44 protein-coding genes and 1 tRNA gene (2 of these 45 cut by a window edge) are annotated in these 57,494 nt (G+C 69.7%); 22 read left to right on the forward strand and 23 right to left on the reverse strand.

From position 1 onward, the window contains the following. The 3 genes from BR39_RS0114340 to BR39_RS0114350 all read left to right on the forward strand — a co-directional run. On the forward strand, positions 1-555 hold the 3' end of the coding sequence (locus BR39_RS0114340; protein ID WP_029913148.1) for a class I SAM-dependent RNA methyltransferase. Its footprint begins 672 nt before the window's first position; the window shows 555 of its 1,227 coding nt (coding positions 673-1,227); its start codon lies off the left edge, out of view; the stop codon is at positions 553-555. Between the two features lie 42 nt (positions 556-597). Continuing rightward, entirely contained in the window at positions 598-1,689 is a 1,092-nt protein-coding gene (locus BR39_RS0114345) for a class I SAM-dependent methyltransferase (RefSeq protein WP_029913152.1), read from the forward strand. A gap of 87 nt (positions 1,690-1,776) precedes the next feature. Then, a tRNA-Cys gene (locus BR39_RS0114350) sits at positions 1,777-1,850 on the forward strand. Between the two features lie 16 nt (positions 1,851-1,866). On the opposite strand, the gene BR39_RS0114355 is transcribed toward BR39_RS0114350, so the two are convergent. From BR39_RS0114355 to BR39_RS0114375, 5 genes are all read right to left on the reverse strand, one after another. After that, positions 1,867-2,943 (reverse strand): hypothetical protein, encoded by a 1,077-nt coding sequence (locus tag BR39_RS0114355; RefSeq protein WP_156035773.1) that lies wholly within the window; start codon positions 2,941-2,943, stop codon positions 1,867-1,869. Positions 2,944-3,135: 192 nt separating this feature from the next. Further along, the gene (locus tag BR39_RS0114360) at positions 3,136-4,689 is read right to left on the reverse strand and encodes a tryptophan halogenase family protein (protein WP_029913158.1); all 1,554 of its coding nucleotides are present in this window, start codon (positions 4,687-4,689) and stop codon (positions 3,136-3,138) included. Between the two features lie 84 nt (positions 4,690-4,773). Continuing rightward, positions 4,774-8,052, reverse strand: coding sequence for a TonB-dependent receptor (locus tag BR39_RS0114365; RefSeq protein ID WP_051695721.1), 3,279 nt, complete (start codon positions 8,050-8,052; stop codon positions 4,774-4,776). A 300-nt stretch (positions 8,053-8,352) separates the two neighbouring features. Next, positions 8,353-9,330: a S1C family serine protease gene (locus BR39_RS0114370; protein WP_029913164.1), complete on the reverse strand. Its 978-nt coding sequence runs from the start codon at positions 9,328-9,330 to the stop codon at positions 8,353-8,355. 88 nt (positions 9,331-9,418) lie between these two features. Continuing rightward, the gene (locus BR39_RS0114375) at positions 9,419-9,958 is read right to left on the reverse strand and encodes a helix-turn-helix transcriptional regulator (RefSeq protein WP_231499470.1); all 540 of its coding nucleotides are present in this window, start codon (positions 9,956-9,958) and stop codon (positions 9,419-9,421) included. 337 nt (positions 9,959-10,295) lie between these two features. Between BR39_RS0114375 and BR39_RS0114380 the strand changes: the two genes are divergently transcribed. After that, entirely contained in the window at positions 10,296-11,402 is a 1,107-nt protein-coding gene (locus tag BR39_RS0114380) for a PA0069 family radical SAM protein (protein ID WP_029913169.1), read from the forward strand. Here BR39_RS0114380 and BR39_RS0114385 read toward each other — a convergent pair. Further along, positions 11,399-12,049, reverse strand: coding sequence for an HAD-IA family hydrolase (locus tag BR39_RS0114385; RefSeq protein WP_029913172.1), 651 nt, complete (start codon positions 12,047-12,049; stop codon positions 11,399-11,401). The genes BR39_RS0114380 and BR39_RS0114385 overlap by 4 nt on opposite strands. A gap of 89 nt (positions 12,050-12,138) precedes the next feature. Between BR39_RS0114385 and BR39_RS0114390 the strand changes: the two genes are divergently transcribed. Further along, complete coding sequence (locus BR39_RS0114390; RefSeq protein ID WP_029913176.1) at positions 12,139-12,615, forward strand: glycosyltransferase; 477 nt, start codon at positions 12,139-12,141, stop codon at positions 12,613-12,615. Between the two features lie 251 nt (positions 12,616-12,866). Here BR39_RS0114390 and BR39_RS0114395 read toward each other — a convergent pair whose 3' ends face one another. Together BR39_RS0114395 and BR39_RS0114400 are read right to left on the reverse strand one after the other, a co-directional pair. Further along, on the reverse strand, positions 12,867-14,378 hold the full coding sequence (locus BR39_RS0114395; RefSeq protein WP_231499471.1) for a lytic transglycosylase domain-containing protein: 1,512 nt from the start codon (positions 14,376-14,378) through the stop codon (positions 12,867-12,869). 120 nt (positions 14,379-14,498) lie between these two features. Further along, entirely contained in the window at positions 14,499-15,320 is an 822-nt protein-coding gene (locus BR39_RS0114400; RefSeq protein WP_029913181.1) for a uracil-DNA glycosylase, read from the reverse strand. 173 nt (positions 15,321-15,493) lie between these two features. On the opposite strand from BR39_RS0114400, the gene BR39_RS0114405 reads away from it, so the two are divergent. From BR39_RS0114405 to BR39_RS0114415, 3 genes are all read left to right on the forward strand, one after another. Next, complete coding sequence (locus BR39_RS0114405) at positions 15,494-17,167, forward strand: electron transfer flavoprotein-ubiquinone oxidoreductase (protein WP_029913183.1); 1,674 nt, start codon at positions 15,494-15,496, stop codon at positions 17,165-17,167. A 104-nt stretch (positions 17,168-17,271) separates the two neighbouring features. Next, positions 17,272-18,993, forward strand: a complete 1,722-nt coding sequence (locus BR39_RS0114410) for a M48 family metallopeptidase (RefSeq protein WP_029913187.1) — start codon at positions 17,272-17,274, stop codon at positions 18,991-18,993. A gap of 58 nt (positions 18,994-19,051) precedes the next feature. After that, the gene (locus BR39_RS0114415) at positions 19,052-19,933 is read left to right on the forward strand and encodes a 4-(cytidine 5'-diphospho)-2-C-methyl-D-erythritol kinase (RefSeq protein ID WP_029913189.1); all 882 of its coding nucleotides are present in this window, start codon (positions 19,052-19,054) and stop codon (positions 19,931-19,933) included. 818 nt (positions 19,934-20,751) lie between these two features. Here the strand turns inward: BR39_RS0114415 and BR39_RS0114420 are convergent. After that, the gene (locus BR39_RS0114420; protein WP_029913203.1) at positions 20,752-22,290 is read right to left on the reverse strand and encodes an ammonium transporter; all 1,539 of its coding nucleotides are present in this window, start codon (positions 22,288-22,290) and stop codon (positions 20,752-20,754) included. A 27-nt stretch (positions 22,291-22,317) separates the two neighbouring features. Beyond that, positions 22,318-22,656 carry a P-II family nitrogen regulator gene (locus BR39_RS0114425; protein ID WP_007665036.1) on the reverse strand — a complete coding sequence of 113 codons (339 nt, stop codon included), beginning with the start codon at positions 22,654-22,656 and terminating at the stop codon, positions 22,318-22,320. A gap of 322 nt (positions 22,657-22,978) precedes the next feature. On the opposite strand from BR39_RS0114425, the gene BR39_RS0114430 reads away from it, so the two are divergent. The 4 genes from BR39_RS0114430 (at position 22,979) to glyS (ending at position 26,974) form a co-directional block, all read left to right on the forward strand. After that, the gene (locus BR39_RS0114430) at positions 22,979-23,329 is read left to right on the forward strand and encodes a DMT family protein (RefSeq protein WP_029913207.1); all 351 of its coding nucleotides are present in this window, start codon (positions 22,979-22,981) and stop codon (positions 23,327-23,329) included. 84 nt (positions 23,330-23,413) lie between these two features. After that, on the forward strand, positions 23,414-23,797 hold the full coding sequence (locus BR39_RS0114435; protein WP_029913210.1) for a hypothetical protein: 384 nt from the start codon (positions 23,414-23,416) through the stop codon (positions 23,795-23,797). A gap of 86 nt (positions 23,798-23,883) precedes the next feature. Beyond that, positions 23,884-24,795 carry a glycine--tRNA ligase subunit alpha gene (locus BR39_RS0114440; RefSeq protein ID WP_029913212.1) on the forward strand — a complete coding sequence of 304 codons (912 nt, stop codon included), beginning with the start codon at positions 23,884-23,886 and terminating at the stop codon, positions 24,793-24,795. Between the two features lie 4 nt (positions 24,796-24,799). Continuing rightward, positions 24,800-26,974 carry a glycine--tRNA ligase subunit beta gene (gene glyS, locus BR39_RS0114445; protein ID WP_029913215.1) on the forward strand — a complete coding sequence of 725 codons (2,175 nt, stop codon included), beginning with the start codon at positions 24,800-24,802 and terminating at the stop codon, positions 26,972-26,974. Here glyS and BR39_RS0114450 read toward each other — a convergent pair. From BR39_RS0114450 to BR39_RS0114470, 5 genes are all read right to left on the reverse strand, one after another. Beyond that, the gene (locus BR39_RS0114450) at positions 26,971-27,639 is read right to left on the reverse strand and encodes a phytanoyl-CoA dioxygenase family protein (RefSeq protein ID WP_029913217.1); all 669 of its coding nucleotides are present in this window, start codon (positions 27,637-27,639) and stop codon (positions 26,971-26,973) included. The two genes, glyS and BR39_RS0114450, sit on opposite strands and share 4 nt — an antisense overlap. A gap of 57 nt (positions 27,640-27,696) precedes the next feature. Next, on the reverse strand, positions 27,697-29,409 hold the full coding sequence (locus tag BR39_RS0114455) for an ATP-binding protein (protein ID WP_156035774.1): 1,713 nt from the start codon (positions 29,407-29,409) through the stop codon (positions 27,697-27,699). A 100-nt stretch (positions 29,410-29,509) separates the two neighbouring features. After that, positions 29,510-31,144: an NAD(P)/FAD-dependent oxidoreductase gene (locus BR39_RS0114460; RefSeq protein ID WP_029913223.1), complete on the reverse strand. Its 1,635-nt coding sequence runs from the start codon at positions 31,142-31,144 to the stop codon at positions 29,510-29,512. A gap of 88 nt (positions 31,145-31,232) precedes the next feature. Continuing rightward, positions 31,233-32,918, reverse strand: a complete 1,686-nt coding sequence (locus BR39_RS0114465; RefSeq protein ID WP_231499472.1) for an ATP-binding protein — start codon at positions 32,916-32,918, stop codon at positions 31,233-31,235. A 47-nt stretch (positions 32,919-32,965) separates the two neighbouring features. Next, a complete protein-coding gene (locus tag BR39_RS0114470; protein WP_029913227.1) occupies positions 32,966-34,774 on the reverse strand; it encodes a methyl-accepting chemotaxis protein in 1,809 nt (602 codons plus the stop codon). Between the two features lie 228 nt (positions 34,775-35,002). Between BR39_RS0114470 and BR39_RS0114475 the strand changes: the two genes are divergently transcribed. From BR39_RS0114475 to BR39_RS0114495, 4 genes are all read left to right on the forward strand, one after another. After that, on the forward strand, positions 35,003-36,142 hold the full coding sequence (locus tag BR39_RS0114475) for a carbohydrate porin (RefSeq protein ID WP_231499473.1): 1,140 nt from the start codon (positions 35,003-35,005) through the stop codon (positions 36,140-36,142). A gap of 311 nt (positions 36,143-36,453) precedes the next feature. Then, entirely contained in the window at positions 36,454-39,141 is a 2,688-nt protein-coding gene (gene ppdK, locus BR39_RS0114480) for a pyruvate, phosphate dikinase (protein ID WP_029913231.1), read from the forward strand. A 111-nt stretch (positions 39,142-39,252) separates the two neighbouring features. Further along, on the forward strand, positions 39,253-40,392 hold the full coding sequence (locus BR39_RS26190; protein ID WP_081916811.1) for a heme-binding protein: 1,140 nt from the start codon (positions 39,253-39,255) through the stop codon (positions 40,390-40,392). Between the two features lie 4 nt (positions 40,393-40,396). Further along, entirely contained in the window at positions 40,397-41,311 is a 915-nt protein-coding gene (locus BR39_RS0114495; protein ID WP_029913233.1) for a family 43 glycosylhydrolase, read from the forward strand. Here BR39_RS0114495 and BR39_RS0114500 read toward each other — a convergent pair. Further along, positions 41,205-42,428 (reverse strand): glycosyltransferase, encoded by a 1,224-nt coding sequence (locus tag BR39_RS0114500; protein ID WP_051695724.1) that lies wholly within the window; start codon positions 42,426-42,428, stop codon positions 41,205-41,207. The two genes, BR39_RS0114495 and BR39_RS0114500, sit on opposite strands and share 107 nt — an antisense overlap. A gap of 124 nt (positions 42,429-42,552) precedes the next feature. Then, positions 42,553-43,869: an Hsp70 family protein gene (locus tag BR39_RS0114505; protein WP_029913237.1), complete on the reverse strand. Its 1,317-nt coding sequence runs from the start codon at positions 43,867-43,869 to the stop codon at positions 42,553-42,555. 121 nt (positions 43,870-43,990) lie between these two features. On the opposite strand from BR39_RS0114505, the gene BR39_RS0114510 reads away from it, so the two are divergent. The 3 genes from BR39_RS0114510 (at position 43,991) to BR39_RS0114525 (ending at position 48,071) form a co-directional block, all read left to right on the forward strand. Then, positions 43,991-44,797: an alpha/beta hydrolase gene (locus BR39_RS0114510; RefSeq protein ID WP_051695726.1), complete on the forward strand. Its 807-nt coding sequence runs from the start codon at positions 43,991-43,993 to the stop codon at positions 44,795-44,797. 87 nt (positions 44,798-44,884) lie between these two features. Then, on the forward strand, positions 44,885-46,708 hold the full coding sequence (locus BR39_RS0114515) for a methyl-accepting chemotaxis protein (RefSeq protein WP_051695730.1): 1,824 nt from the start codon (positions 44,885-44,887) through the stop codon (positions 46,706-46,708). Positions 46,709-46,892: 184 nt separating this feature from the next. Beyond that, entirely contained in the window at positions 46,893-48,071 is a 1,179-nt protein-coding gene (locus tag BR39_RS0114525; RefSeq protein WP_029913242.1) for an NAD(P)/FAD-dependent oxidoreductase, read from the forward strand. Positions 48,072-48,222: 151 nt separating this feature from the next. On the opposite strand, the gene BR39_RS0114530 is transcribed toward BR39_RS0114525, so the two are convergent. From BR39_RS0114530 to parE, 3 genes are all read right to left on the reverse strand, one after another. Further along, complete coding sequence (locus tag BR39_RS0114530; protein WP_029913244.1) at positions 48,223-50,430, reverse strand: DEAD/DEAH box helicase; 2,208 nt, start codon at positions 50,428-50,430, stop codon at positions 48,223-48,225. Positions 50,431-50,764: 334 nt separating this feature from the next. Further along, positions 50,765-51,091: a UrcA family protein gene (locus BR39_RS26755; protein ID WP_029913246.1), complete on the reverse strand. Its 327-nt coding sequence runs from the start codon at positions 51,089-51,091 to the stop codon at positions 50,765-50,767. Positions 51,092-51,386: 295 nt separating this feature from the next. Then, positions 51,387-53,486: a DNA topoisomerase IV subunit B gene (gene parE / locus BR39_RS0114540; protein WP_029913247.1), complete on the reverse strand. Its 2,100-nt coding sequence runs from the start codon at positions 53,484-53,486 to the stop codon at positions 51,387-51,389. Between the two features lie 163 nt (positions 53,487-53,649). Here parE and BR39_RS0114545 point away from each other — a divergent pair, with 163 nt between their 5' ends. Then, a complete protein-coding gene (locus BR39_RS0114545; protein ID WP_029913249.1) occupies positions 53,650-54,021 on the forward strand; it encodes a Kazal-type serine protease inhibitor family protein in 372 nt (123 codons plus the stop codon). 7 nt (positions 54,022-54,028) lie between these two features. On the opposite strand, the gene BR39_RS0114550 is transcribed toward BR39_RS0114545, so the two are convergent. After that, positions 54,029-54,763: a hypothetical protein gene (locus BR39_RS0114550; protein WP_029913251.1), complete on the reverse strand. Its 735-nt coding sequence runs from the start codon at positions 54,761-54,763 to the stop codon at positions 54,029-54,031. Between the two features lie 93 nt (positions 54,764-54,856). Between BR39_RS0114550 and BR39_RS0114555 the strand changes: the two genes are divergently transcribed. Further along, positions 54,857-55,747, forward strand: a complete 891-nt coding sequence (locus tag BR39_RS0114555) for a LysR family transcriptional regulator (protein ID WP_029913253.1) — start codon at positions 54,857-54,859, stop codon at positions 55,745-55,747. After that, a complete protein-coding gene (locus BR39_RS0114560; protein ID WP_231499474.1) occupies positions 55,744-56,151 on the forward strand; it encodes a putative quinol monooxygenase in 408 nt (135 codons plus the stop codon). The genes BR39_RS0114555 and BR39_RS0114560 overlap by 4 nt, the downstream gene beginning before the upstream one ends. 21 nt (positions 56,152-56,172) lie before the next feature. Here BR39_RS0114560 and BR39_RS0114565 read toward each other — a convergent pair whose 3' ends face one another. Beyond that, a complete protein-coding gene (locus BR39_RS0114565) occupies positions 56,173-56,766 on the reverse strand; it encodes a hypothetical protein (RefSeq protein WP_156035775.1) in 594 nt (197 codons plus the stop codon). A 161-nt stretch (positions 56,767-56,927) separates the two neighbouring features. Further along, a protein-coding gene (gene glnA, locus BR39_RS0114570; protein WP_029913259.1) for a type I glutamate--ammonia ligase crosses the window boundary here: on the reverse strand, positions 56,928-57,494 show its end. Its footprint extends 843 nt past the window's final position; 567 of the gene's 1,410 nt are visible here — the last part of the coding sequence; its start codon lies off the right edge, out of view — the gene reads right to left on this strand; its stop codon occupies positions 56,928-56,930.

Below are 57,494 nucleotides of genomic sequence, written 5' to 3' on the forward strand. Positions count from 1 at the left end.
CGCCAGCCGATGGTGAAGCTGGGCCCGGCCATCGTCTCCCTGTCGGCCGGCAGCTTCCTGCAGGCCGTGCCCCAGGCCGAGAAGGCCATGGTCGACTTCGCGGTCGAGGCGGCCCAGGGCGCGTCGAAGGTCGTCGACCTGTTCAGCGGCGTGGGCACCTTCACCTTCCGCCTGGCCGAGATCGCCGGCGTCCACGCCGCCGACAGTTCCGCCCCGGCCATCGCGGCCCTGAAGGGCGCGCTGGGCACGGCGACGGGCCTGAAGGCGATCACCGCCGAGGCCCGCGACCTGACCCGCCGGCCGATGCTGTCGACCGAGCTGAACAAGGTCGACGTGGCCGTGCTGGACCCACCCCGCGCCGGGGCCTTCGAGCAGCACGTCGAGATCGCCAAGTCCAAGGTGGCCCGCGTGGTCGGCGTGTCGTGCAACCCCGCCACCTTCGCCCGCGACGCCAAGATCCTGGTCGACGCCGGCTTCCGCCTGGAGCGGGTCTTGCCGGTGGACCAGTTCCTGTGGTCGCCGCATATTGAGCTGGTGGGGGTGTTCTCGCGCTAGGACGGTTTCGGCCGTCCGGAGCGACCATCTGGGAGAGGCCCATTGGACGAACGATCCGGCAAGGCGGGCGAACCCCGGGAAGACGTTCCCAAGAGCCGGAGCGCCTTCGCCCTGGACGGCGCCAGCCAGCGCGCCAAGGCGGCGGTCAAGGCCGCCTGGTGGACCGCCGCCGGGAGCGTCACGCGCGCCCTGGCCCAGCCGACCCGGGGCGAAGCCAAGGTCAAGTTCCAGCCGCAGGGGCCGCCGGTCTCGACCGCCCGGCTGCGCAAGGCCTATCTGGCCGCGTTCGAGAAGGACGCCGCCGACGTGGCCGCCGGCCTCTATCCGCCGTTCGACGGCGGTTCGGGCAATCCGGCCGAGGCCTTCCGCGAGGCGCTCGACGTGATCGCCGACGCCCGCGCCGTCGACCAGCGCCGTCGCCGGGGCGACGGCGTCGAGGTGCGCGAAACGCCCGAGAGCGAAGGCTATCCCAACTACTACCGGCAGAATTTCCACTTCCAGTCCGGCGGCTGGTTCACCGACGCCAGCGCCCGGCGCTACGAGGCCCAGGTCGAGGCGCTGTTCTCCGGCGCGGCCGGGGCGATGCGCCGCCGGGCCCTGTCGCTGCTGGCGCGCCACTGGCGCGGCAAGGACCAGCGCGGGCTGAAGCTGGTCGACCTGGCCTGCGGGTCGGGCGCGTTCCTCGGCGATCTCGGCGCGGCCTTCCCGCGGGCCGCCATCGCGGGCCTGGACCTGTCGCGCGCCTATCTGGCCGCCGCCCGCAGCCGCTCGGGCCGGGGCGGGGTCCAGGCCAACGCCGAGGCCTTGCCGTTCGCCGACGCCAGCCTGGACGCGGTGACCTGCGTCTACCTGTTCCACGAACTGCCGCCCCGGGTGCGCCCTGTCGTGGCCGCCGAGATCGCCCGGGTGCTCAAGCCCGGCGGGGTGCTGGCCTTCGCCGATTCGGTGCAGCCGGCCGACGAGCCGGACCTGTCGCGCCTGCTGGAGGCCTTTCCGGCCTATTTCCACGAGCCCTACTACTCGACCTACGCCGAGACCGACCTGCCGGCCCTGTTTGGCGCGGCGGGGTTGAGCGTGGCCGCGAGCGACCAGGCGTTCCTGACCAAGGCGCTGCTGCTGGAAAAGACCTGTTGAACCCAGCCATCATGGCCATTGCCTAGGCCGACGGGCTCCTGTATTCGAACCGACCTCTTCGCCGACGCTCCTTGCGTTGACCCGGATGGCCCGGTGGCGGAGTGGTGACGCAGCGGATTGCAAATCCGTGCACCCCGGTTCGATTCCGGGCCGGGCCTCCACCTCCCTTCATCGCCTTCAAGCTTCCACGGCTCGCAAGTCCGGGGCGGCGACCGGCGCGACGGCCGACAGGTCCACGACCTCTTCGAAATATCCCGGCCTCATCGGGTAGGGGGAGCTGTCGGCCCGCCAATCCCGCTCGGCGAAGAGTTGCGCCATCGAGAACGGGTTGATGGCGTGGTCGATCGACTGGTTCATCGACAGGAAGACGCGGCAGCGGCCGGAGATCTGGTCGAGATAGTCGCGGGCGGTTCCTATGGACATTTCGGTCATGGAATCCGCGTTCAGGACGACGTCGAAATGGTCGGTGCTGGCGGCCAGCCAGGACGGCGGCGCGATCCGGACGCCGCCGCGCCGTTCGAACCCCGGCTCGCCGTGCAGCCTCACGACGTCCTCGCCCAGGGTCACGGCCAGGAAGTAGGCCTGGGCGACGTTGGTGAGGGGCAGGTCGACGATGGTGTAGTCGGTGATCCCGAGCTGGTGGGCGTAGTAGGCGGTGCGGCCGAGGCCCGCGCCGATCTCCAGCGCCGACGCGGCGCCGTGGTGCTGCAGCCGCTTGGCCTGGTAGATGGCCTGGAGGGGGCGGTAGGAGATGATCCCCCGCGGGCTCTCCACGCCGATCTCGTTCGGATAGGGGTTGGGGAAGGCAAGGGGGGCGCCGAAGGCCCCGGCGACGGCCTCGACCGCCGCCGGCACGTCAGAAGCCGGGGCGCCGAGCGCGGAGGCCAGGGTCAGGAGGTGGTCGCTCGTCTGCTGGATGTCGGCGGCGCGGTATTTCGGGTCGCTCCGGAGCCTCTGGTTCTGCTCCGCGTACAGACTTTCGAAGCCGTAGAAGAGGGAATTGCCGGCCGGATTGGCCAGCAGGGCGGCGACCTCGGCGGTCGTTCCGCTCAACAGCACACGGTGCGCATCGCCGCGCGGACCATCGTCGATCTGAGCCCAGAAGGAGTCCGTGCTGCTGCCGTCGTGGCAGGTGCGCTGATAGTAGGCCTGGATGCGTTTGGCGAGGCGCTTACGATCAGCATGCCGTGCTGATCTCAGGTTGTGGACGAAGGATCGGAAGGACCAGTTCTTCGCCGTTTCCGGTCGTCGCATCGTCACCCACCATTTCAGGATCGCTGGCGCCCGCAGCGACGTCGGAGCGAAGTGATCCCGTAACACCTTGAAAGCGGGGAAAGCGGGGACGTCCACCGCATGGTGAACGCGTATGGCTCCGCTTAGGTTCCGGGACCAGCCTCAACCCTTCGAGGGGCGAAACGACCCGGGTCGCGCCGTGCGACGCGACGCCTAGGCGGCCGGGGCGTCGGCCGTGGCCTTACGGCTGTCGACGGCGAAGCGTTCGAGCGCGCGGGCGTGGCTGGGCATGCGGGCGGCGGCCTGATGGCAGGCGACGCGCAGATGATGGAGACGCTCGGCCAGCAGGCGCTCGTCCATCAGGTCGGCCAGCGGGTCGTAGGCTTCCGGCTCCCCGGACTGCCCGATCATGATCGCCAGCCAGTTCGGCTCCTGGAAGATCGTCTGGTTGGGGAAGATCGTCGCGCCGCGGGTGCGGAACAGCTCCATCTTCTCGCGCAGCGAATCCGGCACGGGCATGTGGCGCAGCCGGTCCCACAGCGGTTCGCCGACCCGGCCGTTGGCGTGGTAGTGGTAGATCAGGAAGTCCCGGATCTGCTCCATCTCCTCGCCCATGATCCGGTTGTAGATCCCCGCGGCGGCCGGATCGTCCTTGGCCAGGGGGAAGCTGCCGGCCAGCTTGATCAGGCCGTGCTGGATCAGGTGGATCGAGGTCGACTCCAGGGGTTCCAGGAAGCCGCTGGACAGGCCGATGGCGGCGCAGTTCTTGAAGCGCGACGCCTTGCGCCGGCCGGTGGCGAACCGCAGGAAGCGCGGGTCGGCCAGGACCTTGTTGTCGGGATGCTCGCGCGCCAGGCTGGCCAGCAGGACGTCGGCCGCCTCGTCGTCGCCGATGTGGTCGCTGACATAGACATAGCCGTTGCCGGTCCGGTGTCGCAGCGGGATGCGCCAGCGCCAGCCGGCCTTGTCGGCGATCGCGCGGGTGTAGGGGATGGGGTCCTCATACCGCGCCGACGGGACGGCGACGGCGCGGTCGGCCGGCAGGTAGTTCGACCAGTCGTCGTAGCCCACGCCCAGCGCACCGCCGATCAGCAGAGCCCGGAAGCCCGAGCAGTCGATGAAGAAGTCGCCGGCCAGGGTCTCGCCGTCGTCGAGGGCGAGGGCGGCGATCGTGCCGTCCAGCGGGTCCAGGGTCACGCCCCGGATGGTCCGCTCCAGCCGCCGCACGCCCCGCTCCTCGGCGACCTCGCGCAGCAGCTTGGCGTAGAGCGAGGCGTCGAAGTGATAGGCGTGGGCCATGGCCGAGCGGGGATCGCGGGGATCTTCCGAGCGCCAGTCGAACTTGCCGGCCTTGGCCGCCAGGTCGCTGAGCGAGAACTCGTGGAGCTCGGCCTTGTAGCCGTGCTTGCGCGCGCGCAGCCAGTAGGCGTGGAACGACACGCCGTCCATCGGCGTGCCGTAGTTGCCGAAGGGGTGCATGTAGCGCCCGGCGGGGTCGCCCCAGCCGACGAACTCGATGCCCAGCTTGAACGAGCCTTCGGTGGCCGCCAGCATCCGGCCTTCGTCGACGCCCACCACCTCGTTGAAGAAGGTGATCGGCGGGATGGTCGCCTCGCCGACGCCCACCGTGCCGATCTCGGCCGACTCCACCAGGGTGATCTTCATCTGCTGGGGCGTGAAGACCTTGGAGAAGAAGGCGGCCGACATCCATCCGGCCGTGCCGCCGCCGACGATCACGAGGTGCGAGATTTTCCCGGGGTTTCCCATGGGCGCCTGCTTGGTCTCGTTTGAGTCGAACCCCGCCGGCGTGGCGCCGGCGGGGCCGCTTTGGAGCAGAAGATCAGCTGGGGACTAGAAAGTCCCGCGGACGATGAACGACAGACGTCGATCGCTCACCGACCAGCTGTGCTTGGCGACCAGGGACTTGGAGAAGTTCCCCTGCGTGCCCAGGTACCAGGAATCCCGCTGGTCCATCTCCAGCACGGTCTTGGCGTTGAGCAGGTTCACGCCCTGGACGCCCACCTTGATCCGCGGGGTCACCGAGTACAGCAGCGAGCCGTCCAGCTGGCCGTAGTCGTCGGCATAGACCGGGACCATCAGGTTCGAGGCCGAGGCGCTCATCAGGTAGCGCGAGCGCCAGTTGTAGGCCAGGCGGGCGTCGATGCCGTACTTACTGTAGAGCAGGGTCGCGTTGTAGGTGTAGCGCGACAGCTGCTCCAGCGGCAGGTCCAGCTTCGAGGCGATGATCTGCGACGAGTCGGTCACGCTGCTGGACGCGTTCTGCGTGCCCTTGCTGTCCAGGATCGTCGCGTTCAGCTCCGTGCCCAGCCCGGCCAGCGGACCCGGCAGGAAGTCGAAGAACTGCTGATACTGCATCTCCACGCCGGAGATTTTGCCGTGGCCCATGTTCTGGGGCACGGTGCCGACGGCCTGGACCGACTCCCCGTTGTCCTTGGTGACGGTCATTAAGGTCTGGGCGGACTGGATGTAGTCGTAGACGTCCTTCCGGAAGACGCCCACCGACACCATGCCGCCGCCCTGGAAGTACCATTCGCCCGAGAGGTCGTACGAATTGGCGCGCATCGGCTTCAGGTTCGGATTGCCCGAGTAGAAGCCGAAGGCGACGTCCGTGTGGTACTGCACGGCCGAGCCGCCGGCCGCGGCGGTGTCCAGCTGGGCCTGGGTGTAGGGCGCGCCCGTGACCGGGTTGATGATGTTGTCCGCCACCGTCGCGTTGCGCGACTGCAGCGTGGCCGACATGTTGACCGACGGGTCCAGCTGGTAGAAGTCGGGCCGCACGATGTTCTTCGACGCGGCGAACCGCAGGAAGACGTTGGGCCTGGCCTTCAGGCGCAGGTTCAGGCTGGGCAGGACGTCGGTGTATTCGCTGCCGCCGACCGAGGTGAAGGGCTGGCCGTCGGCGAAGTCGATCTTGGCGGCTGCCGTGGACGAGGCGAACCGCTTCTGGCCCGGGTCGATATAGCCGACCGTGCCGTAGCCGTGGCCCTCGACCTTGGACTTGACGACGCGCAGGCCGAAGTTGCCGTCCCAGCTCATCTGCTCGCCGCCCCAGCTGGCGTCCAGGTCGCTGCCGAAGCGGACCTTGCCGTAGAGCGCGAGGGTGTCTTCCCACTGGCGGTTGACGCCGCGGCCGCCGGAGTTGCCGAAGGCGGCGTTCACGTCGCCCAGCGGACGCCAGTAGCTGATGTCGCCGCTCGGACGGGCCCAGATGGGCGTGTAGCTCATCATGGTGCCCTGCTTGAACGGGCTGTAGGTTCCGCCCGCCGGCGACCACGACGGGATCGTGCCGTTGGGGCCGCCCGGCGGATAGTAGCCGTACTCGCCGTCGTTATAGGCCGGGCCGCCGCCGGGGATCGGCCCGTTCCAGACCACCTCGTTCAGGTACTTGTAGAGCTCGGTCGGGCTCTTCGCGAGATCGAAGGCCGGCAGGATCAGGCCGGGAACCGACAGGTCGCCCTTGAAGAAGTTGTCGAAGGCCACCGTGTCCTGGTGCTGGGTGTACTTGTCGGCCGTCGCGGTCACCCGCGTGGCCCACGGCGCCGAGATCAGGTTCCAGTTGTAGCCGGCGTCGCGCGAGGTGGCGTCGCGCGAGGTGGCGCGGACGCCCACCTTGACGTCCTTGATGAAGGAGTCGTCGTCGAAGCTGTAGGTGACGTCGAACTTGCCCGCGTATTCCCGGGCGTCGTTGTCGTCGATGTGGTCCATCGCGGCGTAGAGGTTGAACAGCGAGGGTGTGCTGGTGGCGTTGGCCATCGTGATCTTCGGCATGTCGCCGGTCAGGTCCAGGCCGAAGCCGCCCGGCAGGGTGACGGTGTTGTACACCGTCAGGTCCGTGCCCTCGCGGTGCGAGTAGATGTACTGCAGGTCGCCGGTCACCAGGAACCGGTCGTTGGTCCAGCTGAAGCCGGTCGAGATGTCGTTGGTGTTGTCCTCGACCACGCCGTAGCGGGTGCCCAGGTTCAGCAGGAACGAGTTGGACACGCCGTTGCCGCCGCCGCCGCCGTCGACCAGCTGGCCCTTCAGGAAGTTGCCGTCGGCGTCGTAGGTGAACGCCGTGCCGGCGGCCGGGCCCACGACGAACGACTGGTTGTTGGTCGCCGAGCAGCAGGCCGAGGTCTGGGCGAAACGGTCCTGGAAGGTCTGCTTGGCCTCGGTGCGGAACAGGGTCAGGTAGAGTTCGAGGTTGTCGTTGGGCCGGTACTGGAAGGCCAGATTGTAGCCCTCGCGCTCGCGGTCCTGCAGGTTGTTGCGGTACTGCACGCCGACCGGCACGAACACGCGCGACAGCGGCTGGCCGGCGATCGAGTTGTCGCCGTTGAAGTTGAACGTGTCGCCGCCGTCGTAGGACGATTGGACCCCGACGCCGTGGGCGTCGTACGGGTCGACGGCGATGGTGTTGACCGCGGTCTTCAGCTTGGACCTGGACACGCTCAGCAGCACGCCGAACTCGCCGCCGTCGGGGGTGTCGAAGCGGTCGCTGTAGAGGAAGCTGCCCGACGGCGTGCCTTCCTTGCGCAGGTCGCCGCGCGTGTAGTCGGCCGAGAAGGCCAGCTGGCGCTTGCTGCTGTCGAACGGCATGCGGGTGCGCAGGTTCACCGTGCCGCCCAGGCCGCCCTCGACGATGTCGGCCGACGGGTTCTTGTAGACGTCCACGCCCGAGAACAGTTCGGGGGTCACGTCCTCCCACGAGATGGCCCGGCCGCCGCGCGCCGAGAAGGCGTCCCGGCCGTTCAGTTCCGAGCGGACCCAGGTCAGGCCTCGGATCTGGATGCCCGAGCCTTCGGCGTTCAGGCGGTCGACGTCGCGGGGCTGGTTGGTCCGGCCGATGGTCACGCCGGGGATGCGCTGCAGCGCCTCGGTGACCGAGCGGTCGGGCAGGCCGCCGATGTCCACGGCGGTGATCGAATCGACGATCTGCTCGGAGTTCTTCTTCAGGTCCTGCGCCGTCTGGAGGGCCTTGCGCTGGCCGACGACGATGACCTCGGAAATCTCTTCGGGCGAATCCTTGGTCGCGCCCCCGCTGGTCTGGGCCTGCGCCGACGCCACGAGCAGGCCGGTCGCCCAGACCATCGTCGCGGTCGAGACCAGCAACATCTTCTTCTTGTTCACGTTCCCTCTCCCAAATCAGCACGCCCTTTTGGGCTGTGCTCGCCGGTGTTTTCGTCTCGACGCGGGGTTGGGCGGTCAGTCGCCGTCCCTGCGTCGGGAAACACACTTTAATTAACTTGTTTTATTAAACCGGCGCGATTTGTCGTACAAGCCATAACATTCAACAATCGCGAGCGTGGTTTCGTGCGGTTGCACGGACGTGCGCCGGCGGACGTCGTCGAGGGGGCGACGCCGGGTGGGGCGAGAACGGAATCCAGGAGGATCGGCGGCCGCGCGAGCTTGGCCGGCCCGGCGGCCCGGTTAGTTGAGGCGGGGCTTCTTCAGCAGGGCGTTGCGGTCGACCGAACGGATCTCGACCTCGAACACGTCCTGCTCGCGCTGGATGCGCAGCGCGATGGTGACGCCGGCCGGGCCCTGGTCCCAGAGGGCGGTGTAGAACTCGGTCAGGTCCGAGACCTCGTCGCCGTCGACGGCCAGGATCAGGTCGCCGGCCCGCAGTTCGGCGCGGGACGCGGGGCTGCCCGGCGACACGCCGACCAGGATGACCTGGGATTCGGTCTCCTGGGCGAAGACGCCCAGCCAGGGGCGGGGCGGATGGGCCGGCTTGCCGCGCGCCAGGTCGTCCAGGATCGGCGGCAGCAGTTCGGCGGGGACGAACATGTTCATGGGCTTGGCCACGCCGTCCTGCGACTGTCCCGACAGGCTGAGCGAGCCGACGCCGACCAGTTCGCCCTTGGGACCGATCAGGGCCGCGCCGCTCCAGTGGGGATGGGCCGGCTCGGTGATGATCGCCTCGTCCAGCAGGTATTCCCAATAGCCGGCGAAGGGCATGCGGGTCAGGGCGCGGCCGGCGGCGGCGTGGGCGCGTCCGCCGGCGCCGGCGATGATCACCGGGCTGCCCGGCTCCAGGACCTTTGAGGTGCCCAGGCGCAGCGCCGGCAGGCCCAGGGGCTCCAGCGCCTGGACCAGGCCCAGTCCCGTCTGGCCGTCGAAGCCCAGCACGTGGGCGTGGACGCGCCGGCCGTCGTTGAGGGTCAGCACCACCTCGCTGGCCTCGGTGATCAGATAGGCCATGGTCAGCACCAGGCCGCCTTCGCTGATCACCACGCCGTTCCCCAGCCGCTCGGTTCCCAGGATGCGCGCGGTGAAGGCGTCGGCCGGGACCTTGGACTCCAGGGCGACGACGCTGGACAGGGCGTGATCGAGGTCGAAGGCGTAGGCGCTGGCGGCGGGCCGCAGCCGCGCTTCGACCTCATGCCCCTGGAACGGTGAAGACAAGTCGATCTCCTCTAGGAGACTCAAATCTGGGGCGTGGCGCGGCGCGAACAAGAGGCGAGGGCGAAGAGGCGCGGCCGACGGCGGGTCTTCAGGCGGCCAGGGCGGACAGGTCCGTGGGGCGCTCCTGGCGACTGCGGCGCCAGCGGCTGGGCGGCTGGCCCACCAGCCCGCCGAAGGACCGGCAGAAGTGGGCCTGGTCCGAGAAGCCGCAGGCCAGGGCGATCTGGGCCAGGCTGTCGTGCGTGGTCAGCATCAGCTGCTTGGCCCGGGTGATGCGCCGCTCGATGATGTAGCTCTTGGCGGACTGGCCGAAGCTCTCCTTGAAGGCGTGGGAGAAGTAGCTGGGGCTCAGGCGGACCGCGGCGGCCACGTCGCGGACCTGCAGGTTGCGGTCGCTGTTGCTGTCGATGAAGTCGGTCGCCGTCCGCACCTGCCAGGGCGCCAGCTTGCCGGTCTGCTGGTCGCGGGTCAGGCGCTGGACCTCGGCTTCCAGCAGCTGGCTGGCGCGATGCATCAGCTCCCGCGCCGCGTCGGGATCGCGATCGAAGGCGCGAGAGGCGTCGGTGACCAGGCGCGCCAGCATCAGGGTCTGGTCGCGGGGCAGGGTGGAGGTTTGGTTCGCGTTCATGGAAGTCATGTCCAGCTCGCCACCTCTTCTTCAGAACCATTCCCGGGTGTTCACCCCAGGTCCAGTTCCGGTTTTGCTAGCATTGGATATGAGAAGCCGCAATGGTGCAGGTTAAAGCTTAGCTGTTAGCAAGTTTCGAAAACCGTCGTGATTTGTCGCCTACTGTCCCGCCGGGCGGCGTCCGGGCGGGTTCCGGTTTCTCGGACTTCGATTTCGAACTGCGATGTTTTTGAACAATTGATGACGCTTTGGGCAAGGAGCCCCGGCGCGCGGACGCCCGTCAGTCGTCGTTGTCTATGTTCTTGAATTGTTCTCGTTGGCGGTTCATGATCGGGCCATGGTCGCTCCCGCCAATCTCCCCGGTCACCCGCCGTCCGCCGGTCTCAGGGAAGGGGCGCGGGGGCGCGGGGCCAAGTCCAATCGCACGGGCCGTTTCGAGTCCCAGGTCAGCGAGGCCTTCGACGATGGCTGGGGCGAGGAGGAGGAACCGGCCCAGATCGCCACCACGCTCCAGCCGATGAAGTCGCGGACGATCATCGCCCGCAACGACAGCCCCGACGTGGGCTTCGAAAGCTCGATCAATCCCTATCGCGGCTGCAGCCACGGCTGCATCTACTGCTACGCCCGGCCGGCCCACACCTATCTGGGCCATTCGGCCGGCCTGGATTTCGAGACCAAGATCTATTTCAAGCCCGAGGCGGGCAAGCTGCTGGAGCGCGAGCTCTCCAAGCCGAAATACGTCCCCAAGGTGATCCATATCGGCGGCGACACCGATCCCTACCAACCCGACGAGCGCCAGCTGCGGGTGACGCGGGCGGTGATCGAGACGCTGGCCCGCTTCCGCCACCCGTTCACGATCATCACCAAGTCGAACCTGATCACCCGCGATCTCGACATCCTGGGGCCGATGGGCCAGGCGGGGCTGGCGCGGGCGGCGGTGTCGATCACCAGCCTGGACCACCGTCTGTCGCGCAGCATGGAGCCCAGGGCCTCGACGCCCGGGCGGCGGATCGACGCCGTGCGCCAGCTGGCGGCGGCGGGCGTGCCGACCACGGTGATGTTCGCCCCCTCGATCCCGTCGCTGAACGACCACGAGATGGAAGGCGTGCTGGAGGCCGCCGCCGCGGCCGGGGCGACCACGGCCGGCTATGTCGCCGTGCGCCTGCCGCTGGAGATCAAGGACCTGTTCGAGGAATGGCTGGCGGCCGAGCATCCCGACCGGGCCCGGCGGGTGATGTCCCTGGTCCGCCAGATGCGCGGCGGGGCGGCCTACAGCTCCGAATGGGGCAAGCGGATGACGGGCGAGGGGCCCGTCGCCCAGGTGATGAGCCAGAGGTTCCACCTGGCGCGGGCGAAGTTCGGCCTGGACCGCAAGTTGCCTCCGCTGGACTTGACCCAGTTCGCCGTGCCGCCCAAGGCCGGGGATCAGCTGTCGCTGTTCTAGGCCTGGGCCAGGCGCAGGCCGTCCGCCGCCGCCGAGACCCGGACGCCCGAATAGTCGGCGATGGCCGGATGGTCCAGGTCGAGCGGGTGGCGGTGGGTGGCGGTAATCATGATCACGTCGGCGCCGGCCGCCTCGCCCGCCAGCAGGCCGGCGGGGGCGTCCTCGAACACCAGGCAGGCTTCGGCCGCCACACCCAGCCGCCGGGCGGCCAGGGCGTAGCCGTCCGGGGCGGGCTTGCCGTGCGACACGTCCTCGGCGGTGATCAGCACGGCGGGAACCGGCAGGCCGGCGGCCTCCAGACGCCGCAGGGCCAGTTCGCGCTGGGCCGAGGTGACGACGGCCCAGCGGTCGGCGGGCAGGGTGCGCAGGAAGGCTTCCGCCCCCGGGATTGGGATCACGCCTTCGACGTCGGCGACCTCGGCGCGCAGGATCGCCAGGGTCTCGAGGGCGATGTCGATCCCGGCGAGGTTCTGGCGGCGGATGGTCTCCTCGGCCCGCACGCCGTGGATGGTGGGCAGGAAGGCCTCGACGTCCAGGCCGTGGCGGCGCGCCCAGTCGCCCCACACCCGTTCGGCCACGGCGATGGAATCGAGCACGGTCCCGTCCATGTCGAACAGGAAGGCGGCATAGGTCTTGGCGGGGATCATGGACGGGCTATGCCATGCTTCGCCGTCCAAAGTCTTGTCCGGGCAAGTCTCGGCTTGACCGGCGTCGCGCCGGATCGGAAGCAGGGCGCATGATCACCGTCGTCCTGCCGACCCGCAACAGCGCCGCGCGCCTGGTGCACGTCCTGCCCCTGCTGGTGCCCGCCGCCGTCGACGGCCTGGTCAAGGCGGTGGTGTTCGCCGACGCCGGCTCGACCGACGCCACCCTCGACATCGCCGAGGACAGCGGGGCGAAGGTGGTGCGCGCCGACGGCGACGCCGGGGCGCGGCTGGCGGCCGGCTGCGCGGCGGCCAGGAGCGCCTGGATCCTGGCGCTGGGCGAGGGCCTGGTCCTGCCCGAGGGCTGGCGCACGCCGGTCGAGGCGCATCTGGCGGGCGGCGGCGGCAAGCCGGCCTGGATCGCGGCTCCGGGTCTGTTCGGGCGTCCGCTGGCGGTCCTGGCGTCGCGCGAGGCCGTCGAGGCGGCCGGCGGCTTCAAGCCCGGCGGCGAGCCGCTGAAGGCGCTGCTGGGGCGGTTGAAGCCCAGGGCCGTTCGACTGAAGGTCTAGCGAACTCGCCCTCTCTCTTTGAGAGAGGGAGGGGCCCGCCGCGAAGCGGTGGGAGGGTGAGAGGTTATAATCTCTCAGAGCAAAGCGCTGACGACGATGACATGTGGACCGTTGTATCTGCGGCAGAAATCAGGAGCGCTTTGAAGCGCCTCGGCCGCTCTGGATTTGCTGGTGGGCGGTGAAACCTCTCACCCTCCCACCGCCTGCGGCGGCGGGCCCCTCCCTCTCTCTATGAGAGAGGGTTTCAGCCCTTACTGATCCAGCCGGAAGTCGATCACCCGCGCGCCGCTGGCCACCGCATCCAGGGTCTTGGTCTCGGCGCCCATCAGCTTGCGATAGGTCCAGTACGAGGCCATGACCTTCTCGACGTAGTTGCGGGTTTCCTGGGCCGGCAGGCTCTCGATCAGCAGCAGCGGGTCGCAGTCGGCGCCGCCGAGCTGTTCCTGGGTCTTGATCAGGGTGCCCGGGCCGCCGTTGTAGGCCGCCACGGCGCGGAACAGGTCGGGGCTCTGCAGGCCCCGGTCCATCAGCCAGGTGAAGTAGTCCTGGCCGACGCGCAGGTTGAAGCTGGGGTCGAACAGCGGCGTGGTGTCGGCCAGCAGCTTGTCGTCGCCGGCCGCGCGGGCGGCGGCCACCGGCATCAGCTGCATCAGGCCCACGGCGCCGGCGCCCGACATGGCGTAGGGGTCGAAGCGGCTTTCCTGGCGCACCAGGGCGTAGACCATGGCCTTGTCGATCGTGAAGCCGCCCTTGGGCTCCAGCGGGGGCAGGGGGTAGTCCTCGCCGCCCACGCGCTTGACCGCGCGGCCGGCGTTCAGCGGGGCCTTCTCGTTGAGGGCCAGGGCCAGGTCGGTCCAGTCGCCGCGGGCCTTGGGGTTGTCGCTGGCCAGGGACAGGCCGGCGCGCAGCTCCTGGCCGGCCTCGGCCCAGCGGCCGATCTGGGCCAGGGCGGCGGCGCGGCGGGCGCGGGGATCGGCGGCCAGCAGGCGGGCCAGCGAGTCCACGTCCGGCCCCTCGTACGAGACCTTGGTCAGGAGGGCGGCGATCGGGTCGTCCTGGGCCAGGGCCAGGCCGGACAGGGCCAGCTGGCGGGCGGCGATCATGCCGTAGAAGGTGTTGGGCGCGCGGGCGGCGGTGCTGAGCAGGTCCTCGACATCGCGGGCCTGGCCGCCCGAGGCGGCCGAGCGCGCGGCCCAGAACGCGGCGGCCGAGCGCAGCCATTCGTCCTGGTTCTCGTCGTCGGCGACCCGTTCGAAATAGGTCCGGGCCTGGGCGTAGGCCTGCAGGCGGAAGGCGGAGAGGCCGGCGATCCATGGCTCGCTCGCGGCCTGGGCCAGGGTCAGGGCCTTCTTCACGTCGCCGGAATAATAGGCCTCGCGGGCGGCGCGGGCCTTGTCGGCCGGGGCGGGGCCCTTGGCGCCGGCCACGAACAGGGCCGGGATTTTCGGGGCGGCGGCGCGGGCCGGCTTGCGCTTGACCGCCAGGGTGTAGACCCGGTCGGCCCCGGCCTGGTCGCCATAGGCGGCCAGCCAGTCGGTCAGCTCGTCATAGCTGGCCGAATAGGCGTTGGGGTGCATGATCTTGGTGAATTCCAGCCGGCCCCGCAGGCTGCGGTCGCGGGCGTTGGCGGCCGCGGCCTCGGCGGCGTCGAAGTCACCGTGGTCGGCGGCGGCGAAGGCGGCGCGATAGAAGCGGGCGTCGGCGTCCGACAGCGGCTCGAGCGCCGAGGCATGGGCGCTCACGGCGACGCTGAAAGCGGCCATGAGGCAAAACACGAAGGCCGAGAAAACGGCCAGAGGGCGAGCTAGAAGCTGCAATGCGTTTCCGCGCCCTTGCCCCGAAAGGCTCCCCGACGCGTCCCGTTCAACTGGTCGTCCGAATCTCTAGTTGGGACGCTCGGGGCGATCAAGTCTTTCGCTGAGCGTCAGCATGTCGGCCCAGGCCTTCTTCTTGGCGTCGGGCTTCCGCAGCAGGAACGCCGGATGCAAGGTGGGCAAGGCCGGAAGCTCGGTTTGGCCGTCGGCGGAGGTCCACTCGAACCACCGGCCGCGCAGCGACAATATGCCTTCCTCGCGCTTCAATAGGCTCTTGGCCGAGGCGCCGCCCACCAGCAGCAGGATCTTGGGCTGGACCAGCTGGATCGCCCGCTCCAGGAACGGCGCGCAGATCGCCTGCTCCTGCGGGGTCGGCGTGCGGTTGCCGGGCGGACGCCAGAACACGGTGTTGGTGACGAAGGCGCGGTCCAGCAGGCCGGCGGCCTTCAGCATGCGGTCCAGCAACTGGCCGGCGCGGCCGACGAAAGGCGCGCCCTGCTGGTCCTCGTCGGCGCCGGGGGCCTCGCCGATGATCATCAGCGGCGCGTCGGCCGGGCCGCGCGACACCACGGCCTGGCGCGCGCCCTGGGTCTTCAGCGGGCAGCCGTCGAAGGCGGCGATGGCGGCGGCCAGGGCGGGCAGGTCGGCGCAGGCGGCGGCCAGGGCCGTGGCCTCGGCGACGGCGGCGCCCAGGTCCGGGCCGCGTCCGAAGGCGGGAGCCACGACGGCGGCGACGGGCGGCGGAGGCGGGGGCTCGCGGCGGGCGCGCAGCATCGCCGCGCCTTCGGCCAGGCGATCGATCGGCTCGTCCGCGTACGAGGCCTCGACGCCCGCGTCGGCCCAGAAGGCGAGCAGGCTTTCCACGGCGCGCGGATCGACGGCGAGGTCCATGCCGTCTCTTAGCGCGATCCTCCGATCACCGCCACGTCAGCCGCTTGAAGATTGACGCTGCATCGCAGCAAAAAACATTCGTTTATTCTTGACCACCTCCGCGTCACCTCACGATAAGCTTCGACTCAAACAGCAAAGAACGCGGGCAGAGTGCGCCCGGGCGGGAGACCTCAATGAGCGAAGAGCTCGAACGCGAGTCGATGGAATACGACGTCGTCATCGTCGGCGGCGGACCGGCGGGCCTTTCGGCCGCCATCCGACTCAAGCAACTGGCGGCGCAGGCCGGGACCGAGGTTTCGGTGGCGGTGCTGGAAAAGGGCTCCGAGGTCGGCGCCCACATCCTGTCGGGCGCGGTGATCGACCCCAAGGGCCTGGCCGAGCTGTTCCCCGACTGGAAGGAACGCGGCGCGCCGCTGGAGACCCCGGTCAAGACCGACCGCTTCCGGCTGCTGGGCCCGCAGGGCGACATGGCCCTGCCGATGTTCGCCATGCCGCCGTTCATGCACAACCACGGCTGCTACATCGGCTCGCTGGGCAACCTCTCGCGCTGGCTGGCGGCCCAGGCCGAGGAACTGGGCGTCGAGATCTATCCGGGCTTCGCGGCTTCGGACATGGTCTGGAACGACGACGGCTCGCTGAAGGGCGTCGTGGTCGGCGTGGTCGGGATCGCCAAGGACGGCCACCACAAGCCCGACTACCAGCCGGGCATGGAGCTGCACGGCAAGTACGTGTTCATCGCCGAGGGCGTGCGCGGCTCGCTGGCCAAGCAGCTGATCGCCAAGTTCGACCTGTCGGCCGGAAAGTCGCCGCAGAAGTTCGGCATCGGCATCAAGGAACTGTGGCAGGTGCCGCCCGAGAAACACCAGCTGGGCCTGGTCGAGCACACGACCGGCTGGCCGCTGGACGACAAGACCGGCGGCGGCAGCTTCATGTACCACTTCGGGGACAACTACGTGTCCATCGGCTACGTGGTGCACCTCAACTACAAGAACCCCTGGATGTCGCCGTTCGACGAGTTCCAGCGGTTCAAGCACCATCCGGCGGTCAAGCCGCACCTGGAAGGCGGCAAGCGCATCGCCTACGGCGCGCGGGCCATCACCGAGGGCGGCTATCAGTCGGTCCCGAAGCTGACCTTCCCGGGCGGCGTGCTGATCGGCTGCTCGGCCGGCTTCGTCAACGTGCCGCGCATCAAGGGCAGCCATAACGCCGTCAAGACCGGCATGCTGGCCGCCGAGGCGGCCTTCGCCGCGATCGGCGCAGGGCGGGCCAGCGACGAGCTGATCGAATACCAGACCGCCTATGAAGGCTCGTGGGTGGCCAAGGAGCTGAAGGTCGTCCGCAACGCCAAGCCGCTGCTGGGCAAGCTGGGCACGTTCCTGGGCGGCGCGGCCGGCATGTTCGACATGTGGTGCACGCACCTGCTGGGCGGCTTCTCGTTCTTCGGCACGCTGAAGCACGACAAGACCGACGCGGAGTCGACCGGCCTGGCCAAGGACTACAAGCCCCTGGTCTATCCCAAGCCGGACGGCGTGATCAGCTTCGACAAGCTGAGCTCGGTGTTCCTGTCGGCCACCAACCACGAGGAAGACCAGCCGGCCCACCTGAAGCTGAAGGACCCGACGATCCCGATCACGGTCAACCTGCCCAAGTACGGCGAACCGGCGCGACTGTACTGCCCGGCGGGCGTCTACGAGGTGCTCTACAACGAGCAGGGCCAGGACCCGCGCTTCCAGATCAACGCCCAGAACTGCGTCCACTGCAAAACCTGCGATATCAAGGACCCGTCGCAGAACATCGTCTGGACCACGCCCGAGGGCGGCGGCGGCCCGACCTACCCGAACATGTAGAAGAGGGGCCTTTGAAAGGCCCCGATGGACGTCTAAGGCGCGGTTCGAACTTCGGACCGCGCCTTTTTCTTGCGGCCCGCCCGGAAACCGATGAGGGTGCGGATATGACGCGTACCAAGCTTCTCCTCGCCCTTCTCGCCGCCTCGACCCTGGGCGCCTGCGCCGCCGCGCCGCCCGGGCCGGACCTGCGCGGCCAGCTCGCCATGGGCTCGGCCTGGGGCTCCAGCCGGTCGGCCTACGGTCAGTTCCTGGCCGGCCAGGCGGCCCTGCTGAACGGCTCGAACGCCCAGGCGGCGAGCTATTTCGACGAGGCGCGGCAGCTGGGCGAAGACCCGGGCGTGCTGGCCGACCGCGCGTTCACCGCCGCCCTGCTGGCCGGCGACGTGTCGCGCGCCGCGGCCCTGGCGCCGCAGGGAACCGACGCCAACGAGCAGGTGCGCCGGCTGGGCGTGCTGACCCGGGTGGTCGACCTGATGGCCGTGGGCAAGGCCCGCGACGCCCAGACCCTGCTGAAGACCGAGACCCTGGGCTTCCCCCATCGTCCCGCCGCCGTCCTGCTGGCTCCCTGGCTGGCCGCCGCCGCGGGCGACGCCAACGGCGCGGTGGTGCGTCCCGAGCTGCAGGGCGACCGGTTCGTGCAGTATTTCGGCCAGCTGAGCCAGGCGCGGCTGTACGAGCGCGCCAAGCGCTATGACGAGGCCGAGACCGACTACAAGGCGCTGATGGCGATCGAGAACGCCCGCGCCTTGTTCGTCGAGGACTACGGCGCGTTCCTGGAACGCCGCAAGCGCCAGGCCGAGGCCCTGGCCCTGTACGACGCGGCCCTGGCGCGCGATCCGGACGACCAGGGCCTGCGGACGGCCCGGGCCCGCGCCGCGGCGCGCGGCCCCGCGCCGGCCATGCCGACCGACAAGCAGGGCGCGGCCCACATGCTGGTCGCCTGCGCCGCAACCTTCGCCAGCGAGCGCCAGAGCCAGTTCGGCCTGGCCTATCTGCGCCTGGCCCTGCGGCTGGACCCCAAGCGCGACGACGCCTGGCTGCTGGTCGGCGATCTGCTGGGCCAGGACGACGACGACGCCGGCGCCCGCGAGGCCTACGCCAAGGTGCCGTCGACCTCGCCGCGCTATGTCGCCGCCCAGTCGAAGCTGGCCTGGAGCCTCCAGGGCAGCGGCGAGAAGGACAAGGCCGTCGCCCTGGCGCACCAGTCCGCCGTGGCCGCGCCGAAGGACCGCGACGCCCAGATCACCTATGCCGACCTGCTGCGGGCCAACGAGCGCTGGTCGGAGTCGGCCGCCGCCCTGGACCCGCTGATCGCCGGCGAGGGCGACAAGCCCGATTGGCGGCTGCTCTACATGCGCGGCATCTCGCTGGAACGGGCCGGGCGCTGGCCGGACGCCGAGCGCGACCTGCTGACGGCGGTCAAGCTGAACCCGGACGAGCCCGACCTGCTGAACTATCTGGGCTATTCGTGGATCGATCGCGGCGTGCACCTGCCCGAGGCCATCGCCATGGTCCAGAAGGCCGTCGACGCCCGCCCGCAGTCGGGCGCGATGCTCGACTCCCTGGGCTGGGGCTACTACCGGCAGGGCGACTACAAGACCGCCGTGGCCAAGCTGGAGCAGGCCGTCGAGCTGGAGCCGGGCGACCCGGACGTCAACGGCCACCTGGGCGACGCCTACTGGCGCATCGGCCGCCAGGTCGAGGCGCGCTACCAGTGGCAGCGGGTGCTCAGCCTGGAGCCGGACGAGAAGCAGAAGGCCGAGGCCGAGGCCAAGCTCAAGGACGGCCTGGACGGTCCGCCGGCCAAGGTGGCCTCCAGCCAGTAGCCCGACGATTTCCTAGACGCTTCCCTCCGACGCTTCCCAGACGCTTCAAGGGCACGCCATGCGCCTCGACGCCTTCGCCCCGGCCAAGGTCAACCTGTTCCTGCACGTCGGTGGTCCCGACGCCGAGGGCTATCACCCGATCTCCAGCCTGATGCTGTTCGCCGACGTCGGCGACCGGGTCCGGCTGCAGGCGGCCGATGCGCCCAGCTTCGAGGCGACGGGGCGGTTCGGCGGCGAGATCCCGCTGGACGACGGCAATCTGGTGGTGCGGGCCGCGAACGCCCTGCGCGCCCGGCTGGGCGGGCCGGTCCCGCCGTTCCGCCTGATCCTCGACAAGGCCCTGCCGATCGCGGCCGGCCTGGGCGGGGGCTCCAGCGACGCGGGGGCGGCGTTGCGGCTGCTGCGCGGGGCCTTGGCCCCGGAGCTGTCCGACGCCGAACTGGAAGCCGTGGCCGGAAGCCTGGGCGCCGACGGCGCGGCCTGCCTGTGGGGCGCGCCGGTGATGGCGGAGGGCAGGGGCGAGCGCCTGTCGCCCGCGCCGGCCCTGCCGGAACTGCACGCCGTCCTGGTCAATCCGCTGGTCCCGTCGCCGACCGGGGCGGTCTACCGCGCTTACGACGCGGCGGTTCATCCCGAGGGCGAGGCGCCGCCGCCGATGCTGGACGGGCTGGAGAGCGCCGAGGAGGTTTGCGCCTGGCTGGCCGGCTTCACCCGCAACGACCTGCAGCCCCCGGCCGTGGCCCTGGAGCCGCGCATCGGCCAGGTGCTGGACCTGCTGGCCGACGAACCCGAGACCCTGCTGGCCCGGATGTCCGGCTCGGGCGCCACCTGCTTCGCCCTCTGCGCCGGCGACATCGAGGCCGAGGGCCTGGCCGAGCGGATCGAGCAGATGCGGCCGGACTGGTGGGTCAAGCGCTGCCGCCTGGGCGGGCCGTTCTAGGCGCCGACGGATGCTGCCGGGGACATGCCCTTGGGCGTGTCCCCAGGTTTCGCGCCGAGCCAAGCCGGGGACGCGCACTCACGACCGTGCGTTCGCCGGTTCGCAGGGCGCTTGGGGTGAGTGCGTGTCCCCCAAGTCGTCCGCTGAGTTGGGTGTCTAATCCTGTGACGCCGCGGCCGAAGGAGGGGACACGCACTCACACCACGGTCGTTGATTGACTGGCAGAGGCCTTGCCGTGAGTGCGTGTCCCCGTCACTGCGGCGGCCAAGTCGCTGAAATCACGGCGCTAAATCTTTATTCCCCGCAGGGTTTCCCGGCGGCCGCATAATGGCTCCACCTCGACGCGGGAAAGGGCGCATGGCCAGCGACCGATGCGGCGGCGGGGGGCGATCGAGCGGGAAGCTCCTTCGGCGGTCCGAAAGGATCAAACCCCATCCATCTGGTGCCGGCTGGGCTCGGAACACGGATACAGCGTTGGATGGGGGCCGGTTGAGCAGCAGGCGGGCGATGAGACGCTCGCGGTCCGGGACTGGGGATCGTTGCTCCAGCCCGCCCGTCGGAGGCTTCAAGGCGGCGAGGTTCCAATAGAACTCAGCGCCGTCGCGCTTCCGGATAACGACCGCGCGGAGCGATCGGGCTTCGTCGAAACGGTATTCTTTTTCAAAACTCCGGACGATGTCCGGCGCTCCGCAGCCCTTTCCACCCACTCAGCGGTGAACCGCGTGAGGACGATCCGTCGCGCCCCAAAAAGAAAAGCGCGGAAGCCGAAGCTTCCGCGCCCTCCCGATCCGAACCTGGGGTTCGAGCCTTCCCCAGCCTTAGCTGTGGTAGGCGCGTTCGCCGTGTTCGGAGATGTCCAGACCTTCTTCCTCGGCTTCCGGCGAAGCCTTCAGGCCGATGATCAGCTTGATCACGAAGAAGACGATGATCGAGGCGATGGCCGACCAGGCGATGGTGACGCAGACGCCCTTCAGCTGGGCCAGGACCTGGGTGCCCATGTTGTAGACCGCGTTGTCGCAGGTCGACAGGTCGCCGTCCTTGCCGCAGCTGGTGTAGTCGACGATGCCGGCGCCGCCGATGACGGGGTTGACCAGGATGCCGGTGCCGATGGCGCCGACGATGCCGCCGATGCCGTGGATGCCGAAGGCGTCCAGGCTGTCATCGTACTTCAGCGCGTTCTTCACGACCGAGCAGAAGAAGATGCAGATCGGCGAGACGACCAGACCCAGGATGACCGAACCCATCGGACCGGCGAAGCCGGCGGCGGGGGTGACGGCCACGAGGCCGGCCACGATGCCCGAAGCCAGGCCCAGGGCCGACGGCTTCTTGCGGGTGACCCACTCCACGAGGATCCACGACAGACCGGCGGCGGCGGTGGCCACGAAGGTGTTGATCATCGCCAGCGAGGCGTAGCCGTTCGATTCCAGGTTGGAGCCGGCGTTGAAGCCGAACCAGCCCACCCACAGCAGACCCGCGCCCACCAGGGTCAGGGTCAGGGAGTGCGGGGGCATCGGCTCCTTGCCGTAGCCTTGGCGCTTGCCCAGGATCAGGGCGCCGACCAGGGCCGCGACACCGGCGTTGATGTGCACCACGGTGCCGCCGGCGAAGTCCAGGGCGCCGAAGCCCCAGATCAGACCCGACTTGACGGCCGCGGTCGGAGCCTGGGCGATCGCGTCAGGACCCGGCCACCACCAGACCATGTGGGCCATCGGATAGTAGGAGAGCAGGGGCCACAGCACCGCGAAGGCGACGATGGCGGCGAACTTCATGCGCTCGACCAGCGAGCCGACCACGAGGGCGGCGGTGATCGCGGCGAAGGTCGCCTGGAACGAGATGAAGGTGAACTCGGGGATCACCACGCCGGTCGAGAACGTCGCGACGTTCGAGGCCGGGGTCACGTCCTTGAGGAACAGACGGCTCAGGCCGCCGACGTAGCTGTCCCAGCTGCCGCCGTCGGTGAAGGCGAAGCTGTAGCCCCACAGCACCCAGGCGACGAAGCCGATGATGGCGACGGTCGACACCTGCATCATCACCGACAGCATGTTCTTGGAGCGGACCAGGCCGCCGTAGAACAGGGCCAGGCCCGGCAGGATCATCAGCAGGACCAGCAGCGAGGACGTGAGCATCCACGCGTTGTCGCCCTTGTCGTTCTTGTCGACGATGGCGGCGGGAGCGGCCGCGGCGGGGGCCGGGGCGGCGGCGGCAGGCGCTGCGGCGGCGGGAGCCGGCGCGGCCTCGGCGGGCGCGGCGGCGGCCGGGGCCGCTGTGTCCTGAGCGAAGGCGACGGCTCCCAGCGGGGCCCCCGCCAGGGTCGCCGCGAGCATCAGCCCGGCCAGCGGTTTAAAGGTCAGTCTCATCGTTGGTATCCCCTTTTCCCCGACGAATTACAGAGCGGCCGGGCCGGTCTCGCCGGTCCGGATGCGAACGGCTTCCTCGACATTGAGGACGAAGATCTTGCCGTCGCCGATCTTGCCCGTGGCGGCGGCGGCCTTGACCGCCTCGACCGCCTTGGCGGCCGACGCGTCGTCGACCACGGCTTCCAGCTTCACTTTCGGCACGAAGTTCACTTGGTATTCCGCGCCGCGATAGATTTCGGTCTGGCCCTTCTGACGGCCGTAGCCCTTGACCTCGGACACGGTCAGGCCTTCGACGCCCGCGGCGACGAGCGCCTCGCGGACCTCGTCGAGCTTGAAGGGTTTGACGATCGCTATGATCAGTTTCATCCGCCTTGCTCCGACCCGCCGACTGCGCGGGCTCCCCTTGAAATTGGCTTTAGAGCGCGTTGCTCGTTCGCACCGCGACGCGGACCCAGCGGTCCTCGTCGTTTCCCCGGCGGGTTTCACGCTATCGGTCGCGCTTCGGACATGACTGTCGCGTGGTCGGGATTTGGCGGTGAAAGGGGCGCGGCGCCTAAAAATCGTGCATTAGGGACGTTGGGCGCACGGAAACGCGGCGTTTCGCCCTGCGGAGGGCGGGGTGGCCGAGCTTGTCGCGAAGCGCTTACAATCGCCGACCCCGCATCGCGTTTTGGAGTTCCCGCCGCCCATGCCGTCCCTCTGGTTGAAGATCGCGCCCTGGTGCCTGCTGATCGCCTCGAACGTCTTCATGACCTTCGCCTGGTACGGCCATCTGAAGAATCGCTCGACGACGATGCTGGTGGCCATCTTCAGCAGCTGGCTGATCGCCCTGCCGGAATACTTGCTGGCCGTGCCCGCCAACCGGCTGGGCCACCAAGTCTACACGACGGCTCAGCTGAAGACCGGCCAGGAAGCGATCACCCTGATCGTCTTCACGCTGTTCTCGGTGTTCTTCCTGGGCGAGGCGATCAGCTGGAAGGCGCTGGTCGGCTTCGGCTTCATCTTCGTGGGCGTGGCGATCGTGATGTTCTTCAAGTAAAGCGTTCACGAACCCGTGATCCTCGCAACGGACTCAAGCTTTGGACGCTGATTGGGCTGTATTTCCTCAATAAGGATCAGCCCCATGTTTGTGCGTATCGCTACCGCCACCGCCGCCCTGGCGCTGATGTCCGGCGTGGCCATGGCCCAGTCCACCGCCCCCGCCGGCGCGCCGGTGAACCCGGACCCCACCGCCGCCGCCCCGGCCGACCAGACGATGCCGGCCGACCCGACGGCCACCACCACGACGACCACCACCACGACCGAGTCGACCACGGCTCCGACCGGCGCGGCGACCGACACGGCCGGCCGCGTCTCGTCGATGCCGGCCGAGCAGCAGGCCGGTCTGAAGGCCGGCGACCCGAACGTGGTCTCCAACCAGCCGGTCGCCGACACCCCGGAAAACCGCAAGCTCTACGGCGCGCCGCTGTCGAACGCCGGACGTCACACCGCCGCCAAGGGCAACTAGGCCCTTCAGCGGTCCCAACGAGCTTGAAGCGTCAGTCGGCGGGCCCTATGGTCCGCCGACTTTTTTCTGGCCCTGTTCGGACCCTGATGCCCGCCGCGAAAACCCAAGAAAAACCGAGGTCTTTCCAGGACCTCATCCTGACGCTCCACGACTACTGGAGCGCCCAGGGCTGCGTGATCCTGCAGCCGCACGACGTCGAGGTGGGGGCGGGGACCCTGCACCCGGCCACGGTGCTGCGGGCTCTCGGTCCCAAGCCCTGGAACGCGGCCTACGTCCAGCCCTCGCGCCGTCCGGGCGACGGCCGCTACGGCGAGAACCCCAACCGCCTGCAGCACTATTACCAGTACCAGGTGATCCTGAAGCCGAACCCGCCGAACATGCAGGACCTGTACCTGGGTTCGCTGGAGGCCATCGGCCTGGACCTGCGCACCCACGACATCCGCTTCGTCGAGGACGACTGGGAAAACCCCACCGTCGGCGCCTGGGGCCTGGGCTGGGAAGTCTGGTGCGACGGCATGGAGGTCAGCCAGTACACCTACTTCCAGCAGGTGGGCGGCCTAGACGTCTCGCCGGTGGCGGGCGAGCTGACCTACGGCCTGGAACGCCTGGCCATGTACGTGTTCGGCGTCGACAACGTCTACGACCTGCCGTTCAACGATCCCGACGCGCCGCTGGGCCACCTGACCTATGGCGACGTGTTCCTGGAGAACGAGCGCCAGCAGTCGGAGGCCAACTTCCACGGCTACGACGTGGCCGTGCTCAAGCGCCAGTTCGAGGACATGGAAGAGCAGGTGCCGCTGATGCTGGCCCGCTCGTACCAGGGCAAGTCCCTGGTGCTGCCCGCCTACGACATGGTCCTGAAGGCCAGCCACCTCTTCAACCTGATGAACGCCCGCGGCGCGATCGCCGTCGCCGAGCGCGCCAGCTACATCGGCCGCATCCGCGACCTCTGTAAGCTGTGCGCCAGCGCCTGGGTCGAGCAGCAGGAAGCCGCGTAAAGTCATGCCCCAACTGCTTCTCGAACTGTTCTCCGAAGAAATCCCCGCCCGCATGCAGGCCGGCGCCGCGCGCGACCTGGAGCGGATGGCGCGCGAGCACCTGGCCGCCGCCGGCTTCCTGCCCGAGGCCCTGAAGACCTTCGCCGGCCCGCGCCGCCTGACCCTGGTGGTCGAGGGCCTGCCGATCGCCCAGGCCGACCGCAAGGAAGAGCTGAAGGGCCCGCGCGTCGGCGCGCCGCCCCAGGCCATGGAAGGCTTCCTGCGCAAGGCGGGCCTGACCCAGGACCAACTGGTCGAGCGCGACGGCGTCTGGATGGCCTTCATCGAGAAGACCGGCCGCCCGACCACCGAGATCGTCGCCGAGATGGTGGAAGCGATCATCCGCGGCTTCCCGTGGCCCAAGTCGATGACGTGGGGCACGAGCAAGCTGCGCTGGGTGCGGCCGCTGAAGCGCATCCTCTGCGTCTTCGACCGCGAGGTCGTGCCGTTCGCCATCGAGGGCATCGAGGCCGGCGACATCACCGAAGGCCACCGCTTCATGCGCGTGGGCTTCGGCTGGGGCGGCCAGCCGTTCAAGGCGCGCGACTTCGACGAATACGCCAAGGGCCTGCTCGAGCACTTCGTCGTGCTGGACGTCGAGGAGCGCAAGGCGCGCATCCTGGAAGGCTGCAAGACCCTGTGCTTTGCCCGCAATCTGGAACTGGTCGAAGACCTGGGCCTGCTGGAGGAAGTCGCCGGCCTGGCCGAGTGGCCGACCCCGGTGCTGGGCGACATGGACCCGGCGTTCCTGGACCTACCCGGCGAGGTGATCCGCACCTCGATGCGCACGCACCAGAAGTACTTCGCGGTCCGCGACCCCGCGACCGGCGGCCTGGCCCCGCACTTCATCACCATCGCCAACGTCCAGTCGGCCGACGGCGGGGCGGTGATCGCCGCCGGCAACGCCAAGGTGCTGAGCTCGCGTCTGTCCGACGCCAGGTTCTTCTGGGACGAGGACGTCAAGGTCGGCTTCGAGCCGTGGCTGGAGAAGCTGAACGGCGTGACCTTCCACGCCAAGCTCGGGACCATGGCGCAGCGCGTCGAGCGCATCGTCGCCCTGGCCGGCGAGATCGCGCCGCTGGTCGGCGCCGACGTCGCCAAGGCCAAGGAAGCCGCGCGCCTGGCCAAGGCCGACCTGGCCTCGCAGATGGTCGGCGAGTTCCCCGAGCTGCAGGGCCTGATGGGCGGCTACTACGCCCGCGCCGCCGGCCTGGACCCCGAGATCGCCGACGCCATCCGCGACCACTACAAGCCGCAGGGGCCGTCGGACGCCGTCCCGACCGCGCCGCTGAGCGTGGCCGTGGCCCTGGCCGACAAGCTGGACACGCTGGTGGGCTTCTTCGCCATCGACGAGAAGCCGACGGGGTCGAAGGATCCCTATGCGTTGCGTCGCGCCGCGCTGGGCGTGATCCGCATCCTTCTCACGGGCGTGCGCATTCCGCTCTCTGACCCGCTGGCGATCGCCTGGCTTCGGACGCAAGCGGCGCATGAGGTCCGACAACCGGTTCCCACCGCCCCGGGCATCATCACCAAGCGTACCATCGGCATCAGCGTCTATCCTGACAGCGAGTTCTCCGGAGAAGTGGATCCGGTGGCGCAGGCCCAACTCGATCAAGCGGTCGCCGAGCTCCTGACCTTCTTCGCCGACCGCCTGAAGGTTACCCTCAAGGACCAAGGCAAGCGCCACGACCTCGTCGACGCCGTGTTCGCGCTCGGCGACGACGACCTGGTGCGCATCGTCGCCCGGGTCGAGGCCCTGGACGGGTTCCTCAAGACCGACGACGGCAAGAACCTGCTGGCCGGTTACAAGCGTGCGTCCAACATCCTCAAGGCCGAGGAGAAGAAGGGCTGGAAGGGCGAGGGCGAGGCGGAACTCCTGCCCAACGCCTCCGAGCCCGAGGTCGCCCTGCACGACGCCTTGCGCCTGGTGCGCCAGCCGCTGGCCGACGCCCTGAAGGCCGAGGACTTCACCGCCGCCATGCAGGAGCTGGCCGGGCTGCGCGGTCCGGTCGACGCCTTCCTGGACGGCGTGTTCGTCAATTCGGACGTCGCCGCCGAGCGCGACAGCCGCCTGAAGACCCTGGCCGCCGTCCGCGACGCCATGGGCCAGGTGGCCGATTTCTCGCTGATCGGCGGCTAGGGGACGAAGACCTCGCTGGTGTCCATCCGCACGCTGCGGATGGCCCGGCAGGCGTCGTCGGAGGCCCGATGGACCTCGGGCACGAAGCTCAGCAGCAGCGAGCGCCGCCGCGCGCCCGAGCGGTTGAGCGTCGCCCCGTGCAGCAGGTCGGCGTCGAACACCAGGATGTCGCCCGCCTCGCCCGACAGGGTGAGGGACAGGGTCTCGTCCGGCTCGCCCTGATCGAGGGGACGGGGGACCACCCGAGTGGCCCCGTTGTCCGGCGTGTAGGCGTCGAGGAAGACCAAGGCCGAGACGACCTTCCGGCCCGCGCCGTCCCGGTGCAGGACCTGGTGGCCCTGGCCCGGCAACGGCTCGCGGCCTTCGACCTGGCTGAGGAAGAACGGGCCGTCCAGCATCCGTGCCGCGGCACCCAGCAGGGGCGGCAGGCGGCAGGTCGCCTGCACGACGGGGTCCAGGTCGAGCAAGGCGTGGCGCCAGCCCGCGCCGCGCGCCACGGCCCATTGCTCCGGCGGTCCCACCCCGGCGTCGAAGGCGGCGCGCAGGCTCTCGCGCCAGGCCTCGGGCACGGCCCCGCGCAGCAGCAGATAGCCGTCGCGGTCGAGGGCGGCGGCCTGCGCGGCTTCGAGCGGTGCGACCTTTGTGGGCGTGACGAGATCGGTCATGGGCGCTCGAAGCCTAGCTGTGGCGCCGGCTCCGCGCCAGTCGTGCGCGACGCCGGCCTAGGCGTCCGCCGTCGTCCGCAGTCCCGCCAGGGCCGCCACCAGGCCTTCGGGATCGATCGGCTTGGGCTGGACGCCGTCGAAACCCAGAGCCTTCAGCGACCGGACGCTGGCGGTCATGACGTCCGCCGTCAGGGCCACCACCGGGACGGCCGGGTCGCCGGCCTCGCCGGCGCGGATCGCCGCCAGGGCGGCTGGGCCGTCCATGCGCGGCATGTGGATGTCCATCAGCACCGCGTCGAAACGCTGGATCCGCAGGCGGGCCAGGGCGTCGAAGCCGTCCTCGGCCGTGGTCACCGCGCAGCCGAAGGCCTCCAGCAGGGTCTGGGCGACGATGCGGTTGGTGGCGTTGTCGTCGACGATCAGCACCCGGCAGCCGGTCAGGTCGAGGCTCGCCGTCGTATCGGCGGGCTTCGGCGCCGGTTCGCAGCGCGGCAGGCGCAGGTCGACGGTGAAGGTCGAGCCCAGCCCCTTGCGGCTGTCCACGGCGATGTCGCCGCCCATCATCCGCGCCAGACGACGGCAGATAGCCAGGCCCAGGCCCGAGCCGCCGAAGCGCCGGGCCACCGAGGCGTCGGCTTGAGCGAAGGCGTCGAACAGGCGGGCCTGGTCCGCGGCCGACATGCCCGCGCCGGTGTCGGAGACGGCGATCTTCAGCCTGGCCACGCCGTCGGCGTCGTCGGCCACGCGCACCGCCAGCTGGACCTCGCCGGCCTCGGTGAACTTCAGGGCGTTGGACAGCAGGTTCATCATGATCTGGCGCAGCCGGGTCGGGTCGCCCAGCAGCCAGGTCGGAGCGGCCGGCTCCAGGACGCAGGTCAGCAGCAGACCCTTGGCCTCGGCGGCCTGGCTCCAGTGTTCGCCGACCTGCTCGACCTCGGCGGCCAGATCGAACGGCAGGCTTTCCAGGTCCAGCTTGCCGGCCTCCACCTTGGACAGGTCGAGGATGTCGTTGAGCAGGGTCAGCAGGCCCTCGCCCGAGCGGCGCAGGATGCGCACCTGCTGGGTCTGGCGCGACGACAGCCGCTCCAGCTCCAGGGCGCGCGCCATGCCCAGCACCCCGGTCATCGGCGTGCGCAGCTCGTGGCTCATCAGGGCCAGGAACGAGGACTTGGCCTGGTTGGCGGCGACGGCCTCGGCGCGCGAGGTCTCCAGCAGCTCGGCCTGCCGGCGGTTGGCCAGGGTGGCGCGCAGGCTGTAGACGGCTGAGATCGCCGCCCCCAGGGCGACGAAGACCTGCTCCTGTCCCTTGAAGCCCGCGAAGAAGCCGCACAGGACCACCAGCAGGAGGGCCGGTCCGCCGCCCATCATGATGAACATCGGCTTGGAGCGCGAGGCGAAGGCCTGGCCGTGGATCATCTGGGCGATCAGCAGCAGGATCGCCGCCACGCGCATGGCCGGGCCGCCCAGGAACCATAGCCCCAGCACATAGGTCCACCAGACGAGGTTGGTCCACGCCACCGCCAGGAAATAGAGCAGCCGTTGGCGGGCGGTGGGACGCTGGCCCCGTCGCTGGGGCGTGGCGGTGATCCAGGTTGAGACCTCGGCGATCACCATCGCGGCGGTCCAGGGCAGGGTGACCGCCCAGCCGAGATTGACGCCGGCCATGACCACGCAGAAGGCCGAGCCCAGCAGGCGAAGTCCCAGGGTCGGCAGCGAGGTGACCGTGACGGTGTCCATGCCGTCGTCCAGCCATTTCGACCTGTACGCCACGCGTTCGCCCTCCCGCAATCGAGCGAACGTGTTCAGTCACGCCTGGGACGTCAGGTCAAATTAAATTGCGAAACAGTCGCACCTAAGTCGGGTCCCGGACTCAGGACCCCAGCGCGAATCCCGGATAGCCCTCGGCCGCGACCTTGTCGCAGTGGATCTTATAGCCTTCGCCGACATAGGGCATGAACACCCGGGGCTTCCCCGGGATGTTGGCGCCCATGTACCAGGAGGCCGCGCGGGGGAAGAGGGTCTTGTCGGCCTCGTCGTTGACGTGGGCGACCCAATCCTCCTGGGCGTCGGCGGTCGCCTCCAGGGTCGCGGCGTTGGTGCTCCGCACGTGGGCTATGGCGTCCATGATCCAGTCCACGTGCTGCTCACAGGCGGTCAGGACGTTGGTCAGCACCGACGGGCTGCCCGGGCCGGTGACGGTGAACAGGTTGGGGAAGCCGGCCACGGCCAGGCCCAGATAGGTCTTGGGACCCTCGGCCCAGGCCTCGGCCAGGGGACGACCGCCACGGCCGCGGATGTCCATCCGCAGCAGGGCCCCGGTCATGGCGTCGAAGCCCAGGGCGCTGACGATCACGTCGACGGCGTATTCCCGCTGGCTGGTGCGCACGCCCGTCGGGGTGATGGCCTCGATCGGCGTCTCGCGCAGGTCGACCAGTTCGACATTGTCGCGGTTGAAGGTCTCGTAATAGCCGGTGTCGACGCAGGCGCGCTTGGTCATGATCGGGAAGTCGCGCGGGGTCAGCTTGTCGGCCAGGGCCGGGTCCTTGACGGTCTCGGCGATCCGGGCCCGCACGAAGTCGCCGGCGGCCTGGTTGCACCGCTCGTCGCGGACGATGTTGGGGATCTGCACGGCCGAGATCAGGCCCCAGCCGTTCCAAAGCTGGGCGACCAGGGCGTTCAGCTCCTCGTCGGAGGGCACGTAGTCGGCCGGCGGGATGGGCAGGGGCGGCTGGCCGCTGCGCAGCAGCTCGACATACATCGGGAAATTGGCCCGGAAGCCGGCCACTTCCTCGTCGGTCAGCGGAGCGTTCAGGGCCGGCAGGCTGTAGTTGGGCGTGCGCTGGAAGACGTAGACCTGGTCGGCCTGCTCGGCGATCAGGGGCGTAGACTGCACCGCCGACGAACCGGTGCCGAGCACCGCCACCCGCTTGCCGGTGAAGTCGACGGGCTCGTGCGGCCACAGGCCGGTGACCAGGGTCCTGCCCCGGAAGGTCTCGGCGCCGGGCAGGTCCAGGCCGCGCGGGGCCGACAGGCAGCCGGTGGCCATCACGCAGAACCGGGCGGTGATCTGGTCGCCTTTGTCGGTGGTCACCCGCCAGAGCTTGGCGTCCTCGTCGAAGATCGCCGAGACCACGCGGGTTTCGAACAGGAAGGACGGGCGCAGGTCGAAGCGGTCGGCTACGTGCCGGGCGTAGGCCAGGATCTCGGGCTGGGTGGCGTACTTCTCGGTCCACCGCCATTCGGCCTGGAGGTCGTCCGAGAAGGTGTAGGAATAGAGCAGGCTGGGAATGTCGCAGCGGGCGCCGGGATAGCGGTTCCACCACCAGGTGCCGCCGACGTCGCCGGCGGCCTCGACGCCCTGGACCGAAAGGCCGGCCTGACGCAGCCGGTGGACCATGTAGAGCCCGCCGAAGCCGGCCCCGACGACCACGGCGTCCAGCGGCGCGTGGGCGGGAGTGCGGACGGCTTCGCGAGCGGCCGCGCTCGCGGTCGTTACTGACGCCATGGTTTCCTCCCCGGTTCTTGTTTCCGCCCCTGAGGGCGACCGGTGGAGTGGAGGCTACGGAACTGCCCTAGGGGCAGTCCATCCCTGTCTACCCGCCGACCACGCGCAGGGCGGGGCGCTCGACCCATGCGCGCTGAAGCGGCACGTCGAAATGGAAGGTCGAGCCGCGGCCCGGGACGCTGTCGACGCCGATCACGCCGCCCATCAGGGCGACCAGGTCGTGGCAGATCGCCAGCCCCAGGCCCGAGCCCTCGTGGGCGCGGGTCAAGGAGCCGTCGACCTGGGAGAAGATCTTGAACAGCCTGGGGCGGTGCTCCGGCGCGATGCCCGGACCGGTGTCGCGGACCTCGAACCGCAGCCCGGTCTCGGTGGGCGACACGACGATCCGCACCGAGCCCTGGCGGGTGAACTTCACGGCGTTGGCGACCAGGTTGCCCAGCACCTGACTCAGGCGGATCGGGTCGCCGATCCAGGTCCCTTCGCAGCCGGTGGCCAGGTCGAACGACAGGGCGATGGCCTTGTTGGCCGCGGCGCCGGAGAAGAGGGCGCAGGTCGCCTCGACCAGGGCGGCCGGCTCGAACGGTTCGGCGCGCAGCCGGACCCCGCCGCCTTCCAGCCGCGCCATGTCGAGGATGTCGTTGAGCAGGGTCAGCAGCGCCTCGCCCGAATGCCGGATCACGTCCAGGCGGTGGCGCTGGCGCTCGGGCAACTGGTCGGCCTGCATGACCTGGGTCATGCCCAGCACGCCGTTCAGCGGGGTGCGGATCTCGTGGCTCATATTGGCCAGGAACTGGGTCTTGGCGGCGTTGGCGGCCTCGGCCTCTTCCTTGGCCGCGATCATGGCCCGCTGGCTGGCGGCCAGCTTGTTCAGGGCGTCGGCGACGCGCAGCAGCAGCACGACCGCTGCGGCGGCCAGGATGACGAAGCCCAGGGCCAGCCAGGGCGCTCCGGCCTTCAGCAGCGACATGCCCGGATCGCGCGCCGGCCAGGTCAGGGACCCGACCGGGCGGCCGGAAATGTCGATCAGCGGCACGCTGGACACGCTGGGAGCGGTCGCGGCGCTCAGGGTCAGGCCCTCGATGCCCAGGTCGTTCTGCAGGCCGCGCGTGTAGCCGGCGCCGACCCGGCGCGCGGTGACGACCACGGCGGGCGGGATGTCCTGGGTGAGCTGGGCCATGCGAGGGGTCTCGGCGATCGCGTCGGCGGCCACGACCAGGTAGATCTCGTCGCCGGAACGGACCAGGCCGCCTTTCGAGGTCGAACCTTCGAGGCTGAAGCGCTTGGCCGCGTGGGCGGTCCGGGCCTTGGCGGCGACCCCGGCGATCAGCGGCGCCGCGTCGTGGGGCAGGGCGCCCAGGGCCATCGCCGACACCCGCGCGCCGGCCAGCGAGCCGTAGATCACCTGGCCGTCGCGGACGATGAAGGTCAGGTCGTGCCCGAAGTACTGGTGGTAGTACTCGGCGAAATTGACGTCGGCCCAGGTTCGGTCGACGGGCGGCCCCATGGCCTGGGCGGCGTCGTCCCAGACCGTCGCCGAGGTCAGGTCGCGGGCCATGCGGTTGAGGTCGCGCTGGATCGTGCGCTGGACCAGCTCGTGCTCGTCCTGGCTTTCCATGTGGTCCAGCGAGCGGGCGGCGAACAGCATCAGGACCAGGCTGCCCACCACGGATACGGCGACCAGGATGATGCTGGCTCCGACGATCCAGTGGATCGACCGCAACCCGCGCGTCAGGGAAGGGGGATTGAGCCACGCCATGCCTCCGGCATAGCTCATTTTCCGCGCCACAGGCGGCGTACGCGGCTCTTGGCCGCAGCGACCGTTTAGCCCGCCATCCGCAGGGATTCGCGCTCGCTGCCGATCTTGAAGCGCCCGACCAGCGAGACCAGCTGGGCCGTCTCGCCCTTCAGCGAATGGGTCGCGGCGGTGGCCTGTTCGACCATGGCGGCGTTCTGCTGCACCACCTGGTCCATGTGGTTGACGGCGGTGTTGACCTCGGCCAGGCCTGAGGCCTGTTCCTGGCTGGATGAGCTGATCTGGCGCACCAGGTCGTCGATGGCGGCCACGCGGCCGACGATGCGGCCCAGGGCCTCGCCGGTCTGGCCGACCAGGTCCACGCCGGTCTCGACCTGCTGGGTGGAGGTCGAGATCAGGGTCTTGATCTCCTTGGCCGCCTCGGCCGAGCGCTGGGCCAGGGCCCGCACTTCCTGGGCGACGACGGCGAAGCCGCGGCCGGCGTCGCCGGCCCTCGCGGCTTCGACGCCCGCGTTCAGGGCCAGCAGGTTGGTCTGGAAGGCGATCTCGTCGATCACGCCGATGATCTGGGTGATCTGGCGCGAGGAATCCTCGATGGCGCCCATGGCCGCGACGGCATGGCCGACCACCTGGCCTGAGCGCTCGGCGTCGGTGCGGGCCGAGGCGACCTCGGTGGTGGCGCGGGTGGCGCCGTCGGCGGTCTGGCGCACGGTGGCGGCGATCTCGTCGAGGGCCGCGGCGGTCTCTTCCAGGCTGGCGGCCTGCTGCTCGGTGCGGCGCGACAGGTCGTTGGAGGCCTGGGCGATCTCCTGGGTGCCCGAACCGATCTGCGAGGCGACGCCCGAGATCGTGCGGATGGCGTTCTCCAGGCCCTCGGCGGCGGCGTTGAAGTCGTTCTTCAGCGCGATGTAGTCGCTGGCCACCTGGGCGGCGATGCGGGTCGAGAGGTCGCCGCCGGCCAGGCTGGACAGACCCTTGGCCATGACGTCGACGACGGCCTTCTGCTCGCGGCCGGCCAGCTCGAAGGCGGCCTCCATGTCGCGCAGCTTGCGGTCCAGCTCCTGCTGGAAGCCGGCGGCCTCGGCCTCGAGCCGGGCGCGCTCGATGCCCGACTGGCGGAACACCTCGACGCTCTTGGCCATTTCGCCGATCTCGTCGGCGCGGCCGGAACCCGAGACGGTGATGTCGTTCTGGCCGGCCGCCAGGCGGCGCATGTCGTTGGCCAGGTTCAGCACCGGCCGTACGATGGCGGCGCGCGAGATCACGATCAGGATGCCGGCGAAGATCATCCCGGCCGCCACGGCGGCGGTCATCAGGATCTCGGAGAACCGGGCCACGGCATTGGCGCGGACGGCGGCGGCGTTCGAGGCCGCCTCGATCTTGTCGGAAGCCTGGCTCATCGCGCCTTCCAGCGTCGAGAACTGCTTCATGAAGCCCGGCATGGCGGCGATGGCCTGGGTCCGGTCGGTCGCGGCCAGGTCGACCATCTGGCCGGCCGACTTGATGTAGGTGTCGAGCGGGGCCTTGAGCTCGGCCAGGGCGGCGCGGCTGGCCGGGTCGGTGGCCAGGGCGTCGTTGTCGGCGATCGCCTTGCGGAAGTTGGCGACGTGGGCGGTCAGGTCCTTGCGGGTCTCGGCGATGTCGACGCCCGAACCGGTGTCGTCCGACAGCTGGCTCGACAGGACGTCGGCGCGCAGGGCGTCGTGCATCATGTCGGCTTCCATGTGGTTGCGCAGCACGGCCGCCGAGACGTTGGCGTCGCGCAGGGCGGCGTCCAGACGCGTGGTGGACCACAGGCCCGCGCCGGCGCTGGCGGTGCACAGCACCATGACGGCCGCGCCCGCGCCCATGACCTTGTGGTTGATCGTCCGAAGCATTGCCGACCCCTGCGTCGTATCCAAGTGCGAACATGTTCCGCCAGTGGGGTTAACGGCGTCTTCGCCATTCGCGTCAGTCGTGTTAAATCGTCGAACTGAGACAAAAAGCCGCGCCTCCAGAACTTTAAGGGGTGCTTCAGGGCCTCTGGGTACTTGTCCTCGTGTTCACGGGGCAGAACCATGACTTCGATCCATTCAATCTGTTCATGCGCGGCATTCGCAATTGGCGTGGCCGCGAGCTCGGCCGCCTTGGCCCAGACCGAGGCCGGGCAAGGCGCCTGGACCCATGAGGTCACCTATACGGCGGACGTCGCCGGGACGGTGCGCGGCGGAACGGCCCACGCCGGCCGGGCCCTGGACAATCTCGACGTGATCGTCGACGGCGACCTGGAGAAGCTGATCGGCTGGCGCGGCGCGACGGTGCACGGCTACCTGCTCAACAACAGCGGCGGCGCGCCCAACGACCTGGCCGGCACGCTGCAGGGGATCGACAACATCGAAGTCGCCCGGCCGCGCGCGCGGCTCTACGAGCTGTGGGTCCAGTCCAAGTTCGCCGGCGACCACGGTTCGGTGCTGGCCGGCCTCTACGACCTCAACAGCGAGTTCTATTCGACCGAGGCTTCGGGCCTGCTGCTGGCGCCGCCGTTCGGCATCGGTTCGGAGTTCGCCTCGACCGGACCCAACGGCCCGTCGATCTTCCCCTCAACGGCCCTGGCCGTCCGCGCCAGGATCGAAGGCGGCAAGGGCGCCTATCTCCAGGCCGCCGCGCTCAACGCCCATGCCGGCACGGTCGGCGATCCGGACGGCCCGTCGACCAGCTTCGACAACGGCGCCCTGATCATCGCCGAGGCCGCGTTCGGCGACAGCTGGCGGCTGGCGGCCGGCGGGTGGTTCTACACCGAACGCCAGGCCGACCTGCGCGCGCTGGACGTCAACGGCGATCCGGCGCTGAGCAAGGCGCGCGGCGGCTACGTCCTGGCTGAATATCCGTTCGTCGACGGCGGCGAGAGCGGACGATCCGTGCGCGGCTTCGCGCGTCTGGGCTTCTCGGACGGCGACACCACGCCGTTCAGTTCGGGCTGGCAGGCCGGCGTGCTGGTCGAGCGGGTCTTCGCTTCCCGTCCCGACAGCGCCTTCTCGATCGGGATGGAGCAGGGCCGGCTGTCGTCGAAGCAGCGCGCCAACACCCTGGACGCCGGTGTGACGCCCGCCGACGCCGAATCCAGCGTCGAGATCACCTATTCGGACAAGGTCTCGCCCCGGGTGGCCCTGCAGCCCGACCTGCAGTTCATCCGCCGCGCCGGCGGGGATCGGGACGCCGAAACCGTGGTTGTGGCCGCACTGCGGTTGACCATCAACCTGTTCTAGAAAGATCCGCGCCCGCCAGCTTAAGCATGGCGAGGCGCGACGCGTTCGGCGCCACCCAAGACTCGGGACGGTGTTCGATCACGCGGGTATTCGCGCAAATCTCGAACAGGACAACGTTGTCATTGGAAGAATTTGCCGAAATTTCGGTTTAGACTGCGAACGGAAAACCGTCGGTGGACGGGTTCTTTGACAAGGTGCTACTGAACGCCCGGATATTGCAGTGCGGGATGGGCGTTAACGCTCATTGTCCCAGGCCAGGACGGTTCCAAAAGAGAGCCGCCGGCTTTTCACTATCGCAGGGTGAACAAGAAATGCCGGTTGATACGCTGACGAAGACGCAGTGGGTCTATTCGTTCGGGGGAGGCGGCGCCGACGGCGACGCCAAGATGAAGAATCTGCTGGGGGGGAAGGGGGCCAATCTCGCCGAGATGTCGTCCCTGGGCCTGCCGGTCCCGCCAGGCTTCACGGTGACCACCGAGGCCTGCGTCCACTACTACGCCAATGGCAAACAGTACCCGACCGAGCTGGCCGACCAGGTCAAGGCCGGCCTGGCCAAGGTCGAGACCCTGACCGGCAAGACGTTCGGCGACGTGGCCAACCCGCTGCTGGTCTCGGTGCGCTCGGGCGCCCGGGCCTCGATGCCGGGCATGATGGACACGGTGCTGAACCTGGGCCTGAACGACGAGACGGTCGAGGGCCTGGCCAAGCTCTCGGGCGACCGCCGCTTCGCCTATGACAGCTATCGCCGCTTCATCCAGATGTACTCGAACGTCGTGCTCGACCTGGAGCACCACATGTTCGAGGAGATCCTCGACGACCACAAGGACCGCCTGGACGTCACCGTCGACACGGCCCTGACGGCCGACGACTGGGCCGCGGTCATCAAGGACTACAAGGCCGCGGTGCGCGACGCCCTGGGCAAGCCCTTCCCGCAGGACGCCCAGGAGCAGCTGTGGGGCGCGATCGGCGCGGTGTTCGCCAGCTGGATGAACGACCGGGCCAAGTTCTATCGCCGCATGCACGACATCCCCGAGGCCTGGGGCACCGCCGTCAACATCCAGTCGATGGTGTTCGGCAACATGGGCGAGACCTCGGCCACGGGCGTCGCCTTCACCCGCAACCCCTCGAACGGCGATGGCCGCCTGTACGGCGAATTCCTGATCAACGCCCAGGGCGAGGACGTGGTGGCCGGCATCCGCACGCCCCAGTCCCTGACCAAGGCGGCCCGCGAGGAGATGGGCGACACCGCCCCCTCGATGGAAGAGGCCATGCCGGAGGTGTTCGGCCAGTTCAAGACCGTGGTCGAGACGCTGGAGCGCCACTACCGCGACATGCAGGACATCGAGTTCACGGTCGAGCAGGGCAAGCTCTACATGCTGCAGACCCGCAGCGGTAAGCGCACGGCCAAGGCCGCCCTGAAGATCGCCGTGGACATGGCCGCCGAAGGGGTGATCACCCGCGAGGAGGCCATCGGCCGCGTCGAGCCGGCCTCGCTGGACCAGCTGCTGCACCCGACCATCGACCCCACCGCCCACCGCGAGCTGATCGCCAAGGGCCTGCCGGCCTCGCCCGGCGCGGCCACCGGCAAGATCGTGTTCGACAGCGAGGCGGCCGAGAAAGCCGCCGCCGGCGGCGAAGCCGTGATCCTGGTGCGCGAGGAAACCAGCCCCGAGGACATCCACGGCATGCACGCCGCGCGGGGCATCATCACCGCCCGGGGCGGCATGACCAGCCACGCCGCCGTCGTGGCGCGCGGCATGGGCCGGGCCTGCGTCAGCGGCGCCGGCGACGTGGCGATCTTCCCCAAGGAAGGCCTGTTCCGGGTGCGCGGCCGCGACTTCAAGGCGGGCGAGACCATCACCATCGACGGTTCGACCGGCGAGATCCTCAACGGCGCGCCGAAGATGATCGAGCCCGAGCTGACCGGCGACTTCGCCACCCTGATGGGCTGGGCCGACCAGGTCCGCCGCCTGAAGGTCCGCGCCAACGCCGAGACCCCGCTGGACGCCCAGACCGCCCGCGGCTTCGGCGCCGAGGGCATCGGCCTGTGCCGCACCGAGCACATGTTCTTCGACGACACTCGGATCGCGGCCGTTCGCGAGATGATCCTGGCCGACGACGAGGCCGGCCGCCGCGCCGCCCTGGCCAAGATCGCGCCCTTCCAGAAGGCCGACTTCGTCGAGCTGTTCACGATCATGGAAGGCCTGCCGGTCACCATCCGCCTGCTCGACCCGCCGCTGCACGAATTCCTGCCGCATACGGAAGAAGACGTGAAGGCGGTGGCCGACGCCACGGGCCTGGACGCCGCCAAGCTGATGCGCCGGGCCAAGGAGCTGCACGAGACCAACCCGATGCTGGGCCATCGCGGCTGCCGCCTGGGCGTGTCGTATCCTGAAATCTACGAGATGCAGGTGCGGGCCATCGTCGAGGCGGCCTGCGACATCGCCAAGTCGGGCAAGGCCGCGCCCGTGCCCGAGATCATGCACCCGCTGGTCACCAAGGGCGAGGAGATGAAGTACCTGCGCGATCTGACCGACCGCACCGCCAAGGCGGTGCTGGAAGAGCAGGGCGTCGATCTTCAGTACACGGTCGGAACCATGGTCGAGCTGCCGCGCGCCGCCCTGCGGGCCGCGGACCTGGCGGCCAACGCCGAGTTCTTCAGCTTCGGCACCAACGACCTGACCCAGACTACCTTCGGCATCAGCCGCGACGACGCCGGCAAGTTCCTGGGCGCCTACATCGAGAAGGGCATCTTCGACAAGGATCCCTTCGTCAGCCTCGACCAGGACGGCGTCGGCGACCTGATCCGCATCGCCGCCGAGCGCGGCCGCGCGGCGCGTCCCGGAATCAAGCTGGGCATCTGCGGCGAGCACGGCGGCGACCCCGCCTCGATCGACTTCTGCGAGCGGGTCGGCCTGGACTACGTGTCCTGCTCGCCCTACCGCGTGCCGATCGCCCGGCTGGCCGCCGCCCAGGCGGCCCTGGCCAACAAGGGCTGAGGCCTTTCCATCGCCGGGCGGTCCGATCCCGCCCGGCGATGACAGCCTAGGGACGCTGGACAGCGGGCCGGTCGGCGCCTATCCGGGTATCGAGGATATTCGGGGGGAAGCATGGCCTATCTGCGCTGGCGGCGGTTCGTGGAAATGGTCTCGCTCGACCGGCCGTGGGTCGGTGAGCTGTTCATGCGCAAGCGCCACAAGCCCATCGTCGCGGCCCCGGTCGAGAAGTGGGACCGCGAGTACCGCGACGGCGTCTACGATCGCCTGGCCCGCTCGGACCAGCGTCACCACCATCGCCTGCTGGCCGCCATGATCGCCGACCGCTGGCCCAATCCCAGTATCCTGGAGATCGGCGCCGGCGAGGGCGTGCTGTTCGAGGCTTTCCGCGCCCATGCGCCGGCCCGCTATGTCGGCGTCGACTTCTCCGCCCCCGCCGTCGAGAAGGGTCTGGAGCGCCTGTCGGCCGAGCGCGCAGCGGGGCAGGTCGAGCTGCTGCTGGGCGACGGTCGCACCTTCCGCAGCGACGAGGCCTTCGACGTGGTCGTGTTCTCCGAATGCATCGAGCACCTGGGCGAGGTCGAGGACCTGGTCGCCCACTACGCCCCCAACCTGAAGCCCGACGGCGGCGTGGGCCTGACCATGTGGCTGGCGCTCAAGCCCCTGCGGCTGTGGCATCGGCTCAAGCGGTTGGGCCAGGTGCTGGACGAGGCGGCGGTCAACACGCCCTGGGGCGGCGGCTGGCTGGTGGCGGTGGTGCGTCCGGTCCGGGCGACCGCGACGGCGCTGATGATGACCCTGGCCGGACTGGCGAGCGTGGTCCCCACCGACGCCTTCGCCGCCCCGGCCCTGGACCTGCCGCTCTCGGTCGACTTGGCGCGGGCCGCCGTCGACGCCTGCGCGGCCAAGGGCGCGGCGGTCAGCGCCGCCGTGGTCGACGACAAGGGCAATCCGCTGGTCGTGCTGCGCTCGCCCGCCAGCCCCAAGCCGCCCGTCGCCGCGCCGCGCAAGGCGGCCACGGCCGTCCAGTTCGACGCCCCCGGCAGCGTGATGGAGCCGCGCGAGAAGACCGATCCGGCCTTCGCCGCCTTGATCAAGGCCGAGCCCGACCGGCTGAACCCGCACGCCGGCTCCCTGCCCTTGCACATGGGCGGCCAGCTGGTGGGCGGCCTGGCGGTGGCCGATACCACCCACGAGACCGCCGACGCCTGCGCCCGCGAGGCCCTGGCCAGGTTCGCCGGCAAGGTGAACTGAGCCCATGGGCGTGGTGAAGGACATGTGGCGCGTCGGCTTGGTCCGCGCGCCGATGGCCGATCTGCTGAAGCCGGGCGCCCTGGCCGAGCACCCGGTGACCTGGATCCCCGATCCCGGTCCCTTGCGCTTCCTCGCCGATCCGATGGGCGTCTGGCGCGACGGACGGCTCTACGTGTTCGCCGAGATCTACGACTATCGCGACCGGATCGGCGCCATCGAGGTGCTGACCTTCGACGCGGACCTGCAGCTGCTGAGCCGCGAGCCCGCGCTGAAGGAGCCCTGGCACCTGTCGTACCCCTTCATCATCGAGGAGGGCGGCGAGACCTACATGCTGCCGGAAGCGCACAAGTCGGGGCGGTTGACCCTGTACCGCGCCGAGGCGTTCCCGACGAAATGGACGCCGGTCGGGACGATCGAACTGGACCAGGTCGCCATCGACGCCACCCCGGTGTTCCACGACGGGCGGTGGTGGCTGTTCTACACCCCGGCCACGACCAAGGCCGAGAAGGTCAGCGCTCTGCACGTGGCCTGGGCCGACCGGATCACCGGTCCCTGGACGCCGCATCCGGGCAATCCCGTGCGCTTCGACCCTTCCAGTTCGCGGCCGGGCGGCACGCCCATCGTCGTCGACGGGGCGATCGTGCTGCCGATGCAGGACTGTCGCCGGACCTACGGCGGCGCGATCCGGGCGCTGCGGGTCACGATCCTGACGCCGGACCGGTTCGAGGCCGATGCGGACGCGCCGATCGCCCCGCCGCCCGCTTTCGGCAAGCTGACCGACGGGCTGCACACCCTGTCGGCCGCCGGGCCCGTCACGCTGATCGACGCCAAGCGCTTCGAAGTCTCGCCGCGCTCGCTGGCGCTGGACGTCCGATGGGAATGGGCAAAGCGCGTCCGGAAAAGGGCGCGAACCGCTTGACCGTCGCCGGGCCGACGCGCTTGGCGACCACGGCGTCGAACACGTCGAGATAGGCTTCGGCGATCGGTCCCAGCCGATACGCGTCGACCGCGCGGGCCAGGACGCGGGGATCGGGGGCGGGGGCCTGCAGCACGGCGCGCAGACTCTCGGCCAGCGCGAAGGCGTCGCCGATCGGCGCCACGCGGCCGTTATGGCTGTCGCCCAGCAGTTCGCGGGCCGCCGGGGTGCAGTCGGTGCTGACCACCGGCCGTCCCGCGCCAAGGGCCTCGACGATCACCGCCGCATAGCCCTCGTACCAGGAGGTCAGCAGGAAGGTGCGGGCCAGCTCCAGCCAGGGGCGGATGTCGGGCACGTAGCCCGGCAGGTGCACGCGGCCGGCGACGCCCAACTCGAGCGCCAGGGCCTCGAGTTCGGCGCGGCGCTCGCCTTCGCCGACGATGACCAGGCGGGCGTCGGGATCGTCCAGCAGGGCGAAGGCGCGCAGGGCGACGTCGAAACCCTTTTCCCTGACCAGCCGGCCCGCCGCCAGGATCAGCTTGCCCTCGGCCGGCGGGACGAAGGCGTGGTCGTCGTCGTCGAGGGCCGGCAGGCGGATGCACTGGGTGACGCGGCGACCCAGGGCGCGGTTGGCGTCGTCGGTCATGCTGTCGGACAGCGAGATGGCCCGGTCGATGCGACGCAGCTGGAAGCGGGTCTTCAGATTGTAGGGGATCTGGGCCAGGGCGTTGCGGCCGTGGCGGTAGAGCGGGGTGCCGATCTGGGCGATCACGCCGGGGCGCTGATCGGCGGGCAGGGCGTCGACGCCGGGCAGGACCGGCCAGTGATAGTTGCCGGGCACGAACAGGATGTCGGGCCGGCGCTGGGCGACGAACGCCGCCGTGGCCTTGCCCAGGGCCTTGCGCGAACCCCGGCCGCGCGGAATCGGCGGGTCGGCCTCGACCACCTCGACCTCGGCGCCGATCAGGTCGGCCAGGGGGCCCTGGCGCGAACCGCAGAACAGCGTGACCCGCCGTCCCAGCGCCGCCCAGCGGTTGGCCAGCCGCACCGCGATCCGTTCCGAACCGCCCAACGGCAGGTCATGCAGCACGATCGCGATCGTGCGCGCGTTGTCGCCCATATCCGAGAGGTCCCCCGACCTGCGGCGCAACACGCGCCGTATGGGCTAGACGTCGCCGAGGCGGGGGAACCGGAAGGATTTGTTGCGGAAGGGAAACAAATCGGAATCCGGCGGTGAGGCCGGGTCAGCCGGCCTTTTCGCTCCACAGGTCCAGGTCGTCCTCGCGACCGATCAGGGCCAGGCCCGAGGCGATGGACTCGAACTCGCCGCCGCTCTCGATCTTGGCGGCCCCGAAGCGGCGCAGGAAGATCTCGCGGACGGCCGGGACGAACGAGCTGCCGCCGGTCAGGAACACGCGGTCGACGCCGTCCGGGCCCAGGCCGGAACGCTCCAGCGCTTGGTCGACGGCCGTCTCGATGGCCTTCAGCTCCGGGGCGATCCAGCCCTCGAAGTCGGCGCGCTTGACGTCCTTCTCGATCAGCACCGAGCCGGCCTCGAAGCGGAACCTGGCCTCGTCCTGGCTGGACAGCGCCTCCTTCAGCGCCGAGACCGAGCGGTAGAGGGCGTAGCCGTGATTGTCGTCCAGCACCTCGATCAGGCGGGCGATCTTCTCCGGCTCCACGGCCGTGCGCTCCAGCGCGCGGATGTCGCGCATGTCCTTGGAGGCGCGCAGCAGGGCCAGCTGATCCCAGCGGGCGAAGGCGGTGTAGTAGCGCTGCGGGATCGGCAGGCGGTTGTCGAACGCCTTGTAGAGGCTGCCCTTGCCCAGTTCCGGCGAGACCAGCTGGTCGATGATCCGGTAGTCGAACGCGTCGCCGGCCACGCCGACGCCCGAGCGGGCCAGGGCGGTGGAGCGCAGCTTGCCGCCTTCACGCTCGAACCGCACGATCGAGAAGTCGCTGGTGCCGCCGCCGAAGTCGGCGACCAGCACGGTGGCGTCGTGCTTCAGCTGGCGGGCGAAGAAGAACGCCGCCCCGACCGGCTCGTAGGCGTAGCGGATGTCGGTGAAGCCCAGGCGCTTGAAGCCGGCCTCGTAGCGCGCCAGGGCCAGGGCCTCGTCGGGATTGCCGCCGGCGAAGGTCACCGGGCGGCCGACGATCACCCGCGCGGGCAGGTTCTCCATGGCCGCGCCGCCGTGGCCCTGCAGCTTCAGCAGGAAGTCCGACAGCAGGTCCTCGAACAGGTAGCGCTTGTTGAGGATCTTGGTCTCGGTGAAGGCGGCGCTGGCGGCGAAAGTCTTGAACGACTGGATGAAGCGGGTCTCCAGCGGGTCCTCGACATGGGCCTCGATCGCCCACGGCCCCGCCTCGGTCACCAGGGTGTTGGGACGCCCGCCCGCGCCCATCAGGGCGTGGAAGCTGAGCGCCGAACGGAAGGCGAAGATGTCGCCGCCGGCCGTCGGGAACTTCACCAGCGTGGCCGGGCCGTCGCCATGGGTCATCGAGACCACGGTGTTGGTCGTGCCGAAATCGATGCCGATCGTCGCTTGAGGGGACGTCATGGGAAAGCCTGGGCGGGAGGAGGGCAGGGTTCCTAACCCTCCAGGCGCTGGCGTCAAGCGCGGGAGGGCGGTTTCGACGGCAAGGCCTTGGCGACCCGTGTCCCATGGCTAAGGTCTAGGCATGCATCGCAGACGATTCCTCGCCGCCGCGGCCGTCGCCGCCCTCGCTCCCTCCCTGGCCCGCGCGGTGACGCCGGACGGGACCTTCATGGTCGACAGCCGCGTGCTGGGCGGCCAGCGCCGGGTCAATATCGCCCTGCCGCCCGGTTACGCCGGGTCGAAGCGGAAGTACCCGGTGCTCTACCTGCTGGACGGCGGCACGGTTCAGGAGGACTTCCCCAAGATCACCGACTTCGTCGCCCAGATGATCGCCGCCGGGACGCTGGCGCCGATGATCGTGGTCGGGATCGAAGGCGTCGACCGCAAGCACGACCTGACCCACCCGGCGACCTTCGCCGACGACCTCAAGCTGCTGCCGCAGTCCGGCGGCTCCGCGGCGTATCGCCGCTTCCTTGTCGACGAACTGCAGCCGTGGGTGAAGGCCCGCTATCGCGTCAACGGACAGAAGGGGCTGATCGGCGAGTCCCTGGCGGGCCTGTTCGTGGTCGAGACCTTCCTGCGCGAGCCCCAGGCCTTCGACGCCTATCTGGCCGCCAGCCCCAGCCTGTGGTGGGACGACCAGAGCCTGTCGCGCGAGGCCTCCGCCTTGCTGGCCAAGGGGAAGTTCAGCGGACGTCGCCTCTACCTGTCGATCGGCGACGAGGGCACGACCATGCAGGCGGGCGTCGACCGGGTCGTGGCGGCGCTGAAAGCCAAGCCGCCCAAGGGTTTGCTGTGGCGCTACGACCCCATGCCCAAGGAGCATCATTCCACGATCTACGACCCGTCCGCGAAGGCCGGCCTGCCCTGGCTGTTTCCCCCGCGTTAACCCGTCTTTCACGCGGTCGGGCAAAGACTTCCCGTAAAGATGACTGGGCCGCGTGTGTTCTTGCGCTCAGGCCTGACGGGGGAAGCCATGGGTCTCGACGACCTCAAGATCTCGACCAAGGTTCTGCTGCCCGCCGCCGTCCTGGCCGTCGCCGTTCTCGGCTGTACGGGCATGGGCGTCTGGCAGCAGAAGAGCCTGCAGGACGCCACGCGCATCCTGGTCGAGCATCGCTCGCCGGCCGAGGTGCAGTCGGCCCGTTTCAGCCGCCGCCTGAGCATGATGGGCCACGCCGCCCACCGCGTGGTCACCTATGAAGGGACGTCGGAAGCCGCCCAATCGGCCTCCAAGGAACTCGACAAGGTCTATGCCGAGGGCAAGGACAGCCTGGACAAGATGGTCAAGGCCGACCCGAGCATCGCCCCGGTGGCCGACGGTTTCCGCCAGCGCATCGACGCCCTCTACGCCGACGGCCGCGCCGCCGCCGACCTGGGCTTGGCCAATGATGACACCGGTGCCATCGCGCGCCTCTCCGCCCTCGATCCGGCCATCGAAAGCCTGTCCAAGGACGCCAAGGCCTGGGGCGACGGCTATCACGTGGAGACCGACGCCCTGGTGGCGACGGCCAACAAGAAGGCCAACCAGGGCGCGCTGACGACCATGGTGCTGGGTCTGGTCGCCGCCCTGGGCGGCATGGGCCTGGCCCTGTGGATCGGTTCGCGCAAGATCTCGCGGCCGCTGGCCTCGCTGTCGCGCAGCATGACCACCCTGGCCCAGGGCGAGGTCGATGTCGAAGTGGCCGGCGCCGGCCGCAAGGACGAGGTCGGGCTGATGGCCCGCGCGGTCCAGGTGTTCAAGGACAACGCCGTGGCCCTGCGGACCTCCGAGGCCGAGCAGCAGCGGATCAGCGCCGCCAGCGAGGACGAGCGTCGCCGCAACGAGGCGGCCAGCCAGGGCGCGGCCGACGACCAGGCCTTCGTCATGGAGCGCATCGCCGCCGGTCTGGCGCGCCTGTCGCGCGGCGACCTGACCGTCCGCGTGGTCGATCAATTCCCCGAGGGCTACGGCCAGCTGCGCACCGACTTCAACGGCGCCATGGAGCACCTGGACCAGGCCATGGGCCAGATCCTCACGGCGGTCGGCGGCATCGGCCGCAGCTCCGACGAGATCACCGCCGCCGCCGACAACACCGCCCGCCGCAGCGAGCAACAGGCCGCCAGCCTGGAAGAGACCGCCGCGGCTCTCGACGAGATCACCGCCACCGTGCGCCGCGCCTCGCAGGGCGCGAACGACGCCGCCCGCGTGGTCGGCTCGACCCGCGAGGACGCCGAGCGTTCGGGCGACGTCGTGCGCGACGCCGTCGCGGCCATGAACGGCATCGAGCAGTCCTCGCAGCAGATCGGCCAGATCATCGGGGTGATCGACGAAATCGCCTTCCAGACCAACCTGCTGGCCCTGAACGCCGGCGTCGAAGCCGCCCGGGCCGGCGACGCGGGCCGCGGCTTCGCGGTCGTCGCCCAGGAAGTGCGGGCCCTGGCCCAGCGCTCGGCCGAGGCGGCCAAGGAGATCAAGACCCTGATCTCGACCTCGGCCGGCCAGGTCGGCCAGGGCGTCAAGCTGGTCGGCCAGACCGGCGAGGCCCTGGAAGGCATCGTGTTCAAGGTGGGCGAGATCGACGCCCTGGTGAAGGAACTGGCCGCTTCGGCCGGCGAGCAGGCCACCAGCCTGCACGAGGTCAATTCGGCCGTGAACCAGATGGACCAGGGCGTGCAGCAGAACGCCGCCATGATCGAGCAGGCCACCGCCGTCAGCCACGCGCTGAAGACCGAGATCGGCGGCCTGGTGCAAATGATGAGCCGCTTCCAGGTCAGCGGCGGTTCCGCTTCGGCCCAGCCGATGCGGCGCGCGGGCTAGGCGATGGCCCGCCGTCTTACCAGGGCCCGGTGGATCGCGGTGTCGATCTGGTGCGGCCTGGTCCTGCTGCTGATCGGCATCGGCGTCTTCGTACTGAACGAGCCGACGCCGGTCTGACCGCCGGCGCATTGACTTCCCGGCCCGCCTCCTGTCGATACGCCCCTCAATAGAGAGGGCGATCGCCTTGGAAGACTTCGACGTCGTGGTGCTGGGCGCCGGCGCGGCCGGCATGATGTGCGCCATCGAGGCGGGCAAGCGCGGCCGCAAGGTGCTGGTCGTCGACCATGCCAAGGCCCCGGGCGAGAAGATCCGCATCAGCGGCGGCGGTCGCTGCAACTTCACCAACGTCAACACGGCGCCGGCCAACTTCCTGTCGGCCAATCCGAAGTTCTGCGTCTCGGCCCTGCGGCGCTATCGGCCCAGCGACTTCATCGCGCTGGTCCAGAAGTACGGCGTCGCCTTCCACGAAAAGACGCTGGGCCAGCTGTTCTGCGACGGCTCGGCCAAGCAGATCATCGAGATGCTGCTGACCGAGATGGACAAGGCCGGCGTCACGCTGCGCCTGGAGACCGAGGTCAAGGGCGTGGCCCGGGACGGGGAGGGCTGGCGGGTCGGTTTCTCGAACGGTCCGGTGACCTGCCGCTCGGTCGTGGTCGCCACGGGCGGCAAGTCGATCCCCAAGATGGGCGCGACGGGCCTGGGTTACGAGATCGCCCAGCAGTTCGGCCTGGCCATCGTCGAGACCCGTCCGGCCCTGGTGCCCCTGACCTTCGAGGTGAAGACCCTGGAGCGCCTGGCGCCGCTGTCGGGCGTGGCCGTGGACGCGGTGGTCTCCAGCGGCAAGACGAAGTTCGCGGAGGCCATGCTGTTCACCCATCGCGGCCTGTCGGGGCCGTCGATCCTGCAGATCTCGTCCTACTGGCGCGAGGGCGGCGAGATCAGCGTGAACATGGCCCCGGGCGTCGACGTCTTCCAGGCGCTGCGCACGGCGCGGACGGCCACGCCCAAGCGGGCCCTGTCGACGGTGCTGGCCGAGATGCTGCCCAAGCGCCTGGCCCAGCTGATCGCCGAAGACGCTGGAGCGTACGGCAACATGGCCGACTGCTCGGACGTGCTGCTGCGCGGCGTCGCCGCGACAGTGAACGCCTGGACGTTCAAGCCGGTGGGGTCGGAAGGCTACCGGACGGCGGAAGTGACCCTGGGCGGCGTCGACACCGACGGCTTGGATTCGCGCACCATGGAGGCCAAGGCGGCGCCGGGGCTCTACTTCATCGGCGAGGTGGTGGACGTCACCGGCTGGCTGGGCGGCTATAACTTCCAGTGGGCCTGGGCGTCGGGGTGGTGCGCGGGGCAGACGGTCTAGTAGCCGCCGACTTGCCCCCACCTGGCGGCTTCGCCGCCTGTCCGCCCCCGTAGGGGGCGGTGCCTTCACGTGCTGGCGCTCTTCCCCCTGCGGGGGAAGACGACCGCGAAGCGGTCCGTAGGGGGCAAGTGATCACCCCCTACGCGCTCGCCTACTTCTTCTTGAACGGCGCCTTGCCGGGCTTCTTGCCGAAGGCGGGCTTGGCGCCGAACGCACCCTTGGCCTTGAAGGGCTTGGGGCCCTTGAACGGCTTGGCGGGACCGGCGCCCGCATCGACGCGCGGCTTGCGGAACGGCTTTTCCGGCGCGGCGGCCGGATCGTAGGGCACGCTCTCGCGGTCGGTGCGCGGGGCGCGGCGCGGGGCGGCCTCGGCATAGGCGCGCGGGGCTTCGTCACGCGGCTTGAACTCGCGCTTCGGGGCGCCCGTGTGGGGGCCTTCGGCGCGGGGCTTGAAGTCCCGCTTCGGCGCCTCGTCCCGGTCGCGCGGCTTGTAGTCGCGCTTGGGCTCTTCGTTGCGGGCGTAAGGCTTGGCGTTGCTGACGCCGTCGGCGCCGAACGAGGACGGACGCGGGGCGCGGGGGCCTCGGTCGTCGTCGCCACGCGGCGCGCGCGGCTTGAAGTCACGGCGCGGGGCGTCGTTGTCGTCACGCGGCGGACGCGGCGCGTATTCCCGGCGCGGACCGGCCTCGCGGGCGGCCGGAGCCGTGGTCGGGGTGATGGTCACGTCGTCGCGCACGGTGGACTGCACGGCGGCGCCGAACTTCACTTCCGCCTCGGCCGAGATCTCGAACTTGGTGTCGTAGTCGAAGATCCGGATCGAGCCGATGTCCTTCTTGGTGATGTGGCCCAGGCGGCAGATCAGCGGGATCAGCCACTTGGGGTCGGCGTTGTTGCGGCGGCCGGTGTTGAGGCGGAACCAGGCCGAGTTGGCCATGTCGGCGCGCGGCTCGCGTTCCGGACGGTCGCCGTACTCCCGAGGCTCGCGGTCGGCGAAGCGGTCATTGCCGCGATCGGCGCGCGCGCGCGGGCCCGGGTCGGCGCCGTGGCGCGGGTCGTCGTAGATTTCTTCCGGTGCCGGCAGCTTGGCGCGGCGGGCTCGGATCAGGGCGGCGGCCAGCTCTTCCGGCGTACGCCGCTCCAGCATGGCGGCGACCAGGCCGGCGTCGTCCTCGTTCGAGGCCTCCGAGAAGATCGGATCGTCGAGCAGGCGCTCGGTGTCCTTCACGCGGATTTCGTCGGCGGTCGGGGCGCCGCCCCACTGGCCTTCGACGCCGGCGGCCATCAGCAGCTGCTCGGCCTTGCGGCGGCGGGTGTAGGGCACGACCAGGGCGCTGACGCCCTTCTTGCCGGCCCGGCCCGTACGGCCCGAGCGGTGCAGCAGGGTGGCCTTGTTGACCGGCAGTTCGGCGTGGATGACCAGGCCCAGGTCGGGCAGGTCCAGCCCCCGGGCGGCGACGTCGGTGGCGACGCAGACGCGGGCGTGGCCGTCGCGCAGGGCCTGCAGGGCGTCGGCGCGTTCCCGTTGGCTCAGCTCGCCCGACAGGCCCACCACGTCGAAGCCGCGCTCGCGCAGCTTGGCGTGCAGGGAGCGGACGCTTTCGCGGGTGTTGGCGAACACTAGGGCGCCGGGGCTTTCGAAATAGCGCAGCAGGTTGACGACCGCGTGCTCGACCTCGTTGGGGGCCACGCGCACGGCGCGGTATTCGATGTCGCGGTGCGGCTCGTTGCGGCCGATCGTGTCGATGCGGATGGCGTCGTTCTGATAGCTCTTGGCCAGCTGCACGATGTCGCGCGCCAGGGTGGCCGAGAACAGCAGGGTGCGGCGTTCCTTGGGCGCGGCGTCCAGGATGAACTCCAGGTCCTCGCGGAAGCCCATGTCCAGCATCTCGTCGGCCTCGTCGAGGACGGCGACCTTCAGCTCCGACAGGTCCAGGTGGCCGCGTTCGATGTGGTCGCGCAGGCGGCCGGGGGTGCCGACGACGATGTGGGCGCCGTAGTTCAGGGCGCGCTGCTCGCGGCGGGCGTCCATGCCGCCCACGCAGTTGACGACCACGGCCTTGGCCTCGGCGTAGAGCCAGGTCAGTTCGCGGTTCACCTGGATGGCCAGTTCGCGGGTCGGGGCGATGACCAGGCACAGCGGCGCCGCGGCGCGCTCGAAGGTTTCGGCTTCGCCCAGCAGGGTGGGGGCGGCGGCCAGGCCGAAGGCGACGGTCTTGCCCGAGCCAGTCTGGGCGCTGACCAGCAGGTCGCGGTCGGCGGCGTCGGCGTCCAGCACGGCGGCCTGGACGGGGGTGGGCTCGGCGTAACCTTGAGCGGCGAGAGCCCGCTCAAGAGCGGGGTGGGAGGCGGGGAAGGGCATACGGGGTCCAGTTCGTTCAAGCGGACGGCGCACACACAAAAGCGCGCGGCCCGCACCACGACCAAATGACGACCCCCAAACGGACCGTGCTTCTTGGTCAATATCTTCAGAAAGTAGACCATTTTCGCCGGGATGCCGATGAGGCGCGACGAAAGGCGGTCAGATGGGCGGCCTAAGGAGGCCAAAACGGTCCGGAAAGCAAGGGCGCCGGGGAAAGAATGCTGCGATGCGGCGGAATGGTCGCGCCTGACCCCGGACGCAGAACGCAAAACGCCCGGAGCTCGGCTCCGGGCGCATCGCCGACACTTCCCCTCTTGGCGGGGGATGAAAGGCTCTAGCGGTTGCGCACGCCCGTGACGGTCAGCGAGGCTTGCGGGGAGTTCAGTTGCGACACGGCGCCGGCGACGGCTTCGCGGTGGCAGGCCGAGGCGGCCACGGCCTGCTTCACGTACGGGAAGCTGTGGGCGTCGGCGCCGCAGGCCTGGAGGGCGGCGGCGTCGATGCGGCGCATCATCCGCTGGGCGTCCTGCGGGTTGTTGAGGTTCAGCTTGGCCTTGGAGACCGGGATGCTGACGGTTTCGGTCTCGGCCTGGGCGGCGAAGCCGGGCGCGGCGCCGGCCAGCAGGATCAGAGCGGCGGTCGAGGCGACGAGGGTCTTCATTTGACGTCTTCCCTGTTTCGGCGGCGTCTCGGGGCGCCGCTCGGATCGATCCCGCTCGAACCGCAAGGGGGACGGTTCGAAATCGAGTTCGAAACCCTGCATCTGCCTAGTTTGCGCGCGGGAAAAGCGAAAAAGGTCGACAAAACGGTCAAAAACCGAGCGAACGCGCATCATGAGCGCGCGAAATGTCGAATTCATTTGAGGACTTAGCGTCGCTTGATGGGCGCAAATCTGAAATGTCAGATTCTTTCATATGTCGCCGTTTCCCTCCCCGCGAAGGGGGAGGGAGCGGGTCCTAGAGGTCCAGGTCGTCGGCCGCGAACTCGGCGTTTTCCTGGATGAAGCGGAAGCGCAGCTCGGGCTTGCGGCCCATCAGGGTCTCGACCAGGGCCTCCACCGCTTCCTCGGAACGGGGAAGGGTGATCTTGGCCAGGGTGCGGACCTCGGGGTCCATGGTGGTCTCCTTCAACTGGGAGGCCATCATCTCGCCCAGGCCCTTGAAGCGGCCGATCTCGGGCTTCTTGCCCTTGAACATCGTGGCCAGCAGCTCTTCCTTGTGCTCGTCGTCGCGGGCGTAGGCGCTCTTGCCGCCATGGCTGATGCGGTAGAGCGGCGGCAGGGCCAGGAACAGGTGACCCTGGCGGATCAGGTCCGGCATGGTCCGGTAGAAGAAGGTGATCAGCAGCGAAGCGATGTGGGCGCCGTCGACGTCGGCGTCGGTCATGATGATGATCCGCTCGTAGCGCAGATCCTCTTCCTTGTACCGGTTGCCGCCCTGGGCCCCGAGGGCCAGCATCAGGTCCGACAGTTCCTTGTTCGCCGTGAACTTCTCGCCGCTGGCCGAGGCCACGTTGAGGATCTTGCCGCGCAGGGGCAGGATCGCCTGGTTCTTGCGGTTGCGGGCCTGCTTGGCCGAGCCGCCGGCCGAGTCGCCTTCGACGATGAACAGCTCGGCGCCGTCCACGGCCCCGGCGGCGCAGTCGGCCAGCTTGCCCGGCAGGCGCAGCTTGCGGGTCGCCGAGGCGCGCTGGACTTCCTTGTCCTTGCGGCGCTTCAGGCGCTCCTCGGCCCGCTCGATCACGAACTCCAGCAGGGCCTGGGCCGCCTTGGGCGAGCCGGTCAGCCAGTGGTCGAACGGGTCGCGCAGGGCGTTCTCGACGAAGCGCTGGGCCTCGCTCGACGACAGCTTTTCCTTGGTCTGGCCCTGGAATTCCGGGTTCTTGATGAATACCGAGATCAGGGCGCCGGCCTGGGCGATGACGTCGTCGGCGGTGATGATCGTGGCGCGCTTCTCGCCCTTGAGCTCGGCGTAGGCCTTGAGGCCCCGGGTCAGGGCGGCGCGCAGGCCGCTCTCGTGGGTGCCGCCCTCGGGGGTGGGCACCGTGTTGCAGTACGACTGCATGAAGCCGTCGTGCTCGCCGAAGCCGCGCGGGGTCCAGGCGATGGCCCATTCGACCGCGCCGGCCTCGCCCTGGCGCTCGATACGCCCGGAGAAGCTGTCGGGCGTGACCATCTCCAGCCCCTTGGTGCGCTCGGCCAGGAAGTCGGCCAGGCCGTTGGGGAAGTGGAAGGTGGCCTCGGGCGGGGTCTGGTCGTGGATGCGCGAGGGATCGCAGGACCATTTGATCTGCACGCCGCGGAACAGATAGGCCTTGGAGCGGGCCATGCGGTACAGGCGCGCCGGCTTGAAGGCGCAGCCCTCGCCGAAGATCTGGTCGTCGGGCTTGAAGCGCACCTGGGTGCCGCGCTTCTTGCTGGGCTGGATCTTCTCGACCGGGCCCAGCGGCTTGCCGCGCGCGAAGCTCTGGCGGTGCTCGAAGCCGTCGCGCCAGACGGTGACCTCGACCAGTTCCGACAGGGCGTTGACGACGCTGGCGCCGACGCCGTGCAGGCCGCCCGAGGTCTCGTAGGCCTTGCCGCTGAACTTACCGCCCGCGTGCAGGACGGTCATGATCACTTCCAGGGCCGATTTGCCCGGATGCTTGGGGTGCGGGTCCACGGGCATGCCGCGGCCGTCGTCGCGGACCGACAGGAAGCCGTCCGCGTCCAGCTTGACCTCGATCGTCTTGGCGAAGCCGGCCACGGCCTCGTCCATCGAGTTGTCCAGCACTTCGGCGAACAGGTGGTGCAGGGCGCGCTCGTCGGTGCCGCCGATGTACATGCCCGGACGCATGCGCACGGGCTCCAGGCCTTCCAGCACCTCGATGGCGCTGGCGTCGTACGCGCCCGACGCAGGCGGGGCGGCTTCCGACTTGGCCGAGGGCGGCGGCGGGGCGGCCGGACGCGGCGCGGGCTGCGGATGCGGTTCGCGGGCGGGGAACGGCGAGGCCGGCACGGGCGCCAGGGCGTCGTCGTCGAACAGCGAGAAGGAAGCGGGAGCGTCTTTGGAGGACATTACGGGAACATGCGTCGATTCGGCCGGAGCGCCCCGTATGGGCCGCGCCGGGCGCGAAGAAAAGAGGGGGACAGGTCGTGGGACGGGCGGATTTGCCCGCTCGGACGGACACATGGCAGGGTGGCGCGTTCCTCAGACGGTTTCAACCCAACCGGAGCGCCCGATGACCTGGAAGCCCCCAATACGTCCCGTGGCCATCCTGCTGGCCTCGCTGAGCTTGCTGGCCTGCTCCAGCCCCGGTTCCGGCCCCGCGCAACCGACCCCGCCGACCAACGCCCGCACGCCGGTGGCCGAGGGCGGGATGTGCGGCGGCTTCGCGGGCTTCCAGTGCGCCGAAGGGCTGAGCTGCCAGATGCAGGCGGGGCAGTGCAAGACGGTGGCCGACGCCTCGGGCGTCTGCCGCAAGCCGCCGCAGATGTGCACGATGATCTACGCCCCTGTTTGCGGCTGCGACGGCAAGACCTACGCCAGCGCCTGCAACGCCGCCGCCAAGGGCGTCAGCGTCGCGTCCCAGGGCGAATGCAAGGCGGCCTAGGGCGCGTTCAAGGCAGACGACTGAGACCTGGCTTGTAGGACCAGGTCTCGACCTCGACGCGCCTGACCAGGGCGGCGGCGCGGGACGCGTCCGGCGTGGGGCCATGGGCGGCCGCGATCAGGCCGGCCAGGTCGGCGGGACGGCCCGCCAGGTCGGCCCAGCTCCGTCGGGGGACCAGCACCAGATAGCTCCCGACCTCGCCGCCGCCGGCCAGGCGGTACCAGGTCCATCCCAGGCGTCCCTTGCCCGCCCGCGCCGAGGCCAGCAGGGCGGCCTCGAAGGCGGCGACGTCGCCGGGCGCGACGCTCAGGTCGTAGGCGTCGAGTTCGGGCGTGGGGCGGCGGTCCTCCAGGCTGCGGACCGTGCTGGGCTCGGGCCACAGGGTGTAGGCCGAATAGGCGCGGGCCTTGGCGTAGGGCAGGACGCGGGCGGCCATGTCGGCGCCGTCGCCGGCCGGGTCGGGCCGCGTGTCCATGGCGGCGTACGGGATCCCGAACGTGCCGTCCACGAAAAGGCCGGTGCGGGGGCCGCTGGTTACGGACCAGCCGAACCAGGGCAGGGCGTCGTGGTGGGCGGCGTGCCAATCCAGGTGGGCGGCGTAGCCCGCCTCGAAGGCGGCCTGCTGTCCGCGGTCGATGTCGTAGGTGAACAGGAAGGCGGCCTGCTCGGTCTGGGCGCGGGCTGGGCCGCCCGCGAGTCCGGCGGCCAGGGCGATCACCGTCAGGGTCTGTTTCCAGGTCATCGTCGCCTCCTAGGGTGGAGCCCCAGCCCTAGCCGCGAAAGATGATCGGCGATATTTCGAACGGATCGGGCTTTCGTTCTGGAAAACGAAACGATGCGACATGTCGATCTGCGCCGGGCGGCGGTGTTCCACGCGGTGGCGGCGGCCGGCGGGATCGCGGCCGCCAGTCCGCGCCTGGGCAAGTCGCCGCCGGCCATCCACCACGACCTCAAGGCCTTCGAGCGCGAGATGGGCCGGCCTCTGTTCGAGCGCGTGGGGCGGCATCTGCGCCTGACCGCCGCCGGCCAGGCGCTGTTCGAGAGCGTTGGCCGCGCCCTCGACGAGGTGGAGCGCACCCGCGAGCGGCTGAGCCGGGCCGACCCGGCGCTGCGCCCCCTGCGCCTGGCCGTGGTCTCGGCCTTCGGACGCTATCGCCTGGCGCCGCGCCTCTATGCGGGCCTGCCGGCGGACCGGCCGATCGAGCTGACGTTCGGCTCGCACGAGGCGGTGCTATCGGCGGTGACGACCGGCGCCGTCGACCTGGGCGTCACCTACCGGCCGGTGACCGCCGCGCCGGTGCAGTCGGCGCCGATCGCCCGCGAGGAGCTGGTGCTGGCCGCGCCTGTGGGGATGGAGGTCCCCGAGGACCTGGCGGGGCTCTCGCGCACGATCTTCGCCACCTATGACGAGTACGAGTTCGTCTTCGGCCACTGGTTCGAGACGGTGTTCGGCGCCCAGCCCGACGGCCTGCGGCGGCTGGACCATGCCGGCGAGATCGAGGAGGCGATGGAGAGCTGCGCGGCCGGTCGAGGGGCGATCGTCGCGCCGCTGGACCTGGTCCGCTCGGCCTGCTGGCGCGATCGCGTGCGGATCGTCCGGCCGGCAGAACGGCCGCCGTGCTTCAACGCCCTGCACCTGCTGGGTCTTGGCGCGGCGCTGGGATCGGCGGATGCTGACACGATCCGGCCCATGCTCGCCGACAATGGCGAGGGGGAGGAACCATGATGACCGCACTCGACGACATCGGACGACGCGACCTGCTGGCCGGCGGCCTGGCCCTGGCGATGTTCGCCGGTCCTTCGCTCACCCAAGCCCAGGAGAACAAGGCGATGTACGGACTGATCGGCCAGATGAAGGCCGCGCCCGGCAAGCGGGACGAACTGGTCGCGATCCTGGCGGAGGACACCCAAGGCATGCCCGGCTGCCTCAGCTACATCGTGGCCAAGGACACCACGGACGCCGACGCCCTGTGGATCACCGAGGTCTGGACCGACAAGGACAGCCACGCCGCCTCGCTGAAGCTGCCCTCGGTCCAGGCCGCAATCGCCAAGGCCCGCCCGATCATCGCCGGCTTCGGCCACCGGTTCGAGACCGCGCCGGTCGGCGGCGTGGGACTGGGCGGCGTCTGAGCCGACGCCGCCCGCCCGCGATCACTTCTTCTTGCCGTCCGGCGTGTAGCTGTTCTCGTAGTCGTTCTGCTTGCTGTGCAGGGTCTGCAGGAAGGCCTGGTCGATCGAGCCGAAGGCCGGCACGGCCTTGGGATCGAGCGCCGTGATCAGCACCGACTCGCCCTTCTCGGACTTGTAGGTGAGCGAGGTGGCGGCGGTTTTGTCGGTGTCGCCGTCCTCCTTGATGATGAACATCACGCCCGTTCCATAGGGCACGGTGTAGGCCGACTTGGCCGCCACATTGGCCTTGAAGCCGAGCGGCAGGACATAGGGCGCGGCGTGCAGCATCGGCCCGCTGGCCGACGCGACGGTGGAGCCGTCCTTCAGCGCGACCTTGTTGAGGTCGAAGGTGAACGGCGCGGCGTTTTCGCCCTGGTTGACCACGCCGCGCAGCATGTAGACGTGCCACATGCCGTTGGCGTCGCCGCCGCTGACGTTCTCCAGGTTCCAGCTCTGCGCGTTGCCCAGGTGCTGGTAGGTGATCTGGACGATCTTTCCCTTATTTTCGCAGGCGCTGAGCGACAGGCAAGCGACAGCGATCGCCGCCAAGGCGGCGCGACGGGCGATTGTTATCATGTCGGATGGTCCTCGGGATCTTACTCAGACGAGCACTATCCAAAGGTGTAATCTATAGTAGAGCTTGATGCAAGCGGCCACCTCCGCGTGTGGCCTTGGGCCAAAGAAAAAGGCCCGCGGATCGCTCCGCGGGCCTCTTCCCTGGTCCTAAGCCCTGAGGCCTAGCACTTGTAGTACATGTCGAATTCGACCGGGTGCGGGTGCAGCGTCAGGCGCATCACCTCTTCCATCTTCAGCTCGATGTAGCTGTCGATGAAGTCGTCGTCCATGACGCCGCCGGCCTTCAGGAAGGCGCGGTCCTTGTCCAGGTTCTCCAGGGCTTCGCGCAGCGAGCCGCAGACTTCCGGGATCTTCTTCTGCTCGCGGGGCGGCAGGTCGTACAGGTTCTTGTCGGCGGCGGCGCCCGGATCGATCTTGTTGTTGATGCCGTCCAGGCCGGCCATCAGCAGGGCGACGAAGGTCAGGTACGGGTTGCCCATCGGGTCGGGGAAGCGAGCCTCGATGCGCTTGGCCTTCGGGCTGTCGACGTGCGGGATGCGGATCGAGGCCGAGCGGTTGCGCGAGCTGTAGGCCAGCTTCACCGGGGCTTCGTAGCCAGGCACCAGGCGCTTGTACGAGTTCGTCGTGGAGTTCGAGAACGCGTTGATCGCCTTGGCGTGCTTGATGATGCCGCCGATGTACCACAGGCACATGTCCGACAGGCCGGCGTACTTGTCGCCGGCGAACAG

This window comes from Caulobacter sp. UNC358MFTsu5.1 (assembly GCF_000712075.1).
Classification (GTDB): domain Bacteria; phylum Pseudomonadota; class Alphaproteobacteria; order Caulobacterales; family Caulobacteraceae; genus Caulobacter.

What these genes read in the sequence shown, in the direction of transcription:
- BR39_RS0114495 (WP_029913233.1), top strand. Translation starts at nt 40,397, where the DNA reads ATGGGCGTGGTGAAGGACATGTGGCGCGTCGGCTTGGTCCGCGCGCCG.
- BR39_RS0114465 (WP_231499472.1), bottom strand. Translation starts at nt 32,918, where the DNA reads ATGAGCTATGCCGGAGGCATGGCGTGGCTCAATCCCCCTTCCCTGACG.
- BR39_RS0114390 (WP_029913176.1), top strand. Translation starts at nt 12,139, where the DNA reads ATGATCACCGTCGTCCTGCCGACCCGCAACAGCGCCGCGCGCCTGGTG.
- BR39_RS0114505 (WP_029913237.1), bottom strand. Translation starts at nt 43,869, where the DNA reads ATGACGTCCCCTCAAGCGACGATCGGCATCGATTTCGGCACGACCAAC.
- BR39_RS0114380 (WP_029913169.1), top strand. Translation starts at nt 10,296, where the DNA reads ATGGTCGCTCCCGCCAATCTCCCCGGTCACCCGCCGTCCGCCGGTCTC.
- BR39_RS0114415 (WP_029913189.1), top strand. Translation starts at nt 19,052, where the DNA reads ATGCGCCTCGACGCCTTCGCCCCGGCCAAGGTCAACCTGTTCCTGCAC.
- BR39_RS0114560 (WP_231499474.1), top strand. Translation starts at nt 55,744, where the DNA reads ATGATGACCGCACTCGACGACATCGGACGACGCGACCTGCTGGCCGGC.
- BR39_RS0114435 (WP_029913210.1), top strand. Translation starts at nt 23,414, where the DNA reads ATGTTTGTGCGTATCGCTACCGCCACCGCCGCCCTGGCGCTGATGTCC.
- BR39_RS0114410 (WP_029913187.1), top strand. Translation starts at nt 17,272, where the DNA reads ATGACGCGTACCAAGCTTCTCCTCGCCCTTCTCGCCGCCTCGACCCTG.
- BR39_RS0114420 (WP_029913203.1), bottom strand. Translation starts at nt 22,290, where the DNA reads ATGAGACTGACCTTTAAACCGCTGGCCGGGCTGATGCTCGCGGCGACC.
- BR39_RS0114550 (WP_029913251.1), bottom strand. Translation starts at nt 54,763, where the DNA reads ATGACCTGGAAACAGACCCTGACGGTGATCGCCCTGGCCGCCGGACTC.
- BR39_RS0114405 (WP_029913183.1), top strand. Translation starts at nt 15,494, where the DNA reads ATGAGCGAAGAGCTCGAACGCGAGTCGATGGAATACGACGTCGTCATC.
- BR39_RS26755 (WP_029913246.1), bottom strand. Translation starts at nt 51,091, where the DNA reads ATGAAGACCCTCGTCGCCTCGACCGCCGCTCTGATCCTGCTGGCCGGC.
- BR39_RS0114430 (WP_029913207.1), top strand. Translation starts at nt 22,979, where the DNA reads ATGCCGTCCCTCTGGTTGAAGATCGCGCCCTGGTGCCTGCTGATCGCC.
- BR39_RS0114545 (WP_029913249.1), top strand. Translation starts at nt 53,650, where the DNA reads ATGACCTGGAAGCCCCCAATACGTCCCGTGGCCATCCTGCTGGCCTCG.
- glyS (WP_029913215.1), top strand. Translation starts at nt 24,800, where the DNA reads ATGCCCCAACTGCTTCTCGAACTGTTCTCCGAAGAAATCCCCGCCCGC.
- BR39_RS0114375 (WP_231499470.1), bottom strand. Translation starts at nt 9,958, where the DNA reads ATGAACGCGAACCAAACCTCCACCCTGCCCCGCGACCAGACCCTGATG.
- BR39_RS0114555 (WP_029913253.1), top strand. Translation starts at nt 54,857, where the DNA reads ATGCGACATGTCGATCTGCGCCGGGCGGCGGTGTTCCACGCGGTGGCG.
- BR39_RS0114450 (WP_029913217.1), bottom strand. Translation starts at nt 27,639, where the DNA reads ATGACCGATCTCGTCACGCCCACAAAGGTCGCACCGCTCGAAGCCGCG.
- BR39_RS0114530 (WP_029913244.1), bottom strand. Translation starts at nt 50,430, where the DNA reads ATGCCCTTCCCCGCCTCCCACCCCGCTCTTGAGCGGGCTCTCGCCGCT.
- BR39_RS0114515 (WP_051695730.1), top strand. Translation starts at nt 44,885, where the DNA reads ATGGGTCTCGACGACCTCAAGATCTCGACCAAGGTTCTGCTGCCCGCC.
- ppdK (WP_029913231.1), top strand. Translation starts at nt 36,454, where the DNA reads ATGCCGGTTGATACGCTGACGAAGACGCAGTGGGTCTATTCGTTCGGG.
- BR39_RS0114460 (WP_029913223.1), bottom strand. Translation starts at nt 31,144, where the DNA reads ATGGCGTCAGTAACGACCGCGAGCGCGGCCGCTCGCGAAGCCGTCCGC.
- BR39_RS26190 (WP_081916811.1), top strand. Translation starts at nt 39,253, where the DNA reads ATGGCCTATCTGCGCTGGCGGCGGTTCGTGGAAATGGTCTCGCTCGAC.
- BR39_RS0114470 (WP_029913227.1), bottom strand. Translation starts at nt 34,774, where the DNA reads ATGCTTCGGACGATCAACCACAAGGTCATGGGCGCGGGCGCGGCCGTC.
- BR39_RS0114565 (WP_156035775.1), bottom strand. Translation starts at nt 56,766, where the DNA reads ATGATAACAATCGCCCGTCGCGCCGCCTTGGCGGCGATCGCTGTCGCT.
- BR39_RS0114355 (WP_156035773.1), bottom strand. Translation starts at nt 2,943, where the DNA reads ATGCGACGACCGGAAACGGCGAAGAACTGGTCCTTCCGATCCTTCGTC.
- BR39_RS0114385 (WP_029913172.1), bottom strand. Translation starts at nt 12,049, where the DNA reads ATGATCCCCGCCAAGACCTATGCCGCCTTCCTGTTCGACATGGACGGG.
- BR39_RS0114425 (WP_007665036.1), bottom strand. Translation starts at nt 22,656, where the DNA reads ATGAAACTGATCATAGCGATCGTCAAACCCTTCAAGCTCGACGAGGTC.
- parE (WP_029913247.1), bottom strand. Translation starts at nt 53,486, where the DNA reads ATGTCCTCCAAAGACGCTCCCGCTTCCTTCTCGCTGTTCGACGACGAC.
- BR39_RS0114400 (WP_029913181.1), bottom strand. Translation starts at nt 15,320, where the DNA reads ATGGACCTCGCCGTCGATCCGCGCGCCGTGGAAAGCCTGCTCGCCTTC.
- BR39_RS0114360 (WP_029913158.1), bottom strand. Translation starts at nt 4,689, where the DNA reads ATGGGAAACCCCGGGAAAATCTCGCACCTCGTGATCGTCGGCGGCGGC.
- BR39_RS0114395 (WP_231499471.1), bottom strand. Translation starts at nt 14,378, where the DNA reads ATGGCCGCTTTCAGCGTCGCCGTGAGCGCCCATGCCTCGGCGCTCGAG.
- BR39_RS0114500 (WP_051695724.1), bottom strand. Translation starts at nt 42,428, where the DNA reads ATGGGCGACAACGCGCGCACGATCGCGATCGTGCTGCATGACCTGCCG.
- BR39_RS0114510 (WP_051695726.1), top strand. Translation starts at nt 43,991, where the DNA reads ATGCATCGCAGACGATTCCTCGCCGCCGCGGCCGTCGCCGCCCTCGCT.
- BR39_RS0114440 (WP_029913212.1), top strand. Translation starts at nt 23,884, where the DNA reads ATGCCCGCCGCGAAAACCCAAGAAAAACCGAGGTCTTTCCAGGACCTC.